This window comes from Pseudomonas sp. GW821-FHT04C07 (genome assembly GCF_059420325.1).
The window spans coordinates 146,987-204,657 of the sequence record NZ_JBWKTM010000008.1; the positions used below are offsets into that span (position 1 = coordinate 146,987).

46 protein-coding genes and 1 pseudogene (2 of these 47 running past the window's edge) are annotated in these 57,671 nt (G+C 59.7%); 16 read left to right on the top strand and 31 right to left on the bottom strand.

All coding sequences use genetic code 11. From position 1 onward, the window contains the following. The 15 genes and pseudogenes from urtD to cbiE all read right to left on the bottom strand — a co-directional run. Positions 1-421, bottom strand: partial view of an urea ABC transporter ATP-binding protein UrtD gene (urtD, locus tag AC07UI_RS16460; RefSeq protein ID WP_494993488.1) — the 5' end (the start) only. Its footprint begins 449 nt before the window's first position; only the first 421 of its 870 coding nucleotides appear in the window; its start codon is at positions 419-421; its stop codon lies beyond the left edge, outside the window. Then, positions 418-1,497, bottom strand: coding sequence for an urea ABC transporter permease subunit UrtC (gene urtC / locus AC07UI_RS16465; RefSeq protein WP_494993489.1), 1,080 nt, complete (start codon positions 1,495-1,497; stop codon positions 418-420). Before urtC ends, urtD begins: the two co-directional genes overlap by 4 nt. Beyond that, positions 1,497-2,996 (bottom strand): urea ABC transporter permease subunit UrtB, encoded by a 1,500-nt coding sequence (gene urtB / locus AC07UI_RS16470; RefSeq protein WP_494993490.1) that lies wholly within the window; start codon positions 2,994-2,996, stop codon positions 1,497-1,499. Before urtB ends, urtC begins: the two co-directional genes overlap by 1 nt. 151 nt (positions 2,997-3,147) lie before the next feature. Then, entirely contained in the window at positions 3,148-4,413 is a 1,266-nt protein-coding gene (urtA, locus tag AC07UI_RS16475; RefSeq protein ID WP_494993491.1) for an urea ABC transporter substrate-binding protein, read from the bottom strand. A 223-nt stretch (positions 4,414-4,636) separates the two neighbouring features. Then, positions 4,637-5,647, bottom strand: a complete 1,011-nt coding sequence (locus AC07UI_RS16480; RefSeq protein WP_494993492.1) for a FecCD family ABC transporter permease — start codon at positions 5,645-5,647, stop codon at positions 4,637-4,639. After that, complete coding sequence (locus AC07UI_RS16485; RefSeq protein WP_494993493.1) at positions 5,644-6,603, bottom strand: ABC transporter substrate-binding protein; 960 nt, start codon at positions 6,601-6,603, stop codon at positions 5,644-5,646. The genes AC07UI_RS16480 and AC07UI_RS16485 overlap by 4 nt, the downstream gene beginning before the upstream one ends. Continuing rightward, positions 6,600-7,388 (bottom strand): ABC transporter ATP-binding protein, encoded by a 789-nt coding sequence (locus AC07UI_RS16490; protein WP_494993494.1) that lies wholly within the window; start codon positions 7,386-7,388, stop codon positions 6,600-6,602. Before AC07UI_RS16490 ends, AC07UI_RS16485 begins: the two co-directional genes overlap by 4 nt. 177 nt (positions 7,389-7,565) lie before the next feature. Continuing rightward, positions 7,566-8,948, bottom strand: coding sequence for a PepSY-associated TM helix domain-containing protein (locus AC07UI_RS16495; RefSeq protein WP_494993495.1), 1,383 nt, complete (start codon positions 8,946-8,948; stop codon positions 7,566-7,568). A gap of 191 nt (positions 8,949-9,139) precedes the next feature. Next, a pseudogene (locus AC07UI_RS16500) lies at positions 9,140-9,427 on the bottom strand (TonB-dependent copper receptor); the annotation flags it as partial. A 90-nt stretch (positions 9,428-9,517) separates the two neighbouring features. Beyond that, complete coding sequence (locus AC07UI_RS16505; protein ID WP_494993496.1) at positions 9,518-9,922, bottom strand: DUF2946 domain-containing protein; 405 nt, start codon at positions 9,920-9,922, stop codon at positions 9,518-9,520. Between the two features lie 54 nt (positions 9,923-9,976). After that, positions 9,977-10,456: a copper chaperone PCu(A)C gene (locus tag AC07UI_RS16510; protein WP_494993627.1), complete on the bottom strand. Its 480-nt coding sequence runs from the start codon at positions 10,454-10,456 to the stop codon at positions 9,977-9,979. Between the two features lie 63 nt (positions 10,457-10,519). Beyond that, positions 10,520-10,921, bottom strand: coding sequence for a DUF2946 domain-containing protein (locus AC07UI_RS16515; RefSeq protein WP_494993497.1), 402 nt, complete (start codon positions 10,919-10,921; stop codon positions 10,520-10,522). Between the two features lie 374 nt (positions 10,922-11,295). Then, positions 11,296-12,033, bottom strand: a complete 738-nt coding sequence (locus tag AC07UI_RS16520; RefSeq protein ID WP_494993498.1) for a cobalt-precorrin-6A reductase — start codon at positions 12,031-12,033, stop codon at positions 11,296-11,298. Beyond that, positions 12,030-13,127, bottom strand: a complete 1,098-nt coding sequence (locus tag AC07UI_RS16525) for a cobalt-precorrin-5B (C(1))-methyltransferase (RefSeq protein ID WP_494993499.1) — start codon at positions 13,125-13,127, stop codon at positions 12,030-12,032. Before AC07UI_RS16525 ends, AC07UI_RS16520 begins: the two co-directional genes overlap by 4 nt. A gap of 71 nt (positions 13,128-13,198) precedes the next feature. After that, positions 13,199-14,410: a precorrin-6y C5,15-methyltransferase (decarboxylating) subunit CbiE gene (cbiE, locus tag AC07UI_RS16530; protein WP_494993500.1), complete on the bottom strand. Its 1,212-nt coding sequence runs from the start codon at positions 14,408-14,410 to the stop codon at positions 13,199-13,201. 797 nt (positions 14,411-15,207) lie between these two features. On the opposite strand from cbiE, the gene AC07UI_RS16535 reads away from it, so the two are divergent. The 8 genes from AC07UI_RS16535 (at position 15,208) to AC07UI_RS16570 (ending at position 23,576) form a co-directional block, all read left to right on the top strand. Further along, positions 15,208-16,029, top strand: a complete 822-nt coding sequence (locus AC07UI_RS16535; RefSeq protein WP_494993501.1) for a hypothetical protein — start codon at positions 15,208-15,210, stop codon at positions 16,027-16,029. A gap of 268 nt (positions 16,030-16,297) precedes the next feature. Beyond that, positions 16,298-17,602, top strand: a complete 1,305-nt coding sequence (cobG, locus tag AC07UI_RS16540; RefSeq protein ID WP_494993502.1) for a precorrin-3B synthase — start codon at positions 16,298-16,300, stop codon at positions 17,600-17,602. After that, positions 17,595-18,221, top strand: coding sequence for a precorrin-8X methylmutase (locus AC07UI_RS16545; protein ID WP_494993503.1), 627 nt, complete (start codon positions 17,595-17,597; stop codon positions 18,219-18,221). Before cobG ends, AC07UI_RS16545 begins: the two co-directional genes overlap by 8 nt. Further along, complete coding sequence (locus AC07UI_RS16550; protein WP_494993628.1) at positions 18,221-18,952, top strand: precorrin-2 C(20)-methyltransferase; 732 nt, start codon at positions 18,221-18,223, stop codon at positions 18,950-18,952. The genes AC07UI_RS16545 and AC07UI_RS16550 overlap by 1 nt, the downstream gene beginning before the upstream one ends. Then, positions 18,952-20,652, top strand: coding sequence for a precorrin-3B C(17)-methyltransferase (gene cobJ, locus AC07UI_RS16555; RefSeq protein WP_494993504.1), 1,701 nt, complete (start codon positions 18,952-18,954; stop codon positions 20,650-20,652). The genes AC07UI_RS16550 and cobJ overlap by 1 nt, the downstream gene beginning before the upstream one ends. Before the next feature lie 425 nt (positions 20,653-21,077). After that, entirely contained in the window at positions 21,078-21,875 is a 798-nt protein-coding gene (locus AC07UI_RS16560; RefSeq protein WP_494993505.1) for a hypothetical protein, read from the top strand. A 73-nt stretch (positions 21,876-21,948) separates the two neighbouring features. After that, a complete protein-coding gene (locus tag AC07UI_RS16565; protein ID WP_494993506.1) occupies positions 21,949-22,722 on the top strand; it encodes a hypothetical protein in 774 nt (257 codons plus the stop codon). 401 nt (positions 22,723-23,123) lie between these two features. Further along, positions 23,124-23,576 (top strand): hypothetical protein, encoded by a 453-nt coding sequence (locus tag AC07UI_RS16570; protein WP_494993507.1) that lies wholly within the window; start codon positions 23,124-23,126, stop codon positions 23,574-23,576. 362 nt (positions 23,577-23,938) lie between these two features. Here AC07UI_RS16570 and AC07UI_RS16575 read toward each other — a convergent pair whose 3' ends face one another. The 14 genes from AC07UI_RS16575 to AC07UI_RS16640 all read right to left on the bottom strand — a co-directional run bounded on the left by AC07UI_RS16575 (position 23,939) and on the right by AC07UI_RS16640 (position 42,611). Beyond that, positions 23,939-24,535 carry a MarC family protein gene (locus AC07UI_RS16575; protein WP_494993508.1) on the bottom strand — a complete coding sequence of 199 codons (597 nt, stop codon included), beginning with the start codon at positions 24,533-24,535 and terminating at the stop codon, positions 23,939-23,941. 63 nt (positions 24,536-24,598) lie between these two features. Continuing rightward, entirely contained in the window at positions 24,599-27,376 is a 2,778-nt protein-coding gene (locus tag AC07UI_RS16580) for a hybrid sensor histidine kinase/response regulator (RefSeq protein WP_494993509.1), read from the bottom strand. Positions 27,377-27,475: 99 nt separating this feature from the next. Then, complete coding sequence (purD, locus tag AC07UI_RS16585; RefSeq protein WP_494993510.1) at positions 27,476-28,771, bottom strand: phosphoribosylamine--glycine ligase; 1,296 nt, start codon at positions 28,769-28,771, stop codon at positions 27,476-27,478. A gap of 153 nt (positions 28,772-28,924) precedes the next feature. After that, positions 28,925-30,532, bottom strand: a complete 1,608-nt coding sequence (gene purH, locus AC07UI_RS16590; protein WP_494993511.1) for a bifunctional phosphoribosylaminoimidazolecarboxamide formyltransferase/IMP cyclohydrolase — start codon at positions 30,530-30,532, stop codon at positions 28,925-28,927. A gap of 81 nt (positions 30,533-30,613) precedes the next feature. Beyond that, complete coding sequence (gene fis, locus AC07UI_RS16595; protein WP_494993512.1) at positions 30,614-30,934, bottom strand: DNA-binding transcriptional regulator Fis; 321 nt, start codon at positions 30,932-30,934, stop codon at positions 30,614-30,616. Beyond that, on the bottom strand, positions 30,931-31,944 hold the full coding sequence (gene dusB, locus AC07UI_RS16600) for a tRNA dihydrouridine synthase DusB (protein ID WP_494993513.1): 1,014 nt from the start codon (positions 31,942-31,944) through the stop codon (positions 30,931-30,933). The genes fis and dusB overlap by 4 nt, the downstream gene beginning before the upstream one ends. Before the next feature lie 195 nt (positions 31,945-32,139). After that, positions 32,140-33,390, bottom strand: a complete 1,251-nt coding sequence (locus tag AC07UI_RS16605; protein WP_494993514.1) for a DUF3426 domain-containing protein — start codon at positions 33,388-33,390, stop codon at positions 32,140-32,142. A 30-nt stretch (positions 33,391-33,420) separates the two neighbouring features. Then, positions 33,421-34,299 carry a 50S ribosomal protein L11 methyltransferase gene (gene prmA, locus AC07UI_RS16610; RefSeq protein ID WP_494993515.1) on the bottom strand — a complete coding sequence of 293 codons (879 nt, stop codon included), beginning with the start codon at positions 34,297-34,299 and terminating at the stop codon, positions 33,421-33,423. A 277-nt stretch (positions 34,300-34,576) separates the two neighbouring features. Beyond that, entirely contained in the window at positions 34,577-35,938 is a 1,362-nt protein-coding gene (accC, locus tag AC07UI_RS16615) for an acetyl-CoA carboxylase biotin carboxylase subunit (RefSeq protein WP_494993516.1), read from the bottom strand. Positions 35,939-35,955: 17 nt separating this feature from the next. Then, positions 35,956-36,417 carry an acetyl-CoA carboxylase biotin carboxyl carrier protein gene (accB, locus tag AC07UI_RS16620; protein ID WP_494993517.1) on the bottom strand — a complete coding sequence of 154 codons (462 nt, stop codon included), beginning with the start codon at positions 36,415-36,417 and terminating at the stop codon, positions 35,956-35,958. 24 nt (positions 36,418-36,441) lie between these two features. Continuing rightward, the gene (gene aroQ / locus AC07UI_RS16625; RefSeq protein ID WP_419119014.1) at positions 36,442-36,897 is read right to left on the bottom strand and encodes a type II 3-dehydroquinate dehydratase; all 456 of its coding nucleotides are present in this window, start codon (positions 36,895-36,897) and stop codon (positions 36,442-36,444) included. 131 nt (positions 36,898-37,028) lie between these two features. After that, complete coding sequence (locus tag AC07UI_RS16630; RefSeq protein WP_494993518.1) at positions 37,029-38,813, bottom strand: protein-disulfide reductase DsbD; 1,785 nt, start codon at positions 38,811-38,813, stop codon at positions 37,029-37,031. Between the two features lie 113 nt (positions 38,814-38,926). Next, complete coding sequence (locus AC07UI_RS16635; protein ID WP_494993519.1) at positions 38,927-40,888, bottom strand: methyl-accepting chemotaxis protein; 1,962 nt, start codon at positions 40,886-40,888, stop codon at positions 38,927-38,929. 52 nt (positions 40,889-40,940) lie between these two features. Further along, entirely contained in the window at positions 40,941-42,611 is a 1,671-nt protein-coding gene (locus AC07UI_RS16640) for a diguanylate cyclase (RefSeq protein ID WP_494993520.1), read from the bottom strand. Positions 42,612-42,901: 290 nt separating this feature from the next. Here AC07UI_RS16640 and AC07UI_RS16645 point away from each other — a divergent pair, with 290 nt between their 5' ends. The 4 genes from AC07UI_RS16645 to speA all read left to right on the top strand — a co-directional run bounded on the left by AC07UI_RS16645 (position 42,902) and on the right by speA (position 47,307). Continuing rightward, positions 42,902-43,969 carry a DUF2333 family protein gene (locus tag AC07UI_RS16645; RefSeq protein WP_494993521.1) on the top strand — a complete coding sequence of 356 codons (1,068 nt, stop codon included), beginning with the start codon at positions 42,902-42,904 and terminating at the stop codon, positions 43,967-43,969. 3 nt (positions 43,970-43,972) lie between these two features. Further along, the gene (locus AC07UI_RS16650; protein WP_494993522.1) at positions 43,973-44,530 is read left to right on the top strand and encodes an NUDIX hydrolase; all 558 of its coding nucleotides are present in this window, start codon (positions 43,973-43,975) and stop codon (positions 44,528-44,530) included. Between the two features lie 267 nt (positions 44,531-44,797). Further along, positions 44,798-45,169: a translation initiation factor Sui1 gene (locus AC07UI_RS16655; RefSeq protein ID WP_494993523.1), complete on the top strand. Its 372-nt coding sequence runs from the start codon at positions 44,798-44,800 to the stop codon at positions 45,167-45,169. Positions 45,170-45,393: 224 nt separating this feature from the next. Continuing rightward, positions 45,394-47,307 carry an arginine decarboxylase gene (speA, locus tag AC07UI_RS16660; protein WP_494993524.1) on the top strand — a complete coding sequence of 638 codons (1,914 nt, stop codon included), beginning with the start codon at positions 45,394-45,396 and terminating at the stop codon, positions 47,305-47,307. 283 nt (positions 47,308-47,590) lie between these two features. Here the strand turns inward: speA and AC07UI_RS16665 are convergent, their stop codons facing one another. Continuing rightward, entirely contained in the window at positions 47,591-48,940 is a 1,350-nt protein-coding gene (locus AC07UI_RS16665; protein WP_494993525.1) for an MATE family efflux transporter, read from the bottom strand. A 297-nt stretch (positions 48,941-49,237) separates the two neighbouring features. On the opposite strand from AC07UI_RS16665, the gene AC07UI_RS16670 reads away from it, so the two are divergent. Beyond that, positions 49,238-54,145 (top strand): alpha-2-macroglobulin family protein, encoded by a 4,908-nt coding sequence (locus AC07UI_RS16670; protein ID WP_494993526.1) that lies wholly within the window; start codon positions 49,238-49,240, stop codon positions 54,143-54,145. 105 nt (positions 54,146-54,250) lie between these two features. Here AC07UI_RS16670 and AC07UI_RS16675 read toward each other — a convergent pair whose 3' ends face one another. Next, positions 54,251-54,544 (bottom strand): hypothetical protein, encoded by a 294-nt coding sequence (locus tag AC07UI_RS16675; protein WP_494993527.1) that lies wholly within the window; start codon positions 54,542-54,544, stop codon positions 54,251-54,253. Positions 54,545-54,787: 243 nt separating this feature from the next. Here AC07UI_RS16675 and pbpC point away from each other — a divergent pair, with 243 nt between their 5' ends. From pbpC to AC07UI_RS16690, 3 genes are all read left to right on the top strand, one after another. Further along, positions 54,788-57,109, top strand: a complete 2,322-nt coding sequence (pbpC, locus tag AC07UI_RS16680; RefSeq protein WP_494993528.1) for a peptidoglycan glycosyltransferase PbpC — start codon at positions 54,788-54,790, stop codon at positions 57,107-57,109. 150 nt (positions 57,110-57,259) lie between these two features. Beyond that, a complete protein-coding gene (locus tag AC07UI_RS16685; RefSeq protein ID WP_494993529.1) occupies positions 57,260-57,562 on the top strand; it encodes a MazG-like family protein in 303 nt (100 codons plus the stop codon). Then, on the top strand, positions 57,562-57,671 hold the 5' portion of the coding sequence (locus AC07UI_RS16690) for a methyltransferase (protein WP_494993530.1). Its footprint extends 640 nt past the window's final position; the window shows 110 of its 750 coding nt (coding positions 1-110); its start codon is at positions 57,562-57,564; its stop codon lies beyond the right edge, outside the window. The genes AC07UI_RS16685 and AC07UI_RS16690 overlap by 1 nt, the downstream gene beginning before the upstream one ends.

The following is a 57,671-nucleotide window of genomic DNA, read 5'->3' on the forward strand; positions in this document are numbered from 1 at the left end:
CGCTCAAGGCTTCGAACACGGTAGGTTTCTGGAACTTGCGACCGATCCCGGATTGGGCGATCTGCACTTCGCTCATCTGCGTCAGGTCCAGGGTTTCACCGAACCAGGCCTTGCCGTGGCTGGGACGGGTCTTGCCGGTGATCACATCCATCAGCGTCGTTTTACCGGCACCGTTGGGGCCGATGATGCAGCGCAATTCGCCGACGCCGATGTACAGGTTCAAGTCGTTCAGCGCCTTGAAGCCATCGAAGCTGACGCTAATGTCTTCCAGAGTCAGGATGGTGCCGTGGCGAGTGTTCAGACCGGGGCCGGCGCGCTGGCCGAGGCCAATCGCATCGCGGCTGGTGCCGGCGTCCTTATTGGGCTCCGGTGGGAAAAACACCGGTTCGAGCATGAATTCAGTCGTCGCAGTGACTCTCATTGTTCACCTCTTTTTTTCAGCAGCCCGATCACACCCTTGGGCAGATACAGGGTCACCACGATAAACAGCGCACCGAGGAAGAACAGCCAGTATTCGGGGAAGGCCACGGTGAACCAGCTCTTCATACCGTTGACCACACCGGCGCCGAGCAGCGGTCCGATCAACGTGCCGCGCCCGCCGAGGGCGACCCAGACTGCCGCTTCGATGGAGTTGGTCGGCGACATTTCGCCGGGGTTGATGATCCCCACTTGCGGCACGTACAACGCACCGGCCAAACCGCACAGCACCGCGCTCAACACCCAGACAAACAGCTTGAAACCGCGCGGGTCATAGCCGCAAAACATCAGGCGGTTTTCTGCGTCGCGCAGGGCGGTCAGCACTCGACCGAACTTGCTTTGCGCCAGACGCCAGCCGATGAACAGGCTGGCCACCAGCAACAGCACCGTGGCCACAAACAGCACCGCCCGGGTGTTCGGTTCGGTGATGCCGAAACCGAGAATGCTGCGGAAGTTGGTGAAGCCGTTATTGCCGCCAAAACCGGTTTCGTTGCGAAAGAACAGCAACATCCCGGCGAAGGTCAGGGCCTGGGTCATGATCGAGAAATACACGCCCTTGATCCGCGAGCGAAAGGCGAAGAAGCCGAACACCAGCGCGAGCAAACCCGGCGCCAACACCACCAGGCACATGGCCCAGAGAAAGTGGTTGGTGCCGGTCCAGTACCAGGGCAATTCGGTCCACGACAGAAAGGTCATGAACGCCGGTAGCTCGTCACCCGAGGCCTGGCGCATCAAGTACATGCCCATGGCGTAGCCGCCGAGGGCGAAGAACAGGCCGTGACCCAGTGACAGCAACCCGGCGTAACCCCAGACCAGATCCAGCGCCAACGCGACAATCGCGTAGCAAAGAATCTTGCCCACCAGGGTCAGGGTATAAGCCGAAACGTGCAGCGGATTGTCCGCCGACAACAGTGAAAGCAGCGGCAAGGCCAGCAACAGCGCGAGCACCAAACTGCCGACGATCAGAGTGACTTTGGGGCCGGCTTTTTTTGTCGCCGTGAGCATCAGAGGCTGGTTCATCAGTCGATCACCCGTCCTTTCAGTGCGAAGAGTCCTTGCGGGCGTTTCTGGATAAACAGAATGATCAGCGCGAGGATCAGAATCTTGCCGAGCACGGCACCGATTTGTGGTTCGAGAATCTTGTTGGCGATGCCCAGGCCGAAGGCCGCCAGCACGCTACCGGCCAACTGGCCGACACCGCCGAGCACCACCACCAGGAACGAATCGATAATGTAGCTCTGGCCCAGGTCCGGGCCGACGTTGCCGACCTGGCTCAGGGCGACGCCGCCGAGCCCGGCGATACCGGAGCCCAAGCCAAAGGCGAGCATGTCGACACGCCCGGTGGGCACGCCGCAGCAAGCGGCCATGTTGCGGTTCTGGGTCACGGCGCGCACGTTCAGGCCCAGGCGAGTCTTGTTCAGCAGCAGCCAGGTCAGCACTACAACGAACAGGGCGAACGCGATGATCACAATGCGGTTGTATGGCAGCACCAGGTTCGGCAGCACTTGAATGCCGCCGGAGAGCCAGGCCGGGTTGGCGACTTCGACGTTCTGCGCCCCGAACAGCAAACGCACCAACTGGATCAGCATCAGGCTGATGCCCCAGGTCGCCAGCAGGGTTTCCAACGGACGGCCGTAGAGGTGTCGAATGACCGTGCGCTCGAGAATCATGCCGATCCCCGCCGTCACAAAAAACGCCACCGGCAGCGCGACCAATGGATAGAACTCGATGGCTTGCGGCAGGAAACGCTGGAATAACAACTGCACTACATACGTGGAGTAGGCGCCGAGCATCAGCATCTCGCCGTGGGCCATATTGATGACACCCAGCAGACCGAAGGTGATCGCAAGTCCCAGCGCCGCGAGCAGCAGGATCGAACCCAGAGACATACCGCTGAAGGCCTGACCGAGCATCTCTCCGATCATCAGTTTGCGTTTGACCTGAGCCAGACTGGTTTCGGCGGCGGTGTGAACGGTTCCATCGGCTTCAACGCCCGGTTCCAGCAAGCCTTCAAGGCGAGTGCGGGCCAGCGGGTCGCCGGTTTCGCCGAGCAGCCTCACGGCCGCCAAACGCACGACTGGATCGCTGTCCACCAGTTGCAGGTTGGCCAGAGCCAGGCTCAGGGCCGCGTGAACGCCTTCGTCTTTTTCGCTGGCGAGTTGTTGCTCCAGAAATTTCAATTGCGCCGGTTTGGCGCTTTTTTGCAGTTGCTGCGCAGCGGTCAGACGCACCTTGGCGTCAGCGGCGAGCAGTTGCTGGCTGGCTTGTGCGGTGTCGATCAGACCCCGCAGGCGGTTATTCAGGCGCAAGGTTTTGGCTTCGCCGTCGAGGGTCAGTTGGCCTTGCTGCAAGGCGTTGATCAGTTCGACACGAGCCGGATCGGGCTGCGCGGCCCAGGCTTCCAGCAGTTTGGCTTGCTGCACGGGATTGGCAGCGACGAAGTCTTCGGCGTCGCCGGCGTAAGCGGCCGTCGACAGCAGTAAAAAAGCGAGAACGAAAAACAGGCGATAAAGGGACATGGCTACGTCCTGAAGGGCGACGGCGGACCTTGTAGGAGCCGAGCTTGCTCGCGATGGCGGTGTGTCTGGCAGACCGCTATCGCGAGCAAGCTCGGCTCCTACAGGGGTTGTATGTTGATCGTTCCGTCCTGGGAGCGATCAGTCCCGCTGCTTAGTTGCTCTTCACCGCGTAATCCGGCTTCTTGTCGTTACCCGGAATGAACGGGCTCCAGGGCTCGGCGCGGATCGGGCCTTCGGTCTGCCAGACCACCGAGAACTGACCGTCAGATTGAATTTCGCCGATCATCACCGGCTTGTGCAGGTGGTGGTTGGTCTTGTCCATGGTCAGGGTGTAACCCGACGGTGCGGAGAAGGTCTGGCCGGCGAGGGCTTCACGAACCTTGTCGACGTCCGTGGATTTGGCTTTCTGCGCCGCTTGCGCCCACATGTGGATGCCGACGTACGTGGCTTCCATCGGGTCGTTGGTTACGGCTTTATCCGCGCCCGGCAGGTTGTGTTTCCTGGCGTAGGCTTTCCAGTCGGCGACGAATTTTTTGTTGACCGGGTTCTCCACCGATTCGAAGTAGTTCCACGCGGCGAGGTTGCCCACCAGCGGCTTGGTGTCGATGCCACGCAGCTCTTCTTCGCCCACCGAGAACGCCACGACCGGAACGTCGGTGGCTTTCAGGCCCTGGTTGGCCAGCTCTTTATAGAAAGGCACGTTGGAGTCGCCGTTGACCGTGGAGATCACCGCAGTCTTGCCGCCGGCCGAGAATTTTTTGATGTTCGCCACGATGGTCTGGTAATCGCTGTGGCCGAACGGGGTGTAGACCTCTTCGATGTCCTTGTCCGCCACGCCTTTGGAATGCAGGAACGAGCGCAGGATTTTGTTGGTGGTACGCGGGTAGACGTAGTCGGTACCGAGCAGGAAGTAGCGCTTGGCGCTGCCACCTTCTTCGCTCATCAGGTACTCCACCGCCGGGATCGCTTGCTGGTTGGGCGCCGCACCGGTGTAGAAGACGTTCGGCGACATCTCTTCGCCTTCGTATTGCACCGGGTAGAACAGCAGGCCGTTGAGCTCTTCAAACACCGGTAGTACCGATTTGCGCGACACCGAGGTCCAGCAGCCGAACACCACCGCGACCTTGTCCTGGGTCAGCAGCTGCCGGCCCTTTTCGGCGAACAGCGGCCAGTTCGAGGCGGGGTCCACGACCACCGGCTCAAGCATCTTGCCGTTGACGCCGCCCTTGGCGTTGATCTCGTCAATGGTCATCAGCGCCATGTCTTTAAGCGAGGTTTCAGAGATCGCCATGGTCCCTGACAACGAGTGCAGGATCCCGACCTTGATGGTCTCGGCGGCCTGGATGCTCCAGGTCATACCCATCGCGGCAATCGATGCCGACAGAGTGAAAGCCTTGATCAAGCTACGACGCTTCATTGTGCGATCTCCATGATATTAAGGTTTTTTTCTTGGTTGGCAGATACGGACGCTGAAGGGGCTTTAGCAAGGGTTGTGCCCGGTCGGGCAAAGGCAAGGAAATGTCGTATTACGCAGGGTTGCAAAGCGTGCTGCGCACCAAGCCGGGGCCGACAAAAGTGCTCAGTGCGTTTGTGTGCGCCGCATTGGTGCCTGCATTGCCGGGGGCGGCGTTCGACCGCGGTTATCGTCGGCGCATCAGACCAATGAAAAACACCCCGCCAATCGCCGCAGTGGCCACGCCAATCGGCAAGTCTTCAGGCGCGATCAGCGTGCGTGCGGCGACGTCGACCCACACCAGAAAAACACTGCCGAGCAACACGCACACCGGCAGCAATCGCCGATGTTCAGCGCCGACCAATCGGCGGGCGATGTGCGGCACCATCAATCCGACAAAGCCGATGGAACCGCTGATGGACACCAATACCCCGGTCATCAGCGAGGCAATCAAAAACACCCGCAAGCGCACGCTGCGGGCATTCAGGCCTAATGTCACAGCGGTCTGTTCGCCGGCCATCAAGGCGTTCAGCGGGCGCGCCATGCCCAGCAGCAACACCAGCCCGGACACTACGCTGGCGGCCGGAATCGCCAGCAGTTCCCAGCGCGCCAGACCGAGGCCGCCGAGCATCCAGAACATCACGGCTGAACTTGCCCGGTGATCGCCGAGAAACAACAGCAGGTTGGCGATTGCCATCATCACGAAGGACACCGCGACACCACACAGCAGCAATCGATCACTGTCCAGGCGACCGTTGCGATTGGCGATGGCCAGCACCACCAGCATGCTCAGCAGTGCACCGATAAACGCCGCGATCGGCAGGGTCAGCAGGCCGACGATTTCGCCGACATGTAGCACTACGATCACCGCGCCCAAGGTGGCGCCGGAGGTCACGCCCAGCAGGTGCGGGTCGGCCAGCGGGTTGCGGGTCACCGCTTGCAGCACCGCGCCAGTCAACGCCAGGCCGGCGCCGACCAGCGCACCAAGCAACATCCGCGGCACGCGAATCAGCCAGACGATGTGTTCCTGCCCGGCGCTCCAGCTCACTTCGCCGAGACCGAATGCCTTGTACAGAAGAATCCGCCAGACCACGTCCACCGGCACCCGCGCCGAACCCGCGCCAAGCGACACCACACAGGACACCAACAGCAGCGCGCCGAGACCGATCAGCAGCTGGGCATAACGACGGCTGATCATTCGCCGTGGAAACCCTTGGCCATGGTTTCAATCGCTGCGACGTTATCGATGCCCGGTGTGGCCTGGACGTAGGGGATGACGATGAAACGCTGATTCTTGATTGCGTCTACCGACTGCAGTGCCGGGTTGTTTTCCAGGAACTGTTGCTTTTGCCCGGCGCTGACTTCGCCATAGTCGACGATCACGATCACCTGTGGATTGCGCTCGACCACATTTTCCCAGTTGACCCGGGTCCAGCTGGCCTCGACGTCATCAAGGATATTGCGCCCGCCGGCGGCGTCGATCAGTGCTTGTGGCATGCCCAGTCGACCTGACGTCATGGCGCGGTCCTCGCCGCTGTCGTAGAGGAACACCCTGGGTTTTTCTGCTGGCAGGTCCTTCTGGATCTCGGCGACTTGCGCCTGCATGTCGGCGATCAGCTGGTTGGCGCGATCCTGCACATCGAAAATTTTCCCGAGATTGCGCAGGTCGTTGTAGGTGTCTTCCAGCGTAGCGGGGGGACGCTTCATTACGAAGGCGCAGGACTCGGTCAGTTCATAGACATTAATTCCCAGCGGGCCGAGGGTCTGCGGCGTCAGGTCACCGCCCACACGCATACCGTAATCCCAACCGGCAAAGAAGAAATCGACATTGGCATTGAGCAGGGTTTCCACCGACGGGTACTTGCTCGCCAGTTCCGGCAAACCGTCGAGGATGCTCTGCATCCGGGGTGTCACGGCTTTCCAGCCACTGATGCCGCTGTACCCGACCATGCTCGGTTTGAGGCCGAGTGCGAGCATCATTTGAGTCATATTGATGTCGTGACTGAGGGCGTGTCTGGGCGCCTTTTTGAAGGTCACCTGTCGGTTGCAGCTCTGGATCGTCAGCGGGTAATGGGTGGCTTCGGCGAATGCCTGGGCAGTGCCGGACAGCAAGGCGACAGACAGACTGGCACGCAGCAGGGAACGCAAAATCATGGTTGGGTTATCCAGGTAATTCGTGGGTAGCCGGACAGCGGGTGTCGGTCGATCAAGGCTTGGACACCGAAGACTTCGCGCAGCAACTGAACGGTCAGCACTTCGTGCGGTGTACCGCTGGCGACAATGCGCCCGCCGTTGATGACGTACAGCCGATCACAAAACGCCGCGGCGAGATTGAGGTCATGGATGCTGGCGAGGGTGCCGATCTGCAAGCGTTTGACCCGTTGCAACAGCTCCAGCTGATAACGCGGATCGAGGTGGTTGGTCGGCTCGTCGAGGATCAGCAGTTGCGGTTGCTGAGCCAGGGCGCGGGCGAGGATTACCCGCTGCTTCTCACCGCCGGACAGGGTGGCGAAGGCGTGATCCTCGAAACCCCGCAGGCCGACTGATTCCAGTGCTTGCTGACAGATGCGTCGATCTTCGAGGGTGTCGCCGTCGAACAGACCTTTGTGCGGTGTGCGGCCCATGGCGACCACCTCATCGACGGTCAGGCCAAAGGCATCGGGGAATTCTTGCAGCACCACCGCGATGCGCTGCGCGCACCAGCGAGGCGACTGTTTCCAGACATTGTGATGTTCGAGTTTGACCTCGCCGCTTTCCGGTTTTCTGAAGCGATAGGCACAGCGCAGCAGGCTGGTTTTGCCGCTGCCGTTGGGCCCGATCAAACCGACGAACTCACCCGCCGACACCTGCAGGCAGGCCTCACGCAGTTGGAACTGGTGATGGCAATGGCCGTGACCCAGAGGGGTCCAGGCCAGGTTGGTGAGGTTCAGCGAGGTCATTCAATACTCATTAATTGCGTTGAGGCAGAATCCATCGCGGGCAAGGGCCAGGCGCCCCCCCTTGCTCCTGCAGGATCACGCTGTACCGTAGGAGCGAGGCTTGCCCGCGAAAATGTGAGGAACATTGCGGGCCGGCATTGTAGAGCCTGCAAGGCCGTTTCATATATCTCGCAGTCTTCAGCTTGAAGATGAGGCCGGCTCAGCTTTCCCCGCCAGCCGTGACAGTAGTATCCGGTCCAGGATCCACACCGCGATCAACGATGCCCCGACCAACGGAAATGCCACAGCCAATGCGAACATGATGACCATCGCGGTTTTCCACTTCGCCAGGTCGTGGCGCAATGGCGGAACACCGAGTCGACCTTGTGGGCGGCGCTTCCACCAGATCACCACGCCGCTGACTGCGCTGAGCAAAATCATCAGGCACACCAGCAGCACCACGATCTGATTGAACGCTCCGAACATCTTGCCTTCGTGCAGCATCACGCCCATTTCCGTGGCGCGGGCGACGTTGCTGTAGTGCTGCCACCGCACATCGGCGAGCACGCTGGCGGTGTATTGATCGACATGCAGGGTCGCGTCGTTACGTGGGTCGTCGGCGAACACAGCGATGGTGAAAACGCCGGTGGCGGTGGTCGGGAAGGTGATGCTATAGCCCGGCTCTACCTGACGCTGGACGGCAATGTTCTGCACCTCTTGCAGCGAGATTGTCGGCGCGGCCGCAGCGGTTGAGCTGCCGGTGTGAGCCATGTGTTCGGCATGGTCGCCGGACATCGGCATCGGCGTGTTTTCCATTGCCCACGGTACGGTCTGGCGCGTCGCCGTATTGAGGCTGCGAGCCTCTTGATCGGACTTTGGCACCTCGTTCCACATGGCCGCCGGGAAGCGGTTCCAGAGCTCGGCGTATTGCTTGCCCCAAAAGCCGGTCCAGGTCATGCCGCTGAGCAGCATCACCAGCAGAAACGCCGCGCCCCAGAAACCGGTCACCGCATGCAAGTCGCGCCAGAACAAGCGCCCGCGATTGCTCAATCGTGGCCATAACACACCGGCCGATGACTTGCCTCGCGGCCACCACAGGTACAGACCGGAAATCACCAGCATGATGCCCCAGCCGGCAGACAGCTCGACCAGTCGATCACCCACGGTGCCGATCATCAGCTCACCATGAATGGCGCGGGCGATGGCTTGCAGGTTTTTCCTGGCGTCCTGGTCACCGAGGATTTCTCCGCGGTACGGATCGATGAACACGTTCAGTTCATGACCGTCGTTTTGCACCACGAACTGCGCACTGCGTTCGGGGTTGACCGGCGGCAGGTATTGCTTGACCTGCCCCTGCGGATAAGCGACCTGCACACGGCGAAGTTGCTCGTCGGCGCCAAGCGTTTGATGACCGGCCGGGACGTTCAGCAGGTTGCCGTACATCAACGGGTCGAGTTGGGGTTTGAACAGGTAGATGATCCCGGTCAGGGCCAGCATCACCATGAACGGCGCGACGAACAGCCCGGCATAGAAATGCCAGCGCCAGGCCAGGTTGTAGAAAGACACTTTAGGTTGGCTCATCAGGAGCGCTCCGCTTTGGCATGGATCTTTTAATGTTTTTTGCGACTGCTTCGCAGTCGATCGCGGGCAAACCTCGCTCCTACGCGAATATGTGATCCCTGTAGGAGCGAGGCTTGCCCGCGAAGCTTTTTAGAAACTCATATCCACCTTGGTCCAGAGCGTGCGCCCCGGTTCGTTGATGGCTTGCGGAACAGGTTGTCGACGCCGCTGCTGGCCGGCACTGGTTGGCGTGGATCTTTCGGGTTGGTGATGATGGTCAACGGTGAGCTGGGGGCAATGGCGGTGATCACCGTCGGGCTCGGTTCGTTTGTATGTCGGGTGTGTTCATCGGGTTGTTCGGCTGCCAAAACCAGCGGTGTCAGCAGCGCGCCGTGGAGGACGGCTATGCCCTGTTTGAGGCGAAGACCTGGCTCGTTCAGGGCAAGAAGAGAATGTGCCTGAGCAGAGCGCAAGCGAGTGTCAGTAGAAAACCTGGACATAAAGGTTCCATCAATCAATCGTAAACAACACGGCCAGCAGCCTGCGGCTGTCTTTTCTACAGTCGGCCGGGTGATGTGAAATGTGGGTGTTTACTTGATGATGGGCGGGGCGCGGGTTCGGGCGCCGGGGAAGACTGCTTGCCGGGCATGGCCCAAACGCGGGAAGGGGCTGATGAAATTCGTCGGCGGCGGTGTGTCGAATGCCGCGAACGACAGGCTACCGGGCAGCGCCGGGCAGTTGAACAGGAGGCTGCAATACCCGCACTTCTCCCAGAGCATTTGATGCTCGGCAGGCGCCTTGACGGGTTTGGCATCGTGGTTCGAAGTGCCATGGCAGCCGGGCTCGTCCATGCGCATGTCCATCGACATGTTCATTGGCATGGCGTGATCCATCGGCATCGCTTGGGAAATCAGCGGACCGATAAAGATCATCAGCATGGCGAACAGGCTGATCCAGCTACCGCGTTTGACCCTCAACGAATCATGATGCGGCACTGATCGCCTGACGCTTGGCGAGCGCAGGGCGTTCACAGGTGTTGTGGGCTGTGATTACTGGGCGTGCATATGCTCTTCAGTGCCTGCGGGCGCTTGCTTCTGCACCGCGACCTCGACGGTTACGTCGCCTGATTTTTCAAAATGCAGGGTCATTGGGAAGCGCTTTCCTTCGCTCAGCAAGCTGCGGTCTTTGAGCTCCAGCAGCATCACGTGGTAGGCCATTGGCGCGAAGCTAATGTCGCCACCGGCGGGGATTTCCACGCTCGGCACTTGCTGCATTTTCATCAGGTCGCCTTGCTTCACATGCTCGTGCAGCTCGGCCAGTCCTGCAATCGGCGAGGCCACGCTGAGCAGGCGGTCGGCGGTTTTGCCGTTGTTGTGAATGACGAAATAGGCTGCGACGGTCGGGGCATTGGGTGGCAGTTCCTGCGACCACGGATGAGCGATGTGCAATTGGCCGGCAGCATATTCGTGAGCATGGGCAAAGCAGGCAGGCAACAGCAAAGCGGCGAGAAGCAGAGACTGCTTCACCAGGGTTTGTTTCAACATGGCAGTTCTCCAGAACGATTCAAAACGCAGATCAATTGCGAGAAGGAGTCAGACCAGAGGCGAGGCGCGGGGATTGAGGTTCGGCCATTGCTGGCGCGGCGTGGGCGTTTCGAAGGTGGGCGGCGGCACGCTTCTATTGGACTCGAACCGAGCGAAATACAGCTGCGGCACATACCCCGGCAACGCCACCAACGGTGCCGAACCCGAACAGCACCAGCAATGCTGCATGTTGGAGTGATCGTCGTTTTGTGGTGCTTTTTGCTCAAGCGTGCCCAGCGAAATCGCTACCAGTCTGGTGCCGTTCGAGGAGCAGAAGCTGCCCCACAACAACTGCTCGGCAGGCGACTGATTCGCAGCCTGGGGCATCGTCCCGGAAATCGGCATGGCGAGCATGTTGAACAGCACTGCAAAGCAGGCGATCCAGGCAAATGCAAGCCGTTGTCGGGACATCGGTCAGATCCGTTGAGATGGACGATCAAGCAAGGTATTTAGCCTGATCAAGGGCGATAAGTAAAAAGACCGCGTGCGGTTTGGTGTCGCAGTGCCTTGGCCAGCAGGTACAAAAGTCTGCGCGCGACTTCCGGCTCGTCGATTCGAAAGAGTGTAGCGGCTTCGATTCGTAATGCCTGGGCGAATACCGGTTGTGGCTCGGCACTGGTGTCGTGATCGACGCGGTCCAATAATGAAATGGCTACCCCCCGCCGCCCCCTGCGAAAGCTTAGTGGGCGATCATAGGGGGCGGCGGGGGGTAGCCATAGATGTGGGAGCTGGCTTGCCTGCGATCGAGTGCGCAGCACTCGCAATGATTACTGCCGCACAGAAGTTTACTGGGGTAACAGATAACCTTGCTGCGTCAGCGCCTCGAGCGTATTGGCGACAGTCCCAAACTCGCGCTCAACCCTCAGCATTTCCGGCCGCTTCAATATCAACACCGGCACCTCACGCTCGCGCGCCACTTCCAGCTTGGGTTCGGTGGCGCTGCTGCCGCTGTTTTTACTGATCAGCACATCAATCCGGCGCCGTTCGAACAGCTCCCGCTCATCGTCGATTAAAAACGGCCCACGGGCGCCGATCACTTCGCAGCGCTGATTGCCGGGATACGGGTCGAGTGCTCGTAAAGTCCAGAACTGTCCGTCCGGGATTTCATCCAGATGCTGCAACGGCTCGCGCCCCAGGGTGAACAGCGGGCGCTTGAAGGGCTTGAGCGCTTCAACCAACCCGGCCCAATCGCTGACTTCCCGCCAGTCATCACCTGCCTGTGCTTGCCAGGCCGGTCGCCGCAGCGCCCAGCAGGGTATGCCGCTCAATTGCGCAGCGGTCGCGGCGTTCTGGCTGATTTGTGCGGCATAGGGGTGGGTGGCGTCGAGCAACAAGTCGATGCCTTCGTCTTCGATGAACTGCGCCAAACCTGCCGCGCCGCCATAGCCACCGACCCGGACCTGACAGGTCAAATCCGTCGGCACCCGGCCGATGCCCGCCAGGCTGTAGACATGTTGCGGGCCCAGCGTGCGGGCAATCGCCAAGGCTTCGGTGACGCCGCCGAGCAGCAGTAACCGTTTCATTGAAAAGCTCCGGCATGGCCGACGATGCCGCCCTGGCGATCGATGGCAAACACCTCGACCTGAACCTGCGCCGGTACCACGCTGCGGGCGAAGTCCAGTGCGTGTTGGCACACCGCATCGCCAAGGGCGATTCCGACAGCGCTGGCCATGGCCAAGGCTTGTTGACTGGTATTGGCTTCGCCGATGGCTTGCTGCAAGGCGTCATCGGCGCCGACGTCTGCCGCCCATTGCGCCAGTTGCGGCAGGTCAATGCTCGAATGACGGCTGTGCAAATCCATATGCCCGGCGGCAAGTTTGCTGATTTTGCCAAAGCCACCACAAATGCTGAGTTTATCCACAGGCACTTTGCGCAAATGCTTGAGCACCGCACCGACAAAGTCGCCCATTTCGATCAGGGCGATCTCAGGCAGGTCGTATACGCGGCGCATGGTGTCTTCGCTGGCGTTGCCGGTACAGGCGGCGATATGCGTGTAACCATTGGTTTTGGCGACGTCGATGCCCTGGTGGATCGAGGCGATGTAGGCCGCGCAGGAGAACGGCCGGACAATACCACTGGTGCCGAGAATCGACAGGCCGCCGAGGATACCCAGCCGTGGGTTCATGGTTTTCAGTGCAAGGGCTTCGCCGCCCTCGACGTTGATCGTGACCTCAAAGCCGCCGTCGTAATTACGCTCTTGCGCCAGTTGCAGCAGGTGATCAGTGATCATCTTGCGTGGCACCGGGTTGATCGCCGGTTCACCGACGCCCAGTACCAGCCCCGGCCGGGTGACTGTGCCGACGCCAAGGCCTGCGCTGAAACGTATACCCGGTTCGGCGTTCAAGCGTACATGGGAATACAGCAACGCGCCGTGGGTGACGTCTGGATCATCGCCGGCATCCTTGATCGTTCCGGCTTCGGCGCCGTCTTCGGCCAGGCGACAAAACTCGAGGCGCATCTGTACGTGCTTGCCTTTGGGCAGGGTGATATCCACTGCGTCGTGGCTGATACCGCTGAGCAGCAAGCGGGCGGCAGCGAGGCTGGTGGCGGTGGCGCAACTGCCGGTAGTCAGGCCGCTGCGCAGGGGCGCAGGTTGTTCGGCGGTTTCGTCACGCATGGAGCTGGCAATTCCTTTGTAGGAGCGAGCGGTGCGGCGATCCGACTTGCCCGCGATGGCATACTCGAACTTCACACATCATCAGGCTTGACTACTTCCAGCAAGGTAATCGGCAACGCCTGGCGCCAGGTATCGAAATCCCCCAGGGGCTGCGCCTGAGCGATATGAATGCGGGTCAGTTCACCGCCATGCTGTTCGCGCCAGGCCATCAAGGTCATTTCGCTTTGCAGGGTGACGGCGTTTGCGATCAGCCGGCCGCCGGGTTTCAATTGCTCCCAGCAGGTGTCGAGCACGCCCTCGCGGGTGACGCCGCCGCCAATGAAAATCGCATCCGGTCGCTCCAGGCCTGTCAGCGCTTGCGGCGCGCTGCCGCGAATCAATTGCAAGCCGGGGACGCCGAGGGCATCACGATTGTGTTCGATCAGTTGCTGACGGCCGTCATCGGCCTCGATGGCCAAGGCGCGACAGCCTGGATGAGCGCGCATCCATTCAATGCCGATCGAGCCGCTGCCGGCGCCGACATCCCACAGCAACTCGCCTGGCACTGGAGCCAGGCGGGCGAGGGTGATGGCGCGAACGTCACGCTTGGTCAGTTGCCCATCGTGTTTGAAAGCCGCATCCGGCAGCCCGGCGAGTCGCGATAAGCGCGGTGTGCCGGGTTCGGCGATGCAGTCGATGGCGACCAGATTCAGATCGGCGATGGTCGGCTCGCTCCAGTCGCCGGCAATACCTTCGATGCGTCGTTCGGCAGGTCCGGCCAAGTGTTCCAGTACCGTGATCCGGCTCGGCCCGAACCCCCGCTCACGCAACAGCGCGGCGATCGCCGCGGGGCTCTGGCCATCGTTGCTCAGTACCAGCAAACGAATACCGCTAAATAGTTGTGCGCCCAGGGCTGCCACAGGGCGGGCGACCACCGAGAGCGTCACCACCTCTTGCAGCGGCCAGCCCAGTCGAGCGGCCGCCAACGAGTAGGAGGACGGCGCGGACAAAACCTGCATCTCATCGTTGGCCACCTGCCGCGCCAGGCTAGCGCCGACGCCGAACAGCATTGGATCGCCGCTGGCCAACACACAGACAGGCTCGCCGCGCTGCGCCAGCACCGGTTCCAGGGAGAACGGGCTGGGCCACAGTTGACGCTCGCCACGGATGCAAACCGGTAACAAGTCCAGTTGCCGCTGGCCGCCAAAAATCCGTGAAGCGCCCAGCAGGGCGTGTCGAGCATTCTTGCCCAGACCGCTGAAGCCGTCTTCACCGATTCCTACTACTGTCAGCCAGGGCGCCATCCATATTCCTCAAACAAAAAAACAGTGGCTCCGAGACACGGGTTGGCTGGGCCTCGGACCAAAGCGCAATGATAGCGCGGCTTCGATAGGTTTTTCCTGCGCTGTTCGACAGGTGCTCAGAATGACCGCGGGATGAACTGGATAATACGAATGTTTTGCCGATGGTTAAGGACGGCCTGAATTAGCCACCGATATTTCGAGGCCCCTTCCATTTGCGACTCAAAAAATGGGTGGTCTGCCAAAAAACGGGCGTTGGCTGTTGTTAATTCATGTCTTTTCCTTGGACTGCGCCTTTTCTCGGCACACTTCGCGCATCGCAGGCGCGCCTCTCCCGCACCCAGCAACCGCTTTCGCATCATTCACAGGTTTGACAGAGTAAATAGTGTGGTCTGTTGCGCGGTGTTTTTCAGAAGTTCGCAATAGCGCACTTTCGTATAACCCGTCCGATCCATCTCAATCGGGAAGTGCTTGCGCAGGGGCTGCTGACACTTGCCGGCATGTCTGTTTCATCGAGGCTCAACCGCTCCGTTCATGTGAGGTGTGTATGTCTCCAGGTATGGAAGTCTTTTTCAGCGTTTCCTTAAGCCTGACTTTTCTCCGGGCAAACTATGGGTGAAGAGCGTGTTGTTGATGGGGTGTTGTGTGAAAGGATGAGTAATTGAATTGTTTTGTTTTTTAAAGTTTGGCTTTGTGAGTCGTGTGTCTGAATTTTTATCTGCATTTGACTAGGTTTAATAAGCAGTGTCGAAAATTGCTTTTTAGATAATGGTTTACTCGGATGCTGTACGGAAGGCTTTGTGGATGCTCTGGATGAAATACAATATTTAAGGACCGTTGAAATGATTAGAACATCGATGGATGCCCCCGCGAGTCTTGAGGCGCGACTGGCCTTCATTAACACCGCACAATTACCTCCTGTGCACCGATCTTCGACGCGCGCCTGGATCGATAAAAAGACGCGTGGTTTGACAGGGCCGGGCAAGGGGCGTGCAGCCGTGGTGGGCAGTGCTTTACTGTCGTTCACCTCCGGGGTGTCTCGACAAGATCAACAGGATGTACAGGACTGCGTACTGTATTTGGAACAATATACTGATACGAAGTATGACCGAGAGAGTCAGTGGTATGAATGGCTGCAGCATTTTACGCTTGGGCTTTGGCACTTAGGGTGGATACATGATCGCCCGGTCATGCTTGAGAGCCACTTGACGACGCTCTACGGTCCAATCACTCAGTCCATTCTGGATGTCTTGAAGCCAATATCCAGTGGGGCCATGTATAACGTGGCCGTTGATGCATTCAATGCTTTGAAAAATAATCTGGCTGCATTGAAACTGTTCTCATCAAAGAGCGCCAGAGCGGGAGGGCGAAGTTTCCAGGTGATGCCATGTGCCGATAATGGCCAGGGTCAACTATCAATGGCGGTGAGTCATTCATGGTTTGTTTTTGTCAAGACTTCGGAGGAGTTTCTATTTATAAAGTGGGAGGAGCAGGAAACCACGCTGGTGCACCACTATGGATATTTCACCCTCGATCGCAGGCGTTTTTTCGAAATAAGAGAGGCTATGCTAAAGAAAATTACAGACCGATCATCAGGTTATTTCGAGGAGCTGACGCTATAAACAGCCTGGCGTTTCGCTACAGTTGACCGGTAAATAGCATTGAACAATGTCCGTGCGTTATGTTGATGGTCGCTGACCCAAGAGGCCATCAACTTTACCCAGGATGGCCTCCTTGCTTGAGGTCCATCGGGTTTGCGCAAGAAAACAGCGTTCCGACCAGCAGGCTTTTCATGCCCTTGATCAAAGCAGGCATAATACGCCGCCTTCGACCGCGAAGCGCTTTTCCACGGGCTGATCCTTGAACACTCCAACACCTGCAAATCCGCTTATGACGACTCTGCGCCCCTCGGCTTGCCCGGGGTTGCTGCGTATCGTCCAGGCAGCGGACGGCGGTATCTGCCGGATCAAGCTGGCTGGCGGTTCGATCAGCGCGGCGCAAGCCTGCGCAGTAGCCGACGCGGCCGAGCGCTACGCGGGTGGCGTGATCGAGGCGACCAACCGCGCCAACCTGCAGATCCGCGGGATCGGCAGCGAGCAGACGGCATTGATCGACAGCCTGCTCGCCGCAGGGCTCGGCCCGACCACGGCGGCCGGCGATGACGTACGCAATCTGATGCTCAGCCCAAGCGCCGGGATCGACCGGCATATGCTGATCGACACGCGACCGCTCGCCGGGCAGATTCTTGCCACCCTGCAAAACCACGAACGTTTCCACGATTTGTCGGCCAAATTCGCCGTGCAACTCGATGGCGGTGAAGCACTGGTGATGCTTGAACATCCCCATGACCTGTGGCTGTCGGCGGGTGAGTTGAACGGTGAACTGCTGCTGGCCTTTGGTTTGGCGGGTTGTCCGATAGACCCACCATTGGCCGCGGTGCCGCTGGCCCACGGACATGAACTGGTGGTCGCGGTGCTGGAGCTGTTTCTTGAGCTGGCCCGCCCGGATCAGACTCGTATGCGTCATCTGCTGACGGAACTTCCGGTGGATAACTTTTTGCGGGCGTTGGCCAAGCGGGTGTCATTGATCGCGATCGCCGAATGGCAGCGGCCGCCCGCGCCGAAGCTGTTGCATCTGGGCACTTATCCACAGCGTGAAGCGGGCCGGGTCTATGTCGGCGCTGTCACGCCGTTGGGTCGCCTCGATCCGGCGATGCTGCGCGGTGCCGCGCAGCTGGCCAGCGAGTCTGGCGACGGCAGCCTGCGGTTTACCCCTTGGCAAAGCCTGTTGCTACCCGGTATCGACACAGATCATGCGCCTGAAGTGACGCAGCGCCTGCAACAACTTGGTTTGCTATGTTCGGCCGATCAGGCGCTGGCGCAGTTGATCGCTTGCACCGGCGCAAGCGGCTGCGCAAAGGGCCTGGCCGACACCAAGGGCGATGCGCTGCAACTGGCTGCGCTGTTGCAACGCCAGGGCAATGCACCGAGTGTGCATTTGTCGGGCTGCCAGCGATCCTGCGCTGCCGCACATACTGCGCCCGTCACGCTGTTGGCCGTCGCCCCCGGCCGTTACGACCTCTATTTTCGCGATGCAGGGCAGCCGGGTTTCGGCGCCCTGCATGCGCGCAACCTCACCATTGAAGCGGCAGGCGCATTGCTCGACGCCCGCCCACGGAGCCACCTTGATGCTTGATTACATCCGCGACGGTCAGGAGATCTATCGCAACTCCTTCGCGATCATTCGCGCCGAGGCCCGCCTGGACCGAATCCCGGCCGACCTGGAAAAACTCGCGGTGCGGGTGATCCACGCCTGCGGCATGGTCGATGCAATCGATGGTCTGCAATTCTCGCCTGGCGCGGGCAAGGCCGGGCGTGATGCGCTGGCGGCCGGTGCGCCGATTCTCTGCGATGCGCGAATGGTCTCCGAGGGCGTGACCCGCGCGCGTTTGCCAGCCAACAATCAAGTGATCTGTACCCTGCGCGACGAGAGTGTGCCGGACCTGGCGCGGGAGTTGGGCAACACCCGTTCAGCGGCCGCACTGGAACTCTGGCGTCCGTATCTGGAAGGCAGTGTGGTGGTGATCGGCAACGCGCCGACCGCGTTGTTCTATTTGCTGGAAATGCTCGATGCCGGCGCGCCGAAACCGGCATTGATTCTCGGCTTTCCGGTGGGCTTCGTCGGCGCCGCCGAGTCCAAGGCCATGCTCGCCGCTGATAGCCGTGGCGTGCCCTTTGTGATCATGCAAGGCCGACTGGGCGGCAGCGCCATGGCCGCCGCCGCTGTCAACGCCCTCGCTACGGAGATCGAATGATGCAGCAACCTGGACGCTTGATTGGCCTGGGCGTCGGCCCGGGTGACCCGGAGCTGATTACCGTCAAAGCCCTGCGCCTGCTGCGCGAATCGCCGGTGGTGGCGTACTTTGTCGCCAAGGGCAAGAAGGGCAATGCCTTCGGCATCATCGAAGCCCACCTGCAAGACGCGCAGACGTTACTGCCGCTGGTCTATCCGGTGACCACCGAAGCACTGCCCGCGCCGTTTTCTTACGAGCAAGTGATCAGCGATTTCTACGACGCTGCCAGCGAGGAAGTCGCCAAGCATCTGAATGCCGGTCGCGACGTGGCGGTGATCTGCGAAGGCGATCCGTTCTTCTACGGCTCTTACATGTACTTGCATGATCGCCTGGCTGAACGCTACGACGCCGAAGTGATACCGGGCGTGTGCTCGATGCTCGGCGGCGCTTCGGTGCTGGGTGCGCCGTTGGTGTATCGCAATCAGAGCCTGTCGGTGTTGTCCGGCGTGTTGCCGGCCGAAGACCTCAAGCGCCGTTTGGCCGATGCAGATGCTGCGGTCATCATGAAGCTGGGGCGCAACTTCCCCAAGGTTCGTCAGGTACTGGAAGAACTCGGGCTGGCGGATCGGGCGCTGTATGTCGAGCGTGCAACCATGGCCAACCAGAAGATCGTGCCACTGGATCAGGTTGAGCCAATGTCCTCGCCGTACTTCTCGCTGATCATTGTTCCCGGCGAAAGGTGGCAAGGCTGATGACTCGTTCTGCACCGGCAATTGTCATTCTGGGCAATGGCAGCCTCGCCACTGCGCGCAAGATCCAGCAGCTGTACCCGCAGGCCATGATCCACGGCCTGGCCGAGCGGGTTGAAGGTGCCGACCGGACCTATCACGAGTTCGGTGCAACCTTGCGCCAGCTCTATCAGCAGGACACGCCGATCATCGCCTTGTGCGCAGCCGGGATCGTGATCCGGACTCTGGCGCCGCTGCTATTGGAAAAAGGCGCCGAGCCGCCGGTACTGGCCGTCGCTGAAGACGGCAGTGCCGTGGTGCCGTTACTCGGCGGGCTGGGAGGGGTGAACGTCCTTGCGCGAGAGATTGCGGCCGGATTGGGTGTTGCGGCCGCCATCACCACCAGCGGTGAATTGCGCTTCGGTACCTGCCTGCTCAATCCACCCAGCGGCTATGCCTTGGGCGATCTGGAGTCGGGCAAGCGCTTTGTCTCGGACCTGCTCGCGGGGGAAAGCGTGCGTATCGAAGGCGCAGCTCCCTGGCTGGCCCAGGCGCAGCTGCTGGAAGATCAACACGCCCGGCTGGCGATCCATGTCGGTTGTGCCGAGCGTGAGCCCGCGGCCAACGAACTGCTGATCTACCCGCGCAGTGTGCTGGTGGCGGTGAGCGCCAGTGTGGCGGATCTGGTAACAGCCATTCGTGCGGCCCTGCACGAATCGAAGATTGCCGTTCAATCGGTTGCGTGCCTGTTGGCGGCCGACACGGAAATGGCCAGCCCTCAGTTGCGTGAAGCCGCTCTCCAATTGAGTGTGCCACTGCGTTTTGCAACCGCTGCCGCCAGTGTCAGCGAGCTGGCGCAACACGCGGTCCCGCAACTGCTGCCGCCACTGAGTGTCGGCAATGGCATTGCGATAGCCGTCGCCAATCAACCGCTGGACCCTTTGCAGATCGGTCGCGCCCGTGGCCGTCTTGCGGTCATTGGTCTAGGTCCAGGTGCTGCCGAACTGATGGTGCCGGCAGTCAAGGCTGAGCTGGCCAAGGCCAACGATGTGCTCGGTTATGAAACTTACGTGCGCATGGCCGGGCCGTTCCGCGCCGATCAAGTGCTGCACTGCACCGACAACCGCGAAGAAATGCAGCGCGCCCGACATGCCTTCGAACTGGCCGCCCAAGGCCGCTCGGTGGTTGTCGTCTCATCGGGAGATCCGGGTGTGTTCGCCATGGCCGCAGCGGTGCTTGAAGCCCTGCATGAGTCAAATGAACCGAGCTGGCACAGCGTCGATCTGGAGATCCTGCCGGGCGTTTCCGCCTCCCTGGCCACCGCCGCGCAAGCCGGTGCACCGCTGGGGCATGACTTCTGCGTGCTGTCGCTGTCGGACAACCTCAAGCCGTGGGACATCATCGAGAAGCGACTGGACCTGGCCGCGCAAGCCGACCTGGCGCTGGCGTTCTACAATCCGATTTCCCGCTCACGGCCGTGGCAGCTTGGCCGGGCGCTGGAAATCGTCGGGCAGCACCGCACGGGCGCAACGCCAGTGGTGCTGGGGCGTGATATCGGTCGCCCTGGTCAAACCTTGCGAGTGACCACCCTTGGCGAGCTGACACCCGATCAAGTGGACATGCGCACCATGGTGCTGATCGGCTCATCCACCACCTGCGTATTTGCGCGTGCAGACGGTGGTGAGTGGGTCTATACGCCAAGGTGGTATGGCGATAAACCTTAGCTGTAATTCGGCGCTATTGGCTGTCAGGCGCACATGATAAAACCTGTGCGCGCTGACAACCTGTTCCCAGGTTGGTTTGTCACCCTTCTGAGTAATAGTCAGAGTGTGGAGTGAGACTCATCTTGTTCGCTTGTAAGTTTAATTGCTCTTGATTGTATTGGTTGCCTTTCTGTATGGGTTGCTTCTTTGTGGAGTGAGTAATGTGTCGAACGAATAAGTCACGTCTGGCTGGACTTGGTTTCGTTATTTATAGTTGCGGTTGAATTATTTAATTTGTATTGCAGTCGCCGCTTTTCTCATGTGTCGAGTCTGGGGTATGTGCTCGTAATATATTGTCAAGTGTCTGGTGTGGAAGTTATCGGGTTTGGGCGCTAGCTTTAGGAGGCCAGCTAAAAAGCTGAAACCCAAACTGATATGAGTATTTAATGATGACATTTGAAATGGATGTGACCGTTCCCAGTCTTGAAGAAAGCAGGGCTTTTTTTCGTGACGCAAAAGTTGCACCACAATCTTTACGTCCCCAGGTTCTGTCGCTGAGCATGCCCTTGGTGAAACAAGGTAATGAAGACTCGGATTTACTACTTGGCAAGTATGCTCCCGCAGTAATTGGATTTGCTGATAATGTCTCGGAAAATAATAGACAGGCTGCAATGGACAGCATTCACTTTTCCGAGCGATATGCTGATACAAAAGCGGATGTCAAGAATACGCCGATTGCGTGGCATGCCCATTATCGTGAGGCAATGAAGCACTGCGGCTGGACTATGACCTCCTATAAATATGATGACCATACAACTTCCCAGACGAACGTCACGATGGAGTCCATTGTCCTGGATATTGTCAAGGTCGTTGCCGGGGCCAATGCCGCCGCAATGCTCGACTTGCTGGGCAGTGTTTTCGATACGATAAAATCTGATGATAAGCTTGTACAGATTTTCGATAGTACCAGCAAGAAGGGCAGCACGGGAGAGTTCAGGATTGTGCCGTGTTTACAGTCTCGTGGCGGTAGTGTGATTACTTTATTCCTGGCCATGGATTGCGAACTCAGGTCAAGCCAGGGTGGGGCCTGGTTCTGGAAGTGGAAGTGGTCCCGGCTTGAAATGAAAAAAGTAGCCACAATGGTTGAGCTGAATATGCGCGTTCACCTCCGAAACCAGGACCTTATGTACGCGGTGCTGGATCGGTCTTCGGAAGACTTCTTCGAAAAAGCCAAGCTCCAATAAGTAATAGTCCCGACTGGGTTGCTCGACGAGTAACCCTTTTTTGGAAAAAAATACGACTTATGGGAGCGCCGCGATGAGTGTTAATTATGATGTGATGGTGGTTGCAGGAAATCTGCTGTCGACTTCGGACGGTTTGCCGAATTCCTGGAGGGACGATGCGCTGAACGCTCTGCTTTTTTCTCAGCTGTTTGCAAGCTCCCAGGTGGATAAGTTTGATAAGCCTGAAAAGTGGTACAGGGCTCATACCAAGGCCATGGTGCAGACGAAGTGGCGTCGTACTCATTACCGGTCGGAAACCTTCGAGCCGGACAGAAAATCGATAATCACGCTTCAAGAGCTGATTCAAGAGCACTTACCGGGTTGTTTGAGCAGTTCTCAAAGGCTGAGCGTTGGGGATATGACGAGTCGCATTGCTCAGCTCCCCTGTGCTGAGGTGGTTCAGACGGTATTTCGGGAGAACGTAATAAGTACAGTGCGGACTGGAATCAGTTCGCCCGGGAAAGCTGCGATTTCAACTATCGCTCTGCAGGCAGGTTTTATCGAACAGGGTCCCATTAGCTGTTCTATATATATCAATTTCAGTACTTCTGAGGTTGTCGATATCAACCTGTTTAATCAATGTTTTTCGGGTAAAGACATTGCTGGCAAAATCAGTGTCGATTTTTCACAGCAAGAGCTGGATAAGGTGGATTATGAAAAATACAACGTGCGTGAGAAAGTGCTGAGCCGACTCTCCGGTGCACAAGACAATTTGATTCTTGCCGTGCCTTCTAACTGCATTCAACTCGACTGCAGCAAGTGCTGTACCTCCGTCACGTGCCAAAAGCACGACGAATCGACAGGGTAACGTTGTTCTCATCATTTTAGAGATCCGCGGGATGCGGACCAACATAACTCAAGGAGGGGCTGGATATGAGTAGCGAAATAGACGAATTGAACTCGCCAGAGTTTCTCGTGCGAGCTGAATATTTTAATAGTCTGGAAGCGTTGCGGCCTATTGTTAATAGAACCAGGCACTTTGCCGGGCTGCGTTCTGTCATGGGGAACCTGGCAGTACAGGCCGGTCCACAGGATGGTGCCGCTGTCTTTGGGGAGGGGGGTTGTCGCCTACGATCGTAAATTGACGCCGCAGAACCGCGAGGACTTCGATGACAGCATCCTGTTTGCGCAACTTGTCGCGGGCAGGGGATTCGATCCGGACACACACACCTTGCCCTGTGGTTTAAAGAATATGCCAAGGCGCTGGAGATGGCTGGTTGGGGTACTGCAAGCCACGCTTTTTCCGAGTTTCAAAGTCGTGAAATACAATTCACGATGGATGAGGCTATCCTGCAAATCATTGCCGCCATCGCCGGGCCGGATAAACTCCAGCTCTTGGGGCTGGTAACCGGTGCATTCAAAGCACTGGAAGAAAATGATAATGCGTTAAAACTGTTTGAATCCAGGAGCAAGAAAAGTCGCTCGAGCAATTTCCAGGTTGCCCCGTGCATTCTGACCGCCGATGGTCAACTCAGCATGGCGATAGCGTGTGTGCACTTGATGGCCAAGTCGCGTATCACGAAAGTTCTGTTCTTTAAATACTTCGGTGAGGACATAAGACTTTATCGTGCAGCGGGACGTCGCGGATTGAATCAGCGTGTCTACAATAAATTCAGAACTAAAATTCAGGATTATGTCGATAGCGCCAGGGCAAGCTATTGAAACGGGTGGGGCACTCGCCACCGGGGTCCGGCTACTCGTTGCTCTGTGCAATCACGGCTCGATGATGAATTTGCTGTTCTTGAATTTTGAGACTTCAGAGGTTGTGGAGCTGAATGTAGTTGATCAGCTTTTTTCCACTGACAGGTTCTTCTCGGGCCTGTCGGTCAGCTATTGCTCGCTGGAACTCTCACAACGAGTATTTGCGAGGCAGCGAGACCGAATGACCAGGCTGCTTGAGCCTCACCAGCAATTGTTGTCGGTAATCGCTGGGGGCACACAGGAAAATTGATGGCGACCAAAGCCGATACACGTTGAAGCTTCAATCCAGGGGGATCAGGGCCAAGCCCTGATGCATATCAGTATTACGGCACCAGATACCCTTTGACCCCGGTAAAGATAATCTGCGCTGCCAGCGCGCACACGAACAGCCCCATCAACCGACTGACGATTTGCAAACCCTGATCGCCAAGAATGCGTTCGATGCGGTTCGACAGGTAGAGCACGACGCCGACGGTGAAGCTGGCTATGGCGATGCTGAGAATGGCGGTGAGTTTGTCGTCCCAGTGCGGCTGGCTGACGCCCATGACCAGCAGAGCGCCTATAGTGCCAGGGCCGACTGTCAGGGGAATGGTCAGCGGGACGATGGTCACGTCCTGCTGCACGTTATCGGTCTGCACTGCCGACTTGCCTTGAGCCATGCCCAGCGCCGAGATGAACAGCACGCTCCCGGCGCCGATGCGAAAGGCATCCACGGTGATGCCGAACACGCTGAAAATCACCCGTCCGAACAGATACAGCAAGACGCTGGAGACCAGGGTCGCGAGGGCAACTTTCCAGGCCAGACGCCGACGTTCCTTACTGGAATAGCCACGGGTCAGGCTGATGAAGCAGGACAGAACGAAGAAGGGGCTGTAGAGCACCAGCATCTTCAGGTAAACGCTGAACAGCACGTGGAGCATGGTTGGAGCTCGCGGCGAAGGAGGGCGACGGAGAGTCTATCAGGCGTTGTGCAGTCTGTCGGCTCAGGAGGTTTGAGCCGTTGGCTGATTGTGCGAATCACGTTGCGCAACCCAATGCTCGACCAACTCGCGCAGTTGCGACAGCTCGACCGGTTTGGCCATGTGCCCGTCCATGCCGGCCTGGCGAGCGCGCTCCTTGTGTTCGGTCAGGATGTGCGCGGTCAGCGCTACCACCGGCGTGCGCGTGCGCTGATTGCCAACTTCCCAGGCGCGCAGTTGTTGCGTGGCGGAAAAACCGTCGAGGATTGGCATTTCACAATCCATCAGCACCAGATCGTAACGTTGGGCCTTCATCGCGCGCAGGGCTTCTTCGCCGTTGCTGGCGGTGTCTGGCTGCAGGTTGAGTTTGCCCAGCATGCCGCGAATCACCTTGGTCGAGATGCTGTTGTCTTCAGCGACGAGGATACGAAAATCGTGTGGCACCTTGATCGCTACAGGCACGCCTGATGGTGCGTGATAGGGCATAACGAGCCCTTTGTTGCGTTGGGTCAACTCGTCGGCCAGGGTAGTCTTGAGGGTGTAGCCAGCGACAGGTTTGGCCAGGATGCGTTTGATCCCGGAGTTGCGCGCAATGATCTTGCTCGGTGCGTTGCTGATACCGGTGAGCATGATCAGCAGAATATCGTGGTTCAGGCTCGGGTCTTCCTTGATCTTCGCGGCCAGTTGCATGCCGGTCATGCCAGGCATGTTCTGATCGAGCAGGACCACGTCGAAGTAATCGCGCAGGTGGGCCTTGGTTCGCAGCAGGGCCAGCGCTTCCTTGCCGGAAGGGACTGCGCTGACGTTCAGGCCCCATGCGCTGCATTGCTGCACCAGGACTTTGCGGCAGGTGTCGTTGTCATCCACCACCAACACTCGGGCACCTTGTAGCGGGCCATCAAGATCGGAGGTCGGGTGTTCGAGGCGTTCCGGATCCAGGGGCAAGGTCAGCCACAGCGTGCTGCCGCTATTATTGCCGCTTTTGATGCCGAACTCACCGTGCATCAGCAGGATCAACTGGCGGGCGATGACCAGCCCCAGGTTGCCACCCAGGCGCGTCGCGGAGAGAAAATTCTTGCTGTGCAGCTCGGCATGCAGCAAGGCATCGCGTTCGCTTGTGTCCATGGGAACACCGCTGTCTTGTACTGCGATGCGTAGCCGAGGTTTGGGGCTGCGTTCGTCGAGGGCGACGACGATCAGGATTTCGCCCTCGTCGGTCTTCTTCAGCGCGTTTTCCAGCAAACTCAGTAGCGTCTGGCGCAGACGTGTGGGGTCACCGCTGATCACCCGTGGTACTTGCGGCTGAATAAAACTGATCAGCTCGACGTTTTGCTGCTCGGCCTTGGCCCGGAAAATACTCAGGCAGTCTTCGATCAGCGCGTTGAGGTCGAACTGCACATCGTCCAGCTCGATTTGCCCGGACTCGAGCCTGGAGATGTCGAGAATCTCGTTGATCAAGGTGAGCAGTTCGTTGCCGGCGCTGTGGATGGTCTGCACGTAGTCCCGTTGTTTGACGGACAGTGGTGTGCCCAGCAGCAGCTCGGTCATGCCCAGCACACCATTCATCGGTGTGCGGATCTCGTGACTGATTTTCGCCAGGAACTCGGCCTTGGCGTTGATCTCGGCATTGCTGGCGGCCAGGTCGCGGCTGATGCTGAAGCGGGCTTCGGTGATGCTGCGCTGACGCTCGCTCAATGCGATGCTCATCAGCAGGCCGCTGATGCAGATGAAACCGAGCAACGTCATGATCAGACCTTGCGGAGCCACCAGGGTCAACCCCAAAAGTGCTGGCAGAATGATCAGGGTGCCAATGTTGAATATCACCATGGCCACAACGAACAGGCGTGCCGGACGGTAGCCTTTCTGCCAGTGATAAGCCGCGACGAACAGCATGCTCAGGCCGGCGAGAGCCACCAGCGCATAGGTCATGATGTTCAGCGGCAGCGTGTTGACAAAGAGCAGCAGCAAGCCGCACAAGGTGATGAGAAGGATATCGCCCAGCAACAGTTTGTTCAGCGGATGTGGGCCAAGGGGAGCGAAGAATCGGTAGGCGAACATCAGGCCGCAAGGCGCGGTCAGCAGCAAGGACAGGTAGGCGCCAGGCGTTTGCAAGGCGTGCCAGTCCGACAGCCATGGGCCAGCAAGATTGAGCAGAAGCAGCAGGCTCAGCAGCAACAGACCTTCGCAGGCGGCCAGCCACATACAGCTTCTGGAGCGCGTGTAGGCGTAGCGGGTCAGGTTATGCAGGATCAGCATCGCCAGGCAGCCGAACAGCAGGCCGTAGATCAGGGGCTGGCCTTGATCTGCTGCGCTCATGACTGCAGATTGCAGGGTGATGTAAGGGCGCAATTGGTGTTCGGAAACCAGTCGCAGGTACACATCGAGGGCTTTTTGACTTTGTGGCAGCGGCAGGATGTAGTCGCTGCTGGGCAGCGGTCTCTCGGCCTGCGGCTGAGCGTTGCCGGTGTTCACTTGCTCGATCAGCTTGTCGTCGTCGAGCACGTATAAATTAAGGTGAGCAAGATCAGGCGCGAAAATTCGCAGCAGTTGCTCGTGTTTGTCTGGCTGGAGTTTGAAGCGTAGCCATAAGGCGCCGTCAGGCTCGGCAGCGGTCAGGTGACTAAGTTCGATCGGGCTGAATTGATTGGTGTAGCGGGCAGAACGGATGTCGCTCAGTTGCAGATCGGCCGTTTCGTCAAGCAATACCGCCCAGCCGCTGCCTTGCGCGGCCTGGACCGGTAGCAAACAGAGCAGAGTCAGCAGACTGACGGTGAAGCCTATGGCAATCCTGAGCCAGCGCACGGCGAAATCCCTTCGTAGATTGATGCCAGAATATAACTATGCGCGGGGCTGGAATAGTACGGCAAGGGCCAGAAGCCCTTGCCTATCCAAATGGATAGCTTATTCCTGATTTTCGCCACGCTCGCGGGCAATGGCACGGTAGCCAATGTCCTTGCGGTAGAAGCAGCCTTGCCAATCGATTTTGGCCGCCAGTCTGTAAGCTTGCTGTTGAGCCGTATCGACGCTCTGGCCCAAAGCGGTGGCGCAGAGTACTCGGCCGCCAGCGGTGATGACCTGACCGTCTTTCAGTGCAGTGCCAGCGTGAAAGACTTTGCCTTCCAGTGTGGCCGCTGCATCCAGACCTTCAATGATCGCGCCTTTGGCGTAATCACCAGGATAGCCGCCGGCTGCCAGAACGACACCCACGCTTGGACGTGGATCCCATTGCGCTTCGACCTTGTCCAGTGCCTGGGCCAGAGCAGCCTCGATCAGCAACACCAGGCTCGATTGCAGACGCAGCATCACCGGTTGGGTTTCCGGATCGCCGAAGCGGCAGTTGAACTCGATGACTTTCGGATTGCCAGCCTTGTCGATCATCAGACCGGCATAGAGGAAGCCGGTGTAGACGTTGCCTTCCGCGGCCATGCCGCGCACGGTTGGCCAGATCACCAGATCCATGACGCGTTGGTGAACTTCGCTGGTGACCACCGGGGCAGGGGAGTAGGCACCCATACCGCCGGTGTTCGGGCCGGTGTCGCCGTCGCCGACGCGTTTGTGGTCCTGGCTGGTGGCCATCGGCAGCACGTTCTTGCCGTCGACCATGACGATGAAGCTGGCTTCTTCGCCGTCGAGGAATTCCTCGATGACCACACGGGAACCGGCTTCGCCGAAAGCATTGCCGGCGAGCATGTCACGTACGGCGTCTTCGGCTTCAGACAGGGTCATGGCGACGATCACGCCCTTGCCGGCGGCCAGGCCGTCGGCCTTGATCACGATCGGTGCGCCTTTTTCACGCAGATAAGCCAGGGCTGGCTCGATCTCGGTGAAGTTCTGGTAGTCGGCGGTCGGAATCTTGTGGCGGGCCAGGAAGTCCTTGGTGAAGGCTTTGGAACCTTCCAGCTGTGCGGCACCGGCAGTCGGGCCGAAGCAATCCAGGCCACGGGCGCGGAACAGATCCACGACACCGGCGACCAGCGGCACTTCCGGACCGACGATGGTCAGGGAAACGTTCTTCTCGGCGAAGTCGGCCAGCTGCTCCAGCGCCAATACGTCGATAGCGACGTTCTCGCACTTGGCTTCAATGGCGGTGCCGGCGTTGCCCGGGGCCACGAATACTTTTGCGACACGCGGATCCTGAGCCACTTTCCAGGCCAGGGCGTGTTCACGGCCACCGCTGCCAATGATCAAAACATTCATTTCAAAAACCTCGGATGACGCTAATTCGGGGGAAGCTGATCGTTCCCACGCTCTGCGTGGGTGTGCCTCTACGGACGCTCTGCGTCCTATGCCGTGGGACGCGGAGCGTCCCGGGCTGCGTGCCCACGCAGAGCGTGGGTACGATCAAACAGATTAATGACGGAAGTGGCGCATGCCCGTAAAGACCATCGCAATACCCGCTTCGTCGGCCGCGGCAATCACTTCGTTGTCACGCATCGAGCCGCCAGGCTGGATCACGGCAGTGATACCGACCTTGGCCGCGTTATCGATACCGTCGCGGAACGGGAAGAAGGCGTCCGAGGCCATGACCGCGCCCTGGACTTGCAGCCCGGCGTGTTCAGCCTTGATCGCGGCGATGCGAGCGGAGTTCACGCGGCTCATCTGGCCAGCGCCGACACCGATGGTCTGACGGTTCTTGGCATACACGATGGCATTGGACTTGACGTACTTGGCGACTTTCCAGGCGAAGATCAGGTCATTGATCTCCTGCTCGGTCGGAGCGCGCTTGGTCACCACTTTCAGGTCTTCGCTGCCGATCATGCCGATATCGCGGCTCTGGACCAGCAAACCGCCGTTGACGCGTTTGTAGTCCCAGGCCGGAACGCGCTCAGCCGACCACTGACCGCAGGTCAGCAGGCGCACGTTCGCTTTCGCGGCAACGATGGCGCGGGCTTCTTCGGTGACGCTTGGAGCGATGATCACTTCGACGAATTGACGCTCGACGATGGCCTTGGCGGTTTCAGCGTCCAGCTCGCGGTTGAAGGCGATGATGCCGCCGAACGCCGACTCGGTGTCCGTCGCGTAAGCCAGTTCGTAAGCCTGGCGGATACCGCCTTCGGCGTCCGGGCTGACCGCCACGCCGCACGGGTTGGCGTGCTTGACGATGACGCAGGCTGGCTTGACGAAGCTCTTCACGCACTCCAGCGCAGCGTCGGTGTCGGCCACGTTGTTGTACGACAGCTCCTTGCCTTGCAGTTGGGTCGCGGTGGCGATGCCGACTTCGGCCGGCTTGGCCTCTACGTAGAACGCCGCGCTCTGGTGCGGGTTCTCGCCGTAGCGCATTTCCTGGGCCTTGATGAACTGGCTGTTGAAGGTGCGCGGGAATTCGCTGCGACCGGAGGTCGAGAGGGTTTCAGCGGTCTGGTTCACAGTGCCCATGTAGTTGGCGATCATGCCGTCGTAGGCGGCGGTGTGCTCGAAAGCCTTGAGCATCAGATCGAAGCGCTGAGCGTAGGTCAGGCCGCCGGCCTTGAGGCTTTCCAGAACATTGGCGTAATCGCTGGCGTTGACCACGATGGCCACGTCTTTGTGGTTCTTGGCCGCGGAACGAACCATGGTCGGGCCGCCGATATCGATGTTCTCGATCGCGGTCGGCAGATCACAACCTGGCTTTGCGATAGTGGCTTCGAACGGGTAGAGGTTGACGGCAACCAGATCGATCGGCTTGATGCCGTGCTCGCTCATGATAGCGTCATCGATACCGCGACGACCCAGGATGCCACCGTGGATTTTCGGGTGCAGGGTCTTGACCCGACCGTCCATCATTTCTGCAAAGCCGGTGTAGTCCGCGACTTCTACTGCGGCCACGCCGTTGTCCTGCAGCAGCTTGAACGTACCGCCGGTGGAGAGGATCTCGACGCCCAGGGCTTCCAGCTCACGGGCGAATTCGAGGATCCCGGTCTTGTCGGAAACGCTGATCAAGGCGCGGCGGATCGGCAGGCGGGTAGTCTGGTCGGTCATCTCAATTTCCATCAAAAGCAAAGGAGTCAGCAAAAAAGGCGACCGGTCTTGCGCGGGCGCCTTTCTGGTTTGATTGAATGCTTACAGCAGATCGTACTGCTTGAGTTTCTTGCGCAAGGTGCCGCGGTTCAGACCGAGCAACTCGCTGGCCTTGGTCTGGTTGCCCTTGACGTAGTTCATCACGCTTTCGAGCAACGGCGCCTCGACTTCGGAGAGCACCAGGTTGTACACGTCCGTGACGGCAGCGCCCTCAAGGTGGGCGAAATAATTGTGCAGCGCCTTCTCGACACTCCCGCGAAGGGTCTGACCCTCTTCGCTCGGTGTATTGAGGTGCTGTTTCAAATTTACATTGTCGCTCACGGGTGTTGTTCCACTCACTAAAGTCTCGCTCATCATCGTCATGCGGCCACCCCTTCTCCGTCCCCTGTCACCAGGCTCTTGTAACGCTCGGCGAAAAACTCACGAACGTTGGCGCGCTGTGCTTCCGTATCATCCAAACGATTGAAGTGGGCGCGGAACTCCCTGGCGCCCGGCAGGGTTGCGAGATACCAGCCCACATGCTTGCGAGCAATGCGTACGCCCATGACATCCCCATAAAAGGTATGCAGCGCGGCCAGATGCTCTAGCAGAATACGTTCCACCTCGAACAGCTCCGGTGCCGGAAGTGTTTCGCCGGTACGCAGAAAATGCTCGATCTCACGAAAAATCCATGGTCGCCCTTGGGCGGCCCGGCCAATCAACAGACCATCGGCACCGGTCGCGTGGAGCACGTACCGGGCTTTTTCGGCCGAGTCGATATCGCCGTTGGCGAAGACCGGAATGGACACCGCCTGCTTGATCGCGGCAATGGTGTCGTACTCGGCTTCACCGGTGTATAGATCGGCGCGGGTCCGGCCATGGACTGCCAGCGCAGTGATTCCTGCCTGCTCGGCGATCTTCGCCACCGTCAGGCCATTTTTGTTCGCCCGGTCCCAGCCGGTGCGGATTTTCAAAGTGACCGGTACATCGACTGCGGCCACCACGGCGTGCAGGATCTCGCTCACCAAATCTTCGTCTTTCAGCAACGCGGAGCCGGCAGCCTTGTTGCAGACCTTCTTCGCCGGACAACCCATGTTGATATCAATAATCTGCGCACCCAACTCGACGTTGGCGCGGGCCGCATCCGCGAGCATCTGTGCATCACCGCCGGCGATCTGTACCGAGCGTGGCTCGGGATCACCTTCGTGGATCATGCGCAGACGCGATTTGCGACTGTTCCACAAGCTCATGTCGCTGGTGACCATTTCCGAGACTACAAGGCCTGCGCCCAACCGTTTGCACAGCTGACGAAAGGGCTGGTCAGTGACGCCCGCCATGGGAGCGAGAATCAAGCCGTTAGGCAATGTATATGGACCGATGCGTACCGCCGACATAGGGCTTCCCTGTTGTGGGGCCGGATCATTAGAGTTCGAAAAAGGGTTGGCATGATACCCGCTCTCGATGACTGGATAAAGGCTGAATTGGATAAAATCTGAACAGTTATTCTGTTATCGCCAGCGGTTTGGCTCGACGCGAGGGAGTCAAAAAGCTGTCTTCAATGTGCAGTTACGCCAATTGACTGCGGCGTTTCATTCGGGTGAATGGAAGCTCAGGCTGTAATTGACGGCTTTCGGGCCGGGGTCAAGGATGTCCAGAGCGATATGGATCGGCGTCTGTGGCGGCATTTCTGCCAGGCCTTCAAGTTCGCCGTTGAGGTATTCGCTTGGTTTGAAGCGCCGACTGGCGATCAGGTGCCCATTGAGGTCGGCAAAGCGTAACTCCAGCAACGGAAAGGGCTGAGAGAATTGTGCGCGGTTGTAGATGATTGCATCGACCACCAGTGCGCCACTGAAATCCGGATGGCTGCGCACCACCAGATTGCTGCTCTTGATGCGCGCAATGTCGACCTTGGACGGCACTGTGCAGCCGATTTCCGGGCACAGTTGCTGGAACCATGGCCGGTATTGGTCCTGACGGGCCAGCTCGTCGAAGTGGTAGGCGATGTACTGGCCTGCCAGTGCGGCGGCGCCGAGCAGAATCAATAATCCCCAGAAGAAGCGTCTGCCCCAGGGTGAGCGGCGCTTTTGCCAATCAAGATGCACCGGTTCGTCGGCCAGGTCCTGCAGCACCTCGTCATGCAGGCCAGGCTCACTGCGCGCGTGTTTTTTGCTCGCTGGTTCGGCCTCCAGTGGCTCTTCGTCGTCATCTGCTGCCGACAAGCGTTCGTGGTGTTCGTGCGCTAGCGGCTCCTGGCTCGGGCGCATAGGCGGCGCGGTGGGTTCGTCGTCAAGATCGGCCAGCTCAAAAGACAGTGAGGGCTCGGTGCGGCGGGGTTTGGGCGGTTCGACGGGCGGGGCTGTCGGTTTACTGTTTGTGTTGGCTGCAGGCTCAGCGGGCTCAATCGGTTCTGCGCGCTCGGCAGCCGATCCGCTGAACAGGCTTTCGGACCATTGTTCTTCCTCGCTGTCGGTCGTATCCCTGCGTGCGCTCAGCGAATCCTCCTTGTGCTTGCGCTCTTGCCCGAACTCCTTGGTCGGCTGGATTTCCCGTTGTTCGAGCTTGGCGAGTTCTTCGTCGAGGTCGAGATTGTCCAGGTCGAGTTCGGCGGCCGTCCATTGCTTCTGGCTGATCGCCCTGGGGGCGGAGGTCTCGGTCGGTGTTGTCACCTTGGGGGTGACGGCTTCATTGCCAGTGCGTTGCTCGAGCAACTGCCGCGCGGCGTTGAACACCTGCAGGCATGAGCCGCAGCGAACCACTCCACGGGCTACGCTCAACTGGGCGTGGCTTACGCGAAAGCTGGTTTGGCAATGCGGGCACTGGGTGACGAAGCTGTCGGTCATGCGGCAATCCGGTTTATGCAGGCGTCCATTCTAGCGCCGACGGCCAGTGATACGCACCCAGCCTTCGCGATTGGCAATCGGGTCCAGCTCGAAGTCCTGGGCATAAGCTGCTGCGACGTCTTCGCCCTGTTCGGCGAGGATGCCCGACAGCGCCAGGCGGCCACCCGGCCTGACCAGGCTGGACAGTTGCGGGGCCAGGGAAACCAGGGGGCCAGCGAGGATATTGGCGACCAGTACATCGGCCTGAACCTGCGGCAAATCCTGTGGCAGGTACAGCGGGAACAATTCTTCGGCAATGTTGTTGCGCCCGGCGTTATCGCGGGAAGCCTCCAGGGCTTGCACGTCGATGTCGGTGCCGACGGCTTCTTTGGCGCCCAGCAGCAGGGCGGCAATCGCCAGGATCCCCGAGCCGCAACCGAAGTCCAGCACGTTGCAGTTCTTCAGGTCCTGGCCGTCGAGCCATTCCAGGCACAGCGCGGTTGTCGGGTGGGTGCCGGTGCCGAAGGCCAGGCCCGGGTCGAGCAGCAGGTTGACGGCGCCCGGCTCCGGTGCGGCATGCCAGCTCGGGACGATCCACAGACGCTGGCCGAAGCGCATTGGCTGGAAGTTGTCCATCCAGCTACGTTCCCAGTCCTGATCTTCGATCACTTCGCAGTGATGTTCAGGCAGCTGGCCGCCGGTCAGCAGTTCCATATGGGCGAGGACGCTGGCGGCTTCTGTGCCGCCTTCGAACAGTGCCAGCAAATGGGTGTGGGACCACAGCGGGGTGGTGTTCAGTTCCGGTTCGAAGATCGGCTGATCTTCGGCGTCCATGAACGTCACCGAAACGGCGCCGACTTCAAGGAAAGCGTCTTCGTAGGTTTCGGCTTGTTCTGGGCTGATGGCGAGACGGACTTGCAGCCAAGGCATGGCGGGCACCTTCGGAAAATGTAATTGCAGCCTGGCGGGCTGTGAGAAGCGCACAAGTTTACGCGAGGCGAGCGCAGAAGACGACAAGGGTGACGCGCGATGGGCTCTTCGCAGGAGCGAGCGGTGCGGCGATCCGACTTGCCCGCGAAGAACGATGACGCGGTCGGTCTGAAAAACCGCGGTGCCTGAATCGCGGGCAGGCCGCGCTCCTGCAGGTGGCGTCGTATCCAGAAACAACAAAGCCGCAATCAAGCGGCTTTGTTGGTCTGGATCAAGCTTAGTGCTGCTTGGCCAGCTTGTGCTCCAGGTAGTGGATATTCACTCCACCTTCGCAGAAGCCTTCATCGCGGACCAGGTCGCGGTGCAGCGGGATATTGGTTTTGATCCCGTCGACAACGATTTCATCCAGTGCATTGCGCATGCGCGCCATGGCTTCATCGCGCGTCGCCCCCCAAGTGATCAGCTTGCCGATCAGGGAGTCGTAGTTCGATGGCACCTTGTAGCCGCTGTAGAGGTGCGAGTCGACCCGTACACCGTTGCCGCCTGGAGCATGGAAGTGCTTGACCATGCCAGGGCTCGGGATAAAGGTTTTAGGGTCTTCGGCGTTGATCCGGCATTCCAGCGCGTGGCCGTGGATCTTCACATCGTCCTGGGTGTACGACAGTTTGTTGCCAGCGGCGATGCTGAGCATCTCCTTGACGATGTCGATTCCGGTGACCATTTCCGATACCGGGTGCTCTACCTGTACACGAGTGTTCATCTCGATGAAGTAGAAATGGCCATTCTCGTACAGGAACTCGAATGTGCCGGCGCCACGGTAGCCGATGTCGATGCAGGCTTTCACGCAACGAGCGAGCACTTCCTGGCGAGCCCTCTCGTCGATGCCCGGTGCCGGGGCTTCTTCGAGAACTTTCTGGTGGCGACGTTGCAGCGAGCAATCGCGGTCGCCCAGATGAATGGCGTGGCCCTGGCCGTCGGAAAGTACCTGGACTTCCACGTGACGCGGGTTGGTCAGGAATTTTTCCAGATAGACCATCGGGTTGCTGAACCAGGCAGCCGCTTCGGCGCGGGTCTGCTTGGCCGCTTCGACCAGGTCTTCTTCGCTGTGCACTTCACGCATGCCGCGACCACCGCCGCCGCCAGCGGCTTTGATGATCACCGGATAGCCGACTTCGCGACCAATGCCGATAGCGGTTTCCGGGTCTTCCGGCAGTGGGCCGTCGGAGCCCGGTACGGTCGGTACGCCGGCGCGCTTCATGGCGTCCTTGGCTGAAACCTTGTCGCCCATCAGGCGAATGGTGTCAGCTTTCGGGCCGATGAAGGCGAAGCCGGATTTTTCGACCTGTTCGGCGAAATCGGCGTTTTCCGCGAGGAAACCATAACCAGGGTGAATCGCCGTGGCGCCAGTGACTTCAGCGGCCGCGATGATTGCCGGGATGTGCAGGTAAGACAGGTTGGCAGGCGCCGGACCGATGCAAACGCTTTCGTCGGCCAGACCCAAATGCATCAGCTCTTTGTCGGCAGTCGAGTAAACCGCGACGGTCTTGATGCCCATTTCCTTGCAGGCGCGCAGGATCCGCAGGGCAATTTCACCGCGGTTGGCGATCAGGACTTTTTCCAGCTTCGCAGGTTTCAACATCGTTGGCTCTCCGCGGTTCAAACGATGGTGAACAGTGGTTGGTCGTACTCAACCGGCTGGCCGTTTTCTACCAGGATGGATTCGATCACGCCGCTGGACTCAGCCTGGATGTGGTTCATCATTTTCATCGCTTCAACGATGCAGATGGTGTCGCCTTTCTTCACGCTCTGGCCAACTTCAACGAAGGCTGGCGAAGTCGGTGCCGGGGTGCGGTAGAAGGTACCGACCATCGGGGACATAACCACAGTGCCATTGAGTTTCGGTGCTGCCGGGGCTTCAACAGCGGCCACCGGAGCAGCGGCGACTGCGGCAACCGGAGCCGGCGCGGCGGCCATAGGTGCTGGCGCGTAAAACTGTTGCGCAGGGGTTTTGCTGTGACGGCTGATCCGTACGGATTCCTCGCCTTCCTTGATCTCCAGCTCGTCGATACCGGATTCTTCCAGCAGTTCGATCAGTTTCTTAACTTTACGGATATCCATGAATCATCAACTCCCAAGGGTCGGTCAGGGGCGTTTAGCTTGTTGTTCAAGCTGTTCCAGGGCGGCCTCCAGGGCCAGTCGATAACCGCTGGCGCCAAGGCCGCAGATCACTCCCACCGCAACGTCGGAGAAGTAGGAGTGATGGCGGAAAGGTTCGCGTTTGTGCACGTTAGACAAATGCACTTCGATGAATGGGATGCTCACCGCCAGCAACGCGTCACGTAATGCGACGCTTGTATGTGTAAAAGCTGCTGGATTGATCAAAATGAAGTCCACACCCTCGCCGCGCGCGGCATGGATGCGGTCGATCAATTCGTACTCGGCGTTGCTTTGCAGGTAGAGCAAATGGTGGCCGGCATTACGGGCCCGCTGTTCCAGATCCTGATTGATCTGAGCCAGGGTTACCGCACCGTAGACCCCCGGTTCGCGGGTGCCGAGCAAGTTCAGGTTGGGTCCGTGCAGAACCAGTAAGGTCGCCATCTGCTGTTCCTTGTGATCTGTGTACAGTTGTCAGAACCCGGCGACTATGCCGCAAAGCCTTTGTGACTGTCCAGTTCTCTGCAATAGCCAGCACAATGCCCGATGTTTGCGCGAAATATATGACCACCTGATTAAATCTGGTCATTCGCTTTCGCGACACGTTCGGCGAAGTCCGCTGCATTGATCTCGCCGATCACTCTCACCTCACCCTGTTCGACGCCGTCTTTGCCGAAAAACATCAGTGCAGGCGGGCCGAACAGTTTGTAACGGTCGAGCAGGGTGCGTTGTTCGCGGTTGCTGGAGGTCATATCGAAGCGGATCAGCCGATAACCCTTGAGCCGTTCGACGACGGTGCTGTCGTTAAGCACCTCATGCTCGATGACTTTGCAGCTGATGCACCAATCGGCATACCAGTCGAGCAGCAGCGGGATGCCGGCAATTTTGGCTCCGGCGAGGGCGAGCTCCAGTTCCGCAGGCGTGTTGATGGTCTGCCATTCGCTGGCGTCTTGAGCGTGTGTGTCAATGGCTGAATTGACGGTCATTGACCGGCCGATCGGGCTCAGCGGATCGCTCTGGCCGCTGAATGCGCCATACCAGCAGGCCAGCGCATAGAACAACAGTAATAACCCCAGCAACTGCGCCAGGCGCTGTCTCGGTGCCTTGTAGATGAACTCCAGTGCGCCGAGAAACAAGCCGACACCGGCAGCCAGCAAACCGATCAACAGCAAGGTGATCTCGCCTGGAAGCACGCGACTGAGCAAGCCGACTGCCAGCCCAAGCAGCAGAATGCCGATGGCATGTTTGACGTAGATCAGCCATGGGCCGCTTTTTGGCAGCCAGGCCGCGCCACCAGTGGCGACGAGCAACAGCGGTGCGCCCATGCCCAGACCCAATACGAACAGCTTCAGCGCGCCGCCCAGTGCATCACCGCTGGCGCTTATGTAAAGCAGGGCGCCAGCCAGTGGCGCCGAGACGCAGGGCGAAACCAGCAGGCTCGAAACCACGCCCAGCACTGCTGCGCCCCACAGGGAACCGCCTTCGGTGCGGTTTGCCACCCGGTCCAGGCGACTGCTGATGGCGTGCGGGAGTTTCAGTTCGAAGATGCCAAACATAGCCAGGGCAAACACCGCGAAAAACAGTGCGAACGGCACCAGCACCCAGGCTGACTGCAGACGTGCCTGCAGATTCAGTTGTGCGCCGAACATTCCCATCAGTGCGCCGAGCAAGGCAAAGCAGGCCGCCATCGGGAGCACGTAGGCCAGCGACAGATTGAAACCGCGCAAGCCACCGACCTGGCCGCGCAGTACAACGCCGGAAAGAATCGGCAGCATCGGCAGCACGCAAGGGGTGAAGGTCAGGCCAAGACCTGCAAGGAAGAACAGCGCCAGTTCGCGCCAGGTCCAACCGGTCTGATGACGGGGCGTCGGCATATCGGTGCCGACGACTGAAGCAAACTTGCCGTCGATGCTCAGTCGCTCGGTTTCCGGCGGGTAGCACAGACCTTTATCGGCGCAGCCTTGATAGGTGACCGCCAGGGTCAAGGCGCGCTGATCGCCGGGCACGCGCGGTAGCTCTACATCGAGAATGCCGTGGTAGACCTCGACGTCGCCGAAATACTCATCATGTTTTTTCTCGCCCTGCGGCAGTTGAGCGGCGCCCAGGCCAATGTCGGCGGGCTCGCTGCGAAACTGAAAGCGATGGCGGTAGAGGTAATAACCTTCGGTGGCGACGAAGCGCAGCTTGATCGATTGCGGCGTGCTTTCAATCAGGCTCAACTGAAAGGCTTCGTGTACCGGCAGGAAGTCGGCGCTGTTATTGATCGCGCCCAGCGTCGAACTGGGACGACTGTCCAGCAATCCGGTGGCGGTCGCCGGCAGGGCGAGCAATAACAGCATCAGGCAGAGCAGACGGCGCATAGCGATCTCGCGTATCTAACGTGTGCGCATGATAGCGGAGTGGGGCGGGGTATGCAGGAAGAGGGGGGATGATCGTTCCCACGCGGGAGCGTGGGAACGATCAAAAGTGGTCTTTAAACCCTGAAGGCCTGAACGGCGGTATGTAACTGCCCGCCCAGCGCCAATAAATGTTCGCCCTGGCTGCGCCCTTCACCAATCCTCAGCAAGTTATCCCCACCCAATTGGTGAATCCGCTCACTGTGATCGCGGATTTCACTGACGGCGCCGCTCTGCTGGGCGGTGACATCGGCGATGCGAACCGCGGTGTCGGAAATGGTCTGTATCGCCCCGACGATTTCATCCAGGGCTCCGTCAGCTGCTTGTGCCTGGTTGGCTGTGGCTTCAGCGTGTTCGACCTGGGCGCGCATGCCTTCCACCGATTGTCGGGCTGCGGTTTGCAGGCCAGCGATCAGCGTCTGGATCTCGGCCGTGGCACCCGCGGTACGCTGCGCCAGTGAGCGGACTTCTTCGGCGACCACCGCAAACCCTCGACCCATCTCCCCTGCGCGAGCGGCTTCGATGGCAGCGTTCAACGCCAGCAGATTGGTCTGGTCGGCGATCGAACGGATCACTGTGAGCACGCCGCCGATGGTCGCCGACTCTTCGGCCAGGTGTTCGATCATCTGCGCATTGCCTTGCACTTCGCCCACCAGGGCGTGTAACCCGGTGAGGCTCAAACCGATCACCTTCTGGCCATGCTCGACCGCAAGCCCGGCGTGACGGCTGGCGTCGGCGGCCTGGCTGGCATCACCGGCCACCTGCACAATGGTGGCTTCCAGTTCGCCCAATGCGTCGCGTATTTGTGCGGTATCCCCAGCCTGCCGTTCGGCACCGCTGTGCAGGCCGCTGCTCAACTCGGCCAGGGCGCGGCTGCTGCCAGCGACTTGTTCGGCGTTCTGCCGGATGGTCCCCACCAGATCAACCAGATACGCCCGCAGGCGATTCAGCGACTCTTCAATATCGTGCAGCTCGCGGTTGGTGGCGCCCAGTTGGATATTCTGGCTGAAGTCGCCTTCGGCCCAGGTCGACAAGGCCGGAGCCAGATTGGTCAGCACGCGGGCGAGCCGCCGTTGCAAGGTATCAATAAGCAGCGCGATCAACAGGATCAGGCCAATCATCAGTCCCTGGATCATCCGTACTTCGCTCTGAATCTGTCCATGTTGAGCGCGGACGGCAGGCTCCAGAGCAGCAATCGCCTGCTGAACGTCAGCGATCTTGAGGTGAGTGGCATCACTGAGCCCGGCGCGTTTTTGAATCTGCTCGCGAGTGCGGCTCAGTTCGGCCGGGTAACGTGTCAGCAGGCTGTTCAGTTCGCGCTTGAGGCCAATGCCAGTATCTTCTGCGGCGCTTTTTTCAGTGTTCTCCAGCCCCATCATGGAGGCGAAGTCTTCGGTATTCGATTCGCTACTGGTGGTGACGCCTAACAACGGTAGAGTCTCCAGCTGTTCAGCCTGGGAGCGGATGCTGGTCACCTCACGCTCGACGTCGGCAGCCAGTTCGCTACGACCGCTGCTGACCAGTTTGTCCCGGGCCAGCGACAGCTTGGCCAGGTGCTGTGACGCCGCCAGTAACAACGGCAAGTAACCTGCGGCAATCGGGGTATTGGCGCCGGTGGCGTACTGGCTGAGTTGTTCCAGGTTGGCGCCCAGCTCACGCTCGGCCTGCAGGAGCAGGGCTTGCGGGTCGCCGGCGAGTTTGCCGGCAGCCAGCAGGTCGGTCTTGCTGAAGCTATCCAGGCTCGAAAGGCTTGGGCGCAGGCTTTGCGCCAGCTCGGCAGGTAATTCGCCGAGCTCTGTTTGAAGCGTTTCGAGCGATTGGCTGGCGGCACTCAAGCGCAGGGCGTCGCCACTGGCCAGGTAATCTTCAACATTGCGTACCACCTGATTCTGGAACTGCTGCGACAGGCCCAAGTAGCGTTCCATCAGCACATAGGGGCGTTCCAGTGCCTGTTGCGACCACCAGAGCGTGGCGCCCAGAGCGAGACAAACGGCGACTAAAAGGAGGGTGTTGAGATTGGTCAGCAGCTTCAGGCGCATCGTGGCTCTACCAACGACAGAATGGTAAGCGCTTGAAGTTATTGCGTTTCTGTTACAGCGTTATGACTGACTCGGTGGTTTCCGATAAAAAAGTGGCACTTTGCTTTGATCGCAGAGCGGCTTGCACACGATTGCGTCCGGCGTGCTTGGCACGGTACAGCGCTTCGTCCGCCTGGCTGGCCATCATCAGGCTGTCGGAGTCCTCGCGCAGTTCTACGACGCCGGCGCTGAAGGTGCACCAGAGATCCTGAGGTTGCGCCGGATAGTGAATCTCGGCAAAGCGCTGACGGATTTCATTGAGCACGTTGTAGGCCGATTCGATATCGGTGTCGGGCATGATGATGGCGAACTCTTCGCCACCATAGCGGCCGATGAAGTCGGTCTTGCGCAGACGTTGCTTGAGGAATAGCGCCAGGCTCTTGATCACGCGGTCGCCCATGGGGTGGCCGTGGCTGTCGTTGACCCGTTTGAAGTGGTCGATGTCGAGCATGGCAAAGCTCAGCGGCTTGCTTTCGCGGCGGGCACGAAAGCTGCAGTCTTCGAGCAATTGCAGGATATGGGTATGGTTGTACAGGCCGGTCAGGCTGTCGCGAACCATCCGCGCCTTGAGATTGCGCGCCCGGGCCGCACGGTTGCGCACCGTGGTGATCAGGTGCCGCGGCTTGATCGGCTTGGTCAGGAAGTCGTCGCCACCTTCGCTCATGGCGTCGAGTTGCTTGTCCAGGTCGTTTTCGGCCGACAGATAGATGATCGGCACGCTGACATAGCGGTCATTGTGGCGGATCACCTTGGCAAGTTCCGTACCGGTGCAGGTCGGCATGTACATGTCGAGAATGATCAGGTCCGGCTGAAACTCCGCCAGTTCAGCCATCGCTTGAATCGGCTCGATCAGGGTGCGGGTGACGATACCGGCGCTGTTGAGCAGGCGTTCGGTGTGCAATGCCTGAGCGCGCGAATCATCGATGATCAGCACTTTGTACGGTTCGTACTGGGCGACGCAGGTCAGGACTTCGATTTTCTCCAGCAGGCTCGAAGCTTCAAGGGTACCGGTCAAAAACTCCTGACCGCCGGCGCGAACGGCGGCGAGACGGGTCGGGGTATCGGTTTCGTGCAGGCTGAAGAACAGCAGTGGCAGCTTGTGCTCAAGGCCTTCCTGGGCCTCGGCCGCCAGCTGCAGGCCCATGCCGGCGCCACAAAAATCGACATCCATGACGATCGCTGCCGGAAGCCGCTCGACCAGCGAGGAGCGGAACGCCGCTACACTGTCCAGCGACTGAGCGCTGAGTCCAAAGAACTCGAGTTGTTTGGCCAGCCGCTCGGCGCGGTCGTGATCTTGCAGCATCACGTAGATCGGCTTGCGCAGCGGTGGCAGGAAGGTTTGTTCGAGTTGCTCGCCATGACGCAGGCCGGTGCGGGACAAGCGTTGCATCAGGCGATTGAGATCGGTGATCAGCCCGCTGTTCAGGCGCCCGCGGTTGGCATCCACGGCTTTCAGAGAGTGGCCGATGCTGTGCGCGAGCTGACAGTGTTCGGGCTGTTCAAACCGTTCGGCGAACCGCAGCAGGCGCAAGTTGGCCTCGGCCAGTTCGGACATATCAGTGGTCGACCATTCGCTTCGCTGCAGGCGTTGCCATATCTCAAGAATCTGACGTGCCTGATGAATCACCCGCTGGGCAAAGTGGTGCTTGAGGCGCTCACGGCTGGGGTCTTCTGGCTCGGTCATATCCTGACTACTAGTTAGGGGGCATGCTGAGATTGACTGGTGGCTCTATGCTAGCACCTCTTTTCGATTGCATGAGTGTCCTGCATCAATAAACTGCAAAGCGATGCCATTCATTTTTTGAACGGCGGGTCTCATGGGTTGGTGGCTGCGCTTCATTGATAGTGACGGCTTGATGCGCGACTATTGTGCGGCGTCCTGGTTTGCGGCTGATTTAATCCGCTCGAACCGGGGCGCGATGGAGTAGGGTTGTGGTCGAACCGATGAATTCAAGTGATTGAAAGGATATAGCCATGCTGGACTGGAAGAACCGCGCAGGCAGCGCGCCTGATCGTGCCGCTGAACCTGAGTCGGCAACCCGCAGCTATTTCGGTGGTTTGCTGTTCAGCCGTGCCTTGGGCACAGTGGTGGGTTTGTACCTGCTGGTGACCCTTGTCGTGGGCTGGTACTGGAGCCAGGAACCGGCACTGTTTGCGGTTCAGCAGAATGCTCAAATGGCGGCTGAGAAGGACGGCAAGCAGATGGTCGTCGGTTACACCACGGTGGAAACCCTCAAGACTGTTGCCGGTACGCTGCTGCACAAACCTGGCGGCTACCTCTCCAATGATCGCTTTCCACCGGGCGTCTGGCTGGACGATATCCCTAGTTGGGAATATGGCGTGCTGGTACAGGTCCGCGACCTGACCCGTGCCCTGCGCAAAGACTTCGCCCGTTCGCAATCGCAGTCCGCAGAAGACGCTGATCTGGGCAAGGCCGAGCCGCGTTTCAACTTCGACAACAAAAGCTGGATGCTGCCTTCCAGTGAGTCCGAGTACCAGGAAGGCATCAACTCGCTGAGTCGCTATCAGGCGCGGCTGTCAGATCCATCGCAGAAGAACGCCCTGTTCTACGCCCGGGCCGACAACCTCAATAACTGGCTCGGTGATGTGGCCACTCGCCTGGGCTCGTTGTCGCAACGACTGTCGGCCAGCGTCGGTCGGGTCAAACTCAATACTGCGCTGAAAACCGAAGCACTGGCACCCGGTCAAGTGCCGCAGCTAGATGAAGAATTGGTGGAAACCCCTTGGCTGCAGATCGACAACGTGTTCTACGAAGCCCGCGGTCAGGCCTGGGCATTGTCCCATCTGCTGCGCGCCATCGAAGTCGACTTTGCCGACGTATTGGCCAAGAAAAACGCCACGGTCAGCGTGCGTCAGATCATTCGTGAGCTGGAAGCCTCCCAGGAGCGAGTATGGAGCCCAATGATTCTCAACGGCAGCGGCTTTGGCGTGCTGGCCAACCACTCGCTGGTCATGGCCAACTACATCTCGCGGGCCAATGCAGCGGTCATCGATTTGCGTCAACTGCTCTCCCAGGGTTGAGTCATGGTCGTTACCTCTAAAGAGGCCGCACATCGCGCGGCCTCTGATGCCGAACACATCGCCTGGGTCGATGAGCAAGACAACTTGCTTGGCGCCCTGGTCCGGTCCGATTTGCGCGAGCGTGGGCTGATCGGGCGCGGAACTTACATCATGCTATTCAATTCGGCCGGTGAGCTGTGCGTGCATCGGCGCACCCTGAGCAAAGCTATCTATCCCGGTTATTGGGACGTGGCAGCCGGCGGGATGGTGCTGGCGACTGAGACCTATGCCGAATCGGCGGCCCGTGAACTGGAAGAAGAGCTTGGGGTCAGCGGTGTGGAATTGACTGCACATGATCACTTTTTCTTCGAAGACACTGATAATCGACTGTGGTGTTCGGCGTTCTCGGCGGTCTGGGACGGGCCATTGCGTTTGCAGCCAGAGGAAGTGCTGGAGGCGCGCTTTATGCCGATCGATCAGGTCATGCAGGAAATTCAGCAAAAGCCTTATTGCCCGGACTCTCTGGCGGCCTTGAAACGTTATCTGCGCTCACAGGGCGCAGACGTCGCAAAAGATGTATAAATTGGCGCCGATTGGCTCTTAGCAAGTGCGCTTTTTGCCGTTACACTGCGCGACCTTTTGTAGGAGCGAAGCTTGCTCGCGAAGGACGCATGAACGACACGTGCTGTCTGATGCCGCGCGTTTTCGTTGACGTCCTTCGCGAGCAAGCTCTGCTCCTACAAGTCTGTACCGTTTCAGTAGCGCTGCCCCTGCCTGAGTGGGGCTTCGCGGTCGATGGCACTTGCCAAAGCGCTTCGACCAGTCTTTGTCCTCCCAAGAGGATTGCCGGTGGCCAAAAAAGCCGCATCCTTCGCCGCCCTTGGTGGCCTGGTATTTTCCACCGACGCAGGTCGACATTGCCCGGACTGTAGCCAGCCGGTGGATGCCTGCATCTGCAAACAAACCGTTGTCCCTGCCGGCGACGGCATCGCTCGCGTGCGTCGCGAAAGCAAGGGCCGTGGCGGCAAGACGGTGACCACCATCACCGGCGTGCCGTTGGCCGAAGATGCCCTCAGTACGCTTGCCACGACGCTGAAAAAGCGTTGCGGTACCGGCGGCACGTTGAAAGACGGGGTCATCGAGATCCAGGGCGAGCATGTCGAGCTACTCTTGGCAGAGCTGATCAAGCTCGGTTTTAAAGCGAAGAAGTCCGGCGGCTAGCAGCCTCTGTGAAGACCACCCCGACTTGACGCAGTCCTGATCCGGTACAGGTTTGCCGTCGTCTCCATGGTTTTCACAGAGCCTGTTCATGACCGGTTTCTAAACTCCGCGCTGTATGCGAGGTCTATCCCCCTCGAATACAGGCTAATCGTCATTTTCATTCTTTAGACTGCGCCAGCCTGATCTCAGGCGACGCTCTATGACTTCATTTATAGGGGACTTCGATGTCCGTACGACGCACACGCAAAGACGATGGCAGCCAATGGACAGTTGCGGACAGCCGCAGTGTTTATGGGATTCGCCATTGGGGGGCCGGGTATTTCGCGATTAGTGACGCCGGTCGCGTCGAAGTTCGTCCGAACGGCCCGAACAGCTCGCCTATCGATCTGTTCGAACAAGTCGATGAGCTGCGTAAAAGCGGCCTGTCGTTGCCGCTACTGGTGCGCTTTCCGGACATACTGCAAGACCGCGTACGTCAGCTGACCGGCGCATTCGACGCCAACATCGAGCGTCTGGAATACCAGAGCAAGTACACCGCGCTGTACCCGATCAAGGTCAACCAGCAAGAAGCGGTGATCGAGAACATCATTGCCACCCAGGACGTGTCCATCGGCCTGGAAGCCGGCTCCAAGCCGGAACTGCTGGCGGTGTTGGCGCTGGCGCCCAAAGGCGGAACCATTGTCTGCAACGGTTACAAGGACCGTGAGTTCATTCGTCTGGCACTGATGGGCCAGAAGCTTGGTCACAACGTGTTCATCGTGATCGAGAAAGAATCCGAAGTTGAGCTGGTGATCGAAGAAGCGGCCTCGCTCAAGGTCAAACCTCAGGTCGGTCTACGGGTGCGTTTGTCTTCCTTGGCCTCGAGCAAGTGGGCTGACACCGGCGGTGAAAAATCCAAATTCGGTCTGTCTGCCGCTCAGCTGATCTCAGTGGTCGAGCGTTTCCGCGCCGCCGGTCTGGATCAGGGCATTCGCTTGCTGCACTTTCACATGGGCTCGCAGATCGCCAACCTGGCGGACTACCAGCATGGCTTCAAGGAAGCGATCCGCTATTACGGCGAATTGCGCAACCTTGGCCTGCCGGTGGATCACATCGACGTCGGCGGCGGCCTGGGCGTTGACTACGACGGTACCCACTCGCGCAATGCCAGCTCGATCAACTACGACATGGACGACTACGCCGGTGTAGTGGTCGGAATGCTCAAGGAGTTCTGCGATGCGCAGAGCCTGCCGCATCCGAACATCTTCTCCGAGAGCGGCCGCTCGCTGACCGCCCACCACGCCATGCTGGTGGTCCAGGTGACCGACGTCGAGAAGCACAACGACGACGTGCCAGTCATCGAGAACAAGGAAGAGCTGCCGGAAACCGTGCAATGGCTGGTAGACCTGCTGGGTCCGACCGACATCGAGATGGTCACCGAGACCTACTGGCGTGCCACGCACTACATGAGCGACATCGCTGCCCAGTACGCCGATGGCAAACTGACCCTGGCCGAGAAAGCTTTGGCCGAACAGTGCTACTTTGCGGTCTGCCGTCGCCTGCACAACTCGTTGAAAGCCCGTCAGCGTTCCCACCGTCAGGTGCTCGACGAACTCAACGACAAGCTCGCCGACAAGTACATCTGCAATTTCTCGGTATTCCAGAGCCTGCCGGACACCTGGGCGATTGGCCAGGTACTGCCGATTCTGCCATTGCACCGTCTCGACGAAGAGCCGCTGCGCCGTGCTGTGCTGCAAGACCTGACCTGCGACTCCGATGGCAAGATCAAGCAGTACGTCGATGAACAAAGCATTGAAACCAGCCTGCCGGTGCATGCGCTGAACGACGGTGAAGATTACCTGCTGGGGATTTTCCTGGTGGGCGCCTATCAGGAAATTCTCGGTGATATGCACAACCTGTTCGGTGATACCGACTCGGTGAATATCTACCAGAATGCGGACGGCAGCGTGTATCACGCCGGTATCGAAACCCACGACACCATCGAAGACATGCTGCGTTACGTGCATTTGTCTCCGGAAGAGCTGATGACCCACTATCGGGACAAAGTCGCCTGCGCGAAGATCAGCCCGGCCGAACGCACTCAATACCTCGACGCTCTGCGTCTGGGGCTGACTCGCTCGTCTTACCTGTCTTCTTGAGGTAACAAACTGTCGCGCCAGGTTGTCTGAAAACGCACTGCAACCCGTGTGTTTTTTCAGATGGTCTGGCGCGGCATTTTTTTCAGACGTATATGGCGCAAGCCATTTGTTTTCGAAGAATCAAAGAGTGCAGGTCTTCATTTCATTTAGGCCGCTTTCTGATTTGTACCAGGCTCTCTACATCGACGATGTCTCTCAGCGAGTATCTCACGTCGCCCCCTCTGTAGAGACACGCCAATATTTGATCCAGCCAGCGAACCGTTCGTGTTCGAACTGCACCCGCTCAGCGGGCGATGACGCTAAACCAGCCATCATTCTTGCTTAAGAGCCAGGCGAAAGCGCCGAGGGTCAGGCTGCGTAGCAGCATGAACAGCAGAAACGCCAGCCACAGACCATGGTTGCCAAAGCTCTGTAGAGCCCAGGCCACCGGTAGCACGATGATCACGGTCAGCAGCATACCGTTGCGCATTTCCCTGGCACGGGTGGCGCCGATGAACAGACCGTCGAGCAAGTAGCTCCAGACCGCGATCAGCGGTAGCGCGGCGAGGTAAGGCAAGTAGCTGAACGCGGTGTCGCGCACGCTCTGGATGTTGGTCTGCATCTCGATGAACAGATGACCGGCAAACAGAAACAGCACGGCGAAGCCCAGACTGGTCAGCAACGACCAACCGCAGGCTACCACCAGCGAACGGCGCAAGGCCTGCCGGTCATGGGCGCCGATGGCGTGACCGCACAGAGCTTCCACTGCATGGGCCAGGCCATCGAGCGCATGGGCGGTCAGTAGTAAACCGTTGAGCAGCAGAGCGTTGGCCGCGACGGTTGCGTCACCCAGCCGTGCGCCTTGCACGGTGATCAGGAAAAACACTGATTGCAGTGCCAGGCTGCGAATGAAAATGTCCCGATTGACCGCCAGCAGCGGTCGCCAGCTTTGCCACAGTGCCAGCGCCGCCCACGCAATGTGGCCGGGGTAGGCGCGCAGGGCTTTGCGGGTCATGGCCAGACCAATCAGGGTACCGGTCCATTCGGCGATGACCGAGGCCCGCGCCGCGCCGACTACACCCCACTCCAGTCCGAGGACGAACCACAGGTTCAGCGCGATGTTTACCAGGTTCGTGCTCAGCAGAATCGCCAGCGGTGCGCGGGCGTTCTGGGTGCCGAGGAACCAGCCGACCAGCGCGTAACTGGCCAGCGCTGCGGGTAGACCGAACAGCCGGGTATGGAAAAAGTCCCGGGTCATTTGGTCGAGTTCGGCGGAGGGGTGCATCAGGTTTAAAGCGACGCCGCTCAGCGGCACGGCGATGACCCCAAGCAGCAGCGCCAGGCCCATGGCCAAGAGCAAACCTTGCAGCAGGACCTGTCGAAGTGCTGCGCCGTCTTCACGCCCGGCGGCCTGGGCGGCAAAACCGGTGGAGCCCATGCGCAGAAAGCCCATCGACCAGGCCAGAAACAGATACAGGTTGGCACCGATAGCCACAGCACCGAGTTGGTGGGCGTAGGGCAGATGACCGATCACTGTGCTGTCGACCAGGGCCACCAGTGGAACGGAGATGTTCGACAGAATCATCGGCGCCGCGAGCGCCCAGACACGGCGATGGGTTGAGCGGTGGCGCCAGTCGGTGATCAGGGTGGACATGCAGGCTCCTTGATAGAGCAGGCATTGTAGCGGCAGTTTCGGGACTCGCGCCGCCTCCTTGATCGTTCCCACGCTCTGCGTGGGAACGCCGCCATGGACGCGCAGCAATCGCCGTTGATGTGACGCGGAGCGTCACGGGATGCATTCCCACGCGGGAGCGTGGGAACGATCATCAGCAAATTCTTCAATGACCAGAACCAGCCCGCCCGGCGTCGGTCAATGTGACCGGCGCCCCAGGCGGTTTGGCATCAGTGATATATAGTTCAAGGCTACGATACTCCTGCCAATGAGTGCCCCATGCTTAACAAAGGACTGTTTCTGGCCTGTGCGTTGGCGCTGCTAAGCGCGTGCGATTCGTCGACTTCCGAAAAAGCGCCTCCCACCGCCGCGCCCCCGGCGGCGGTCACAGCGCCCACGGCCAAGGCGATTCAGGACACTGCGGTACTGAAGCAGCGCTACGCCGGCCGTGAGTTAAGCGTGGTGGACGTTTCCGAAGTTCAGCTTGATGGTGCCAGCACGCTGTCGGTGAGCTTTTCGGTGCCGCTGGACCCTGAGCAGAAATTCGACGAAAAACTGCATCTGGTCGACAGCAAATCGGGCAAGATCGACGGTGCCTGGGAACTCTCCGACAACCTGATGGAACTGCGCCTGCGCCATCTTGAGCCCCGGCGCAAACTGGTGCTCACTGTCGATGCCGGGCTACGCGGGGTCAACGATGCCAGACTTGCCGCCGAGTACGTCAGCCGCCTGGAAACCCGTGACCTGCAACCCACAGTAGGCTTCGCCAGTCGTGGCACCTTGTTGCCGACCCGTCTGGCCGAAGGCCTGCCGGTGATCGCGCTGAATGTCGACAAGATCGACGTCGAGTTCTTCCGGATCAAACCCGAATCCCTCCCGGCGTTTCTCAGTCGGTGGGGCCGCAGCGCCAGCCTGCAAAGTTATGAATCGCGCGAACTGCTGCCGATGGCCGATCTGGTTTACGGTGGTCGCTTCGACCTGAACCCGGCGCGCAATACCCGGGAAACCCTGTTACTGCCGATCGCCGGCCTCAAGCAACTGCAACAGGCTGGCGTTTACCTGGCGGTGATGCGGGCTTCCGGCACCTATAACTACTCGCAACCGGCGACCCTCTTTACCCTCAGTGATATCGGCCTGTCGGTGCACCGTTACCAGAACCGTCTGGATGTCTTTACTCAAGCGCTGGACGGCGGTAAAGCTCTGGATGACGTCAGTCTCGAACTGCTTGATAGCGAGGGCCGGGTAGTAGGCCAGGGCAAGACCGAGAAGGGCGGCCATACCGAGTTGTCGCTGCCGAAAAAAGCCGAAGTGTTGCTGGCCCATCAGGGCGAGCAGACCAGCATGTTACGACTCAACAGCGCCGCGCTGGACCTGGCCGAGTTCGATATCGGCGGGCCACAAGCCCATCCCCTGCAGTTTTTTGTGTTTGGCCCGCGTGACCTGTATCGCCCCGGCGAAACCGTGCTGCTCAACGCCTTGCTGCGGGACAAGGACGGTAATGCCGTCAAACCGCAGCCGGTCAGCGTTGAAGTGCGTCGCCCGGATGAGCAGGTCAGTCGCAAGTTCGTCTGGGACGCCGATGCGTCCGGTCTCTATCAATACCCACTGCAACTGGCCGGTGAAGCGCCGACCGGGCGTTGGCAGCTGGTGTTCGATCTGGGTGACGGCAAGCCGCAGTTGTATGAGTTCCTCGTCGAAGACTTCCTGCCCGAGCGTCTGGCCCTTGAGCTAAAAGGCCGTGATGCCCCGATCAAACCGGCCGATACCGCCGAAATCAGCGTCAAAGGCCGTTATCTCTATGGTGCCCCGGCCTCGGGCAATCGCCTGAGCGGCCAGGTTTATGTGCGTCCGCTGCGTGAGGCGGTCAACGCGCTACCCGGTTATCAATTCGGCTCGGTCACCGAAGCAGAGCTGAGTCAGGATCTGGATCTGGACGAGAGCACGCTGGACGCCAACGGCGAGGCAACCATCGATCTGGAAAGCAAATGGGCCGGGGCCAGGTCGCCGCTGCAACTGATCGTTCAGGCCAGCCTGCACGAGTCCGGTGGTCGCCCGATCACTCGTCGTGTGGTGCAACCGGTATGGCCGGCGGATCGTTTGCCGGGGCTGCGGGCGTTGTTTGATGGCAAAGAAACCGACGGCAACGGCCCGGTCGGGTTCGAGCTGCTGCTGGCCAACAATGAAGGTCAGAAGCTGGCGGCGGACAACCTCAAGGTACGGCTGGTGCGCGAGCGTCGTGACTACTACTGGAACTACTCGCAAAGCGATGGCTGGAGCTATCACTTCAACGAAAAATTCCTCACCCTCGATGAAGAGACCGTCAGCATCAAGGCCGGTGACACCGCGAAAGTCAGTTTTCCGGTGGAGTGGGGCCCGTATCGCGTCGAAGTCGAAGACCCGCAGACCGGACTGCTCAGCAGTCTGCGTTTCTGGGCCGGTTACCGCTCCCAGGACAACACCGAAGGCGGCGCGGTGCGACCGGATCAGGTCAAACTGGCGCTGGACAAGCCCGCCTATGGCGATGGCGACACGGCTAACGTGACAGTCACGGCGCCCGCAGCTGGCAAAGGTTATCTGCTGGTGGAGTCCAGCGACGGACCATTGTGGTGGCAGGAAATCGATGTGCCGGCCGCAGGCAAAAGCTTCGCGGTCAAGCTTGATCCGAAATGGTCGCGGCATGACCTGTATGTCAGCGCGCTGGTGATTCGTCCGGGTGAACGCAAAGCCAATGTCACCCCGAAACGCGCGGTCGGCGTGCTGCACCTGCCGCTGGATCGGACCCAGCGCAAACTCGGGGTGACCCTGAATGCACCGGAAAAGATGCGCCCCAAACAGCCGCTGACGGTGAAGATTCAGGCGAAAAATGCCGATGGCAGCATGCCGAAACACGTGCACGTGCACGTGCTGCTGGCTGCGGTGGACGTGGGCATCCTCAATATCACCGAATACCCAACGCCTGACCCGTACTCCAGCCTGTTCGGTCGCAAGGCGTATGGCGCTGACCAACTGGATATCTATGGGCAACTGATTGAAGCCGGGCAGGGCCGTTTGGCCAGCCTGGCGTTCGGTGGCGACGCTGCGCTGGCCAAGGGTGGCAAGCGTCCCGACACCAGCGTGACCATCGTTGCCCTGCAAAGCGCGCCGGTGACCCTGAACGAACAGGGCGAAGGTGAAGCCAGCGTCGACATTCCGGACTTCAACGGCGAACTGCGTCTGATGGCTCAGGCCTGGACCGATGATCGCTACGGCATGGCCGAAGGCAAAACCGTGATCGCCGCGCCGCTGATCGCCGAACTGTCGGCGCCGCGTTTCCTTGCTGGTGGTGACCAGACGAAGCTGGCGCTGGACCTGTCGAACCTCTCGGGCAAGGCACAGAATCTGACGGTGCAACTGAGTGCCGAGGGCCAACTGAGTCTGCTCGGTGACGTGACCCACAGCGTGCAACTGACTGAAGGCCAGCGCACGACGTTGCAGATTCCGGTGCAGGCACTGGGTGGCTTTGGTCAGGGCAAGGTCAAGGTGCTGGTCAACGGCCTCGACCTGCCGGGCGAGAGCTTGCCGCCGTTCACCCGCGACTGGACGCTGGGCGTGCGTCCAGCCTATCCGGCGATGCTCAAACACTACCGCGCGGTGCTCAAGGATCAGCCGTGGAACTTGCCGGAAGGTGAGCTGGCGGCTTTCGAGCCGGCCGGGCGTGAAGCCTTGCTCAGCCTGTCGAGCCGACCGCCGTTGAACCTTGGCGAACAGATCCGTGCGCTCAAGGCGTATCCGTATGGTTGCCTGGAGCAAACCACCAGCGGGCTGTATCCGTCGCTTTATGCCGATGCCGCGAGCCTTGAACGCCTCGGTCTGGAAGGCGAGCCGGATGCTGACCGCAAACGCAAGATCGAGCTGGGCATCGAGCGCCTGTTGGGCATGCAGCGCTACAACGGCAGCTTCGGTTTATGGGGGGCGAACGGTGAAGAAGAGTACTGGCTGACCGCCTACGTCACCGACTTCCTGTTGCGTGCTCGCGAGCAAGGTTTCACGGTACCGCCTGAAGCCCTGAAAAAGGCCAGCGAGCGGCTGCTGCGTTATGTGCAGGAACGTAACCTGATCGAAGTGAACTACAGCGAAAATGCCGAGCACACGCGTTTCGCGGTGCAGGCCTATGCCGGTCTGGTATTGGCCCGCAGCCAACAGGCGCCGCTGGGTGCGTTGCGCAGTCTGTTCGAGCGGCGTACCGATGCCCGCTCCGGTCTGCCGCTTGTGCAACTGTCCATTGCCTTGCAGAAAATGGGCGATCAGCCGCGTGCTGATCAGGCCTTGATCACAGGGTTGGCAGCGTCGCGCAACAGCAAGGACTGGCTCGCCGATTACGGCAGCCCGCTGCGCGATCAGGCGCTGATTCTAGCCTTGCTGGAAGAGAACGACCTGGCCAGGGGTAAGCGTGAAGAGCGTCTGTTCGAGTTGTCCGATCAACTGGCTGCCAGCCGATACCTGTCGACCCAGGAGCGCAACTCGCTGTTCCTCGCCGGCCGTGGTTTGCTGGGTAAACCCGAAGCCATCTGGAATGCGCAACTGAGCAGTGGTGGTGAAACCCGTGAGCTGAGCAATAACCAGCCTGGCCTGAAACTTGAAGGCCCGTTGCTGGCTTCGCCGCTGTCCCTCCACAACGAAGGCAAGGAGCCTGTGTATCAGCAACTGACCATCTCCGGTTATCCACAACTGGCGCCGGTAGCCGGCGGCGAGAACCTGAGCATTCACCGCGAGTACCTGGGCATGAACGGCCAACCGTTGAACCTCAAGGCCTTGACCAGTGGTGATCTGGTGCTGGTGCACTTGGCACTCAGTGCCAAACAGCGAGTGCCGGATGCCTTGGTGGTGGATTTATTGCCGGCCGGTCTGGAGCTGGAAAACCAGAACCTGGCTCAGAGCGCTGCGAGCCTGGAAAACGCCAGTAGCAAGGTCAAGGAATGGCGGGACTCGATGCAGAACGCCCGCCTCAAGCATCAGGAATTCCGCGATGACCGCTACGTGGCGGCGATGGACCTGGACGGTTACGGCACTGCGCACCTGCTGTACCTGGCGCGGGCCGTCACCCCTGGCGCCTACCGCGTACCACCGCCGCAAGTGGAGTCGATGTACCGGCCGAACTGGCAGGCTGTGGGCGAAACAGTGCCGCAGATGGTGATCAAGGGTAGATAGCGCAGAGATTTTTGTGATCGTTCCCACGCTCCGCGTGGGAACGATCAGCGCGTAGGAAATGCCGAAGGTTCGGGCCGCGTTCGGACGATATTTTGCTCTTTGGGTTCAATGAATAATCCAGCTCAACAACCACAGCCCGAGCACCAGCCAGATGATCCCCATGATGATTGAGGCCCGCATAAAGGCGCGGATCGCCGAGTACAGCAGCATCAGGCCGATAATCAGCGCGAGGATGCTGATGATCGAGGCGTCCATGCCCAGCGCCCGGGAAAACCCCTCGATAAAATTGCTGCTGGCGTGAGTCAATGCATCGAAAAATCCACTGAGCACATCGACGATAAACCGGATGACTGAACCAAGTGCCTGGCCGAGCCATTCGGAAAAGCTTTCTACCTGCATGTATGCGTCCTGATGAAAGGGTTGGCGTCATTGCCATGCCCGGGCCTTAGGCCATTATTCGCTTCAGCGAGTTCCCTTAAAGCATAGAGGTTTGCGGGTTTGAATTTGCGATTAGTTACTGAGCGTCTGCGTTCCCTGTGGGGGCTGGCTCGCCTGCAATTGCGGCGACGCGGTGTGTCAGGTGAATTACCTTCGCGAGCAAGAACCCGGCGTCCCCCCAGGCTCCGGCAGGGGCCGCGCTGGATGAGGTTTTTGCGTAGGGTTCTGGTTGCTGTACTGCTGTTGATCGCACTGCTCTGGCTCGCCGACCGCATCTGGCCGTTGCCCTTGCCCCAAGACGATCTGGCGCGTGTGGTGCTGGCCGAAGACGGCACGCCGCTGTGGCGGTTCGCCGATGCCAATGGCGTATGGCGCTACCCGGTGGAGCCCCATCAGGTTTCGCCGTATTACCTCCAAGCGCTGCTGACTTACGAAGATCGCTGGTTTTATCAGCACCCCGGCGTTAATCCCTTGGCGCTGGGGCGCGCCGTATGGCAGAACCTCTCTGGCGGGCGCGTGCTGTCGGGGGGCAGCACATTGTCGATGCAGGTCGCGCGCCAGCTTGATCCGCACACGCGAACGCTGCTCGGCAAACTGCGGCAACTCTGGCGCACCGCGCAACTGGAATGGCATCTGTCCAAGGATCAAATCCTCAGCCTGTATCTCAATCGCGCGCCGTTCGGCGGTACGCTGCAAGGCGTGGCGGCGGCCAGTTGGGCATACCTTGGCAAGTCGCCGCAGCAACTGACTCACGCCGAAGCTGCACTGCTGGCGGTCCTGCCGCAGGCACCGAGCCGCTTGCGCCCGGACCGTCACCCGGCGCGAGCCCAAGTGGCACGGGATAAAGTCTTGCGGCGGCTGGCACAGTTCCATGTCTGGCCGCAATCAGCGGTGAACGAAGCACTGGAAGAGCCCTTGCTGCTGGCGCCACGCCTGGAACCGAGCCTCGCGCCGTTGCTGGCGCGAAGGTTGAATCGCCCGGACAGCCCGCCGCTGATCCGCACCACCCTGGATGCTACTTTGCAGCGACGTCTTGAGGACCTGCTGCTGGGCTGGCGCGCGCGCTTGCCGGAGCATACGTCCGCAGCGATTCTGGTGGTCGAAGAAGAGACCATGGCGGTGCGCGCCTACCTTGGCTCGGTGGACATCAACGACACACGGCGCTTTGGTCATGTGGACATGATCAGCGCCATGCGCTCGCCCGGTTCGACCCTAAAACCCTTCCTGTATGGCATGGCCATGGATGCCGGGCTGATCCATTCCGAATCCCTGCTGCAGGACGTGCCGCGGCGTTACGGCGATTACCGGCCGGGCAACTTTTCCATGGGCTTCAGCGGTGCGGTGTCGGCCAGTAGCGCGCTTGCGATGTCGCTGAATCTGCCCGCGGTGCAGCTGCTCGAAGCCTACGGGCCGAAACGTTTCGCCGCCCGGATGCGCATCGGCGGCGTTCCGCTGACGCTGCCGGCGTTGGCCGAGCCGAACCTGGCGTTGATTTTGGGCGGGGCTGGTAGTCGTCTGGAGGATCTGGTCAGTGGTTACAGTGCTTTCGCCCGTGGTGGCAAGAGCGCCAATATTCGTTTGCAACCGGACGATGTGCTGTATGAGCGGCCGTTGCTGTCGCCGGGCTCGGCGTGGATCGTGCGGCGGATCCTCAGCGGTCAGGCGCGGCCGGATCGCGATCCGCTTGCCGAGTTGGTGCAGCGCCCGGTGCTGGCCTGGAAAACCGGCACCAGCTACGGTTTTCGCGATGCCTGGGCGATTGGCGTCGGCCCACGGTACTTGATCGGCACCTGGATCGGCCGCCCGGATGGCACCCCGGTGCCGGGGCAGTTTGGTCTGGCCTCGGCAGCGCCACTGATGCTGCAAGTGCACGACGTGCTGATCAACCGCGACAGTCAGCGGGGAATCACCGTGCCGGCGCAACCAGTGCCGATGAACGTCGGGGTAGCGGCGATCTGTTGGCCATTGGGTCAGCCCATGAACCGTAACGATCCCAATTGCCGGCGCCAGCGTTTCGCCTGGACCCTGGACGGCACCACCCCGCCAACCTTGCAGGCACTGGATCAACCGCTGGGCGTCGGTTTGCTGGAAAAAATCTGGGTTAACGCCAAGGGCCTGCGGGTCGACGTCAAATGCCCAGGGGCGCAGGCTCGTGATATTGCGTTGTGGCCAGCACCGCTGGAACCGTGGTTGCCGAGGGTGGAGCGTCGCGAAGCGCGTTTGCCGGCCAACGACCCTGAGTGCCCGGGGCCGATGCTGTCAGCCGCGTCGCCATTATCGATTGTCGGCGTGCACGAAGGCGATCAACTGCGCCGCCCGGCCGCGAGCCAGGAACTGCTGCGATTGGAGCTTTCGGCCTTGGGCGGCAGCGGTCGACGATGGTGGTTTATCAATGGCGCACCGCTGGGTGACAGCGCCAGTCAAGACAGCATCAACGCGACCTTTGATCAGCTCGGCCGCTACCAGCTCAGCGTGCTCGACGAGGGCGGGCAGACCGCACAGGTCGAATTCAGTGTTGTTGATTAGTCCGTCATCGCGAGCAAGCTTGCTCCGAAAGGTTATGCGCTGTTCTTGCAGGAGCGAGTTTGCTCGCGATCTGTCGCGAAGCGACAGCAATGCCCGGTACTTGCCTTCACTCGCCATCCACCCGAAGCTATACGCCTTCAGGAGAGCCCGATGAACCTTGACGAACTGACCGAACGCCTACACTCCATCCGCGACCGTAACGACTGGCGCCAATTCCATAGCCCGAAAAACCTGGCCATGGCCGCCAGTGTGGAAATGGCTGAACTGGTGGAAATATTCCAGTGGCTCAGCGAGGATCAGTCGCGGCAGTTGCCTGCCGAAAAACTTGCCCATGCCGGTCAGGAAGTGGGCGACATCGTGCTTTATCTATTGTTGTTGTGCAGCGAGTTGGGGCTGGACATGGAACAGGTCGTGCGCAGCAAGCTGGCAGACAGCGAACGGAGATTCAGCTAATGAGCGACCGTCATTTCGATCAGTTGGCGACCCGTTTCGCCGAGAAAATCTACGGTGGTGCCAAAGGCGCGATTCGCCTCGCGGTGCTCCAGGCCGATCTGGCCGAGGC

Coding starts and splice junctions, on each gene's coding strand:
- dusB (WP_494993513.1), bottom strand. CDS start 31,944: ATGTCGGCGGTACGCATCGGTCCATATACATTGCCTAACGGCTTGATT.
- AC07UI_RS16550 (WP_494993628.1), top strand. CDS start 18,221: ATGCAGCAACCTGGACGCTTGATTGGCCTGGGCGTCGGCCCGGGTGAC.
- urtB (WP_494993490.1), bottom strand. CDS start 2,996: ATGTCCCTTTATCGCCTGTTTTTCGTTCTCGCTTTTTTACTGCTGTCG.
- AC07UI_RS16480 (WP_494993492.1), bottom strand. CDS start 5,647: ATGATCAGCCGTCGTTATGCCCAGCTGCTGATCGGTCTCGGCGCGCTG.
- AC07UI_RS16545 (WP_494993503.1), top strand. CDS start 17,595: ATGCTTGATTACATCCGCGACGGTCAGGAGATCTATCGCAACTCCTTC.
- fis (WP_494993512.1), bottom strand. CDS start 30,934: ATGACGATGATGAGCGAGACTTTAGTGAGTGGAACAACACCCGTGAGC.
- purH (WP_494993511.1), bottom strand. CDS start 30,532: ATGACCGACCAGACTACCCGCCTGCCGATCCGCCGCGCCTTGATCAGC.
- AC07UI_RS16650 (WP_494993522.1), top strand. CDS start 43,973: ATGGTCGTTACCTCTAAAGAGGCCGCACATCGCGCGGCCTCTGATGCC.
- speA (WP_494993524.1), top strand. CDS start 45,394: ATGTCCGTACGACGCACACGCAAAGACGATGGCAGCCAATGGACAGTT.
- urtC (WP_494993489.1), bottom strand. CDS start 1,497: ATGAACCAGCCTCTGATGCTCACGGCGACAAAAAAAGCCGGCCCCAAA.
- cobJ (WP_494993504.1), top strand. CDS start 18,952: ATGACTCGTTCTGCACCGGCAATTGTCATTCTGGGCAATGGCAGCCTC.
- AC07UI_RS16515 (WP_494993497.1), bottom strand. CDS start 10,921: ATGTCCCGACAACGGCTTGCATTTGCCTGGATCGCCTGCTTTGCAGTG.
- AC07UI_RS16675 (WP_494993527.1), bottom strand. CDS start 54,544: ATGCAGGTAGAAAGCTTTTCCGAATGGCTCGGCCAGGCACTTGGTTCA.
- AC07UI_RS16490 (WP_494993494.1), bottom strand. CDS start 7,388: ATGACCTCGCTGAACCTCACCAACCTGGCCTGGACCCCTCTGGGTCAC.
- accB (WP_494993517.1), bottom strand. CDS start 36,417: ATGGATATCCGTAAAGTTAAGAAACTGATCGAACTGCTGGAAGAATCC.
- AC07UI_RS16520 (WP_494993498.1), bottom strand. CDS start 12,033: ATGAAACGGTTACTGCTGCTCGGCGGCGTCACCGAAGCCTTGGCGATT.
- prmA (WP_494993515.1), bottom strand. CDS start 34,299: ATGCCTTGGCTGCAAGTCCGTCTCGCCATCAGCCCAGAACAAGCCGAA.
- AC07UI_RS16670 (WP_494993526.1), top strand. CDS start 49,238: ATGCTTAACAAAGGACTGTTTCTGGCCTGTGCGTTGGCGCTGCTAAGC.
- purD (WP_494993510.1), bottom strand. CDS start 28,771: ATGAATGTTTTGATCATTGGCAGCGGTGGCCGTGAACACGCCCTGGCC.
- accC (WP_494993516.1), bottom strand. CDS start 35,938: ATGTTGAAACCTGCGAAGCTGGAAAAAGTCCTGATCGCCAACCGCGGT.
- cbiE (WP_494993500.1), bottom strand. CDS start 14,410: ATGGCGCCCTGGCTGACAGTAGTAGGAATCGGTGAAGACGGCTTCAGC.
- AC07UI_RS16575 (WP_494993508.1), bottom strand. CDS start 24,535: ATGCTCCACGTGCTGTTCAGCGTTTACCTGAAGATGCTGGTGCTCTAC.
- AC07UI_RS16630 (WP_494993518.1), bottom strand. CDS start 38,813: ATGCGCCGTCTGCTCTGCCTGATGCTGTTATTGCTCGCCCTGCCGGCG.
- AC07UI_RS16525 (WP_494993499.1), bottom strand. CDS start 13,127: ATGCGTGACGAAACCGCCGAACAACCTGCGCCCCTGCGCAGCGGCCTG.
- AC07UI_RS16645 (WP_494993521.1), top strand. CDS start 42,902: ATGCTGGACTGGAAGAACCGCGCAGGCAGCGCGCCTGATCGTGCCGCT.
- AC07UI_RS16640 (WP_494993520.1), bottom strand. CDS start 42,611: ATGACCGAGCCAGAAGACCCCAGCCGTGAGCGCCTCAAGCACCACTTT.
- AC07UI_RS16485 (WP_494993493.1), bottom strand. CDS start 6,603: ATGATTTTGCGTTCCCTGCTGCGTGCCAGTCTGTCTGTCGCCTTGCTG.
- AC07UI_RS16560 (WP_494993505.1), top strand. CDS start 21,078: ATGATGACATTTGAAATGGATGTGACCGTTCCCAGTCTTGAAGAAAGC.
- pbpC (WP_494993528.1), top strand. CDS start 54,788: ATGAGGTTTTTGCGTAGGGTTCTGGTTGCTGTACTGCTGTTGATCGCA.
- AC07UI_RS16495 (WP_494993495.1), bottom strand. CDS start 8,948: ATGAGCCAACCTAAAGTGTCTTTCTACAACCTGGCCTGGCGCTGGCAT.
- cobG (WP_494993502.1), top strand. CDS start 16,298: ATGACGACTCTGCGCCCCTCGGCTTGCCCGGGGTTGCTGCGTATCGTC.
- AC07UI_RS16635 (WP_494993519.1), bottom strand. CDS start 40,888: ATGCGCCTGAAGCTGCTGACCAATCTCAACACCCTCCTTTTAGTCGCC.
- aroQ (WP_419119014.1), bottom strand. CDS start 36,897: ATGGCGACCTTACTGGTTCTGCACGGACCCAACCTGAACTTGCTCGGC.
- AC07UI_RS16685 (WP_494993529.1), top strand. CDS start 57,260: ATGAACCTTGACGAACTGACCGAACGCCTACACTCCATCCGCGACCGT.
- AC07UI_RS16565 (WP_494993506.1), top strand. CDS start 21,949: ATGAGTGTTAATTATGATGTGATGGTGGTTGCAGGAAATCTGCTGTCG.
- AC07UI_RS16605 (WP_494993514.1), bottom strand. CDS start 33,390: ATGACCGACAGCTTCGTCACCCAGTGCCCGCATTGCCAAACCAGCTTT.
- urtA (WP_494993491.1), bottom strand. CDS start 4,413: ATGAAGCGTCGTAGCTTGATCAAGGCTTTCACTCTGTCGGCATCGATT.
- AC07UI_RS16665 (WP_494993525.1), bottom strand. CDS start 48,940: ATGTCCACCCTGATCACCGACTGGCGCCACCGCTCAACCCATCGCCGT.
- AC07UI_RS16570 (WP_494993507.1), top strand. CDS start 23,124: ATGGCTGGTTGGGGTACTGCAAGCCACGCTTTTTCCGAGTTTCAAAGT.